Source organism: Pseudomonas sp. 18058 (assembly GCF_902706155.1).
In the GTDB taxonomy this organism is placed as follows: domain Bacteria; phylum Pseudomonadota; class Gammaproteobacteria; order Pseudomonadales; family Pseudomonadaceae; genus Aquipseudomonas; species Aquipseudomonas rustica.
In genome coordinates this window covers 1-46,243 of the sequence record NZ_CACSJY010000045.1, presented here as the reverse complement: position 1 = coordinate 46,243, position 46,243 = coordinate 1, and the positions used below count along the sequence as shown (strand labels likewise).

The following is a 46,243-nucleotide window of genomic DNA, read 5'->3' as shown; positions in this document are numbered from 1 at the left end:
GGATCAGTCAATGTAGATGTTGACTGATCCGGCGCCTTCGCGAGCAAGCCCGCTCCCACAGGAGGTTGTGGAGATTTCAAGTGATTAGGAGAAGGTCATGAAACTGTTGGTCGTCGAAGATGAGGCGCTGTTGCGCCATCACCTGCAAACCCGTCTCACGGAGAGCGGTCACGTGGTCGAGTCCGTGGCCAATGCCGAAGAGGCGCTGTACCAGACCGGACAGTTCAACTTTGATCTGGCGGTGATCGATCTCGGCTTGCCGGGCATGAACGGCCTCGACCTGATCCGCCAGTTGCGCTCGGGCGGCAAGACCTTTCCGATCCTGATCCTCACCGCGCGCGGCAACTGGCAGGACAAGGTCGAAGGCCTCGCTGCCGGCGCCGACGATTACGTGGTCAAGCCGTTCCAGTTCGAAGAACTCGACGCGCGCCTGAATGCCTTGCTGCGCCGCTCCAGCGGTTTCACCCAGTCGACCATCGTCGCCGGACCGTTGCTGCTCGACCTCAATCGCAAGCAGGCGACCCTCGACGAACAACCGCTGGCGCTGACCGCCTACGAGTACCGCATCCTCGAATACCTCATGCGTCATCACCAGCAAGTGGTGCCCAAGGATCGTTTGATGGAGCAGCTCTACCCGGACGACGACGAGCGCGATCCGAATGTCATCGAAGTGCTGGTCGGCCGCCTGCGCCGCAAACTCGAAGGCCCGGCCGGGTTCAAACCGATCGACACCGTGCGCGGCCTCGGCTACCTGTTCAATGAGCGCTGCACTTGATTCGTTCGCTTCGCGTCCGGCTGATGCTCGCCGCCACCACGTTGGCGGTGTTGTTCATGCTCGCCTTGCTCCCGGCGATGCAGGGCGCGTTCAGCCTCGCGTTGCAGGACTCGATCGAACAACGGCTGGCCTCGGACGTCACCACGCTGATTTCAGCTGCACGCATTGAAAACGGTCGGCTGGTGATGCCGAATCAGTTGCCGGACGAGCGTTTCAACCTCACCGATTTCCGTCTGCTCGGTTACATCTACGACCGCGAAGGGCACTTGGTCTGGCGCTCGAAAGCCACCCAGGAAGAACAGATCAACTACAAACCGCGCTACGACGGCCTCGGCAACGAGTTCGCGCGGATTCGCGAGGCCAACGGTCAGGAATTCTTCGTCTATGACGTCGAAGTCAAACTGCTCGGCGGCAAAAGTGCGGCGTTCAGCATCGTCGCGCTGCAACCGGTGCGCGAATACGAAGTCACCCTCGAAGGACTGCGCGAAAACCTCTACCTCGGTTTCGGCGCAGCTTTGCTGGTGTTGCTGGCGCTGTTGTGGATCGGCCTGACCTGGGGCTTAAAAGCTTTGCGCCGACTCAGTCAGGAACTCGACGAAATCGAAGGCGGCACCCGCGAAAGCCTCACCGAACAACACCCGCGCGAACTGCTGCGCCTGACCGGCTCGCTCAACCGCTTGCTGCACAGCGAACGCCAGCAGCGCAGCCGCTATCGTGACTCCCTCGATGACCTCGCGCACAGCCTGAAAACCCCGTTGACGGTGCTGCAAGGCGTCAGCGAAGCCATGGCCCAGCGCCCCGAAGATCGCGATCAGGCCTGGGTGCTGCAATCGCAGATCGAACGCATGAGCCAGCAGATCGGCTACCAACTGCAACGCGCAAGCCTGCGCAAAAGCGGCCTGGTGCGCCATCAGGTGCGTCTGCAACCGGTGCTGAAAAGCCTTTGCGACACGCTGGACAAGGTCTATCGCGACAAACATGTACGCGTGGCGTTTGACCTGCCGGAGCATTGTTACGTGCCGATCGAGCAGGGCGCCTTGCTGGAAATGATGGGTAACCTGCTGGAAAACGCCTATCGCCTGTGTCTGGGCGAAGTGCGCATCAGCGTGCGTGAAAATCACGCCGGGGTTGAACTGTGCATCGAAGACGACGGCCCGGGCGTACCGCCGGATCAGCGTGCGCGGATTCTCGAGCGTGGCGAACGGCTGGATGCCCAGCATCCGGGCCAGGGGATCGGCTTGGCTGTGGTCAAGGACATCATCGAGAGTTACAGCGCCAAGCTCACGTTGGGAGATTCACCGATGGGTGGGGCGGCGTTCAGGATTCATTTTCCGGCGGTTTAGAGGTCGGCAGTGCTGGCCTCTTCGCGAGCAAGCCCGCTCCCACAGGGAAATGCATTTCAAATGTGTGGGCTTGCTCGCGAAGGCGTCAGTGAGTACGCCACAGAATTTATGACGGCCTCACTGTTCCTGCGCCCGATAAGCCCCCGGTGTCAGCCCCGTCCATTTCTTGAACGCCCGGTGAAACGCCGACGGCTCAGAAAACCCCAACTGCTCGGCAATCTGCTGCAACGACAAATCCGCGCGCCCCAAATGGTAGATGGCGATATCCCGCCGCAGCTGATCCTTCAGCTCCTGAAAACTCGTGCCTTCCTCACGCAAATGCCGGCGCAACGTCTGCGGGCTGATGTGCATCTGCGCGGCCACCGCTTCCAGATCCGGCCAATTCACGCTGTCGCGACTGAGCAAGCGGCGCAGCCGACTACTCAGGCTGTCGCCATCGTCCGGGCGCGACAGCAGGTCAGCGGGGGAGCGTTCGAGGAAGTGTTTGAGTGTGCGCTCGTCCTGCAACAACGGCATGTGCAGGTAGCGGCTGTGAAACAGCAGGCTGCTCTGATCGCTGGCAAACGTCATCGGGCAGGGAAACAGCAAATCGTATTCCGCGCCGTGTTCGGGGCGTGGGTAGCTGAACGTCACCTGCTCCAGCCGGATGCGCTGGCCAATCAGCCAACTGCCGAGGCGATGCCAGATCACCAGCAGGCTCTCGGTGAGAAAGTGATCCGGATCCCACAATTGCAAATCATCAAGGCTCAAACGTACCCATTCGTCTTCGCGGCTCAGGGTCAGGCGCGGGCCTTGCGGGAATAGGCTATAAAACAATAAGCCGCGTTGCAGAGCCTTCTCCAGATTGCGGCAATGAATCGAGGCGTGGCACATCATCGCGAAGCTGCCGGGCTTGCTCGGTGCGTTGCCGAAACCGAGGTATTCGTCGTCCAGCGCCAGCCACAGGCCCTGGATCAACTGAGTGAACTGTTCCGGCGCGAGACGCGCGCGAGGTTCGTCGAGCAATTCCGGGCTGATGCCCAGTTGCAGCAACAGACTCGAATAGTCGAAACCCAGGCGGCGTGCGCCACCGAGGGCGGCACGGGCGAAATGACTGGCGATGGTGCGTTCGCGCATAAGCGACAAATCCTTCCTCAGGCGCCGGATGGTAGCCGGGGGTGATGCGAGCAACAAGGCGGATTTCCGCCAAATTGTAGGACGACAAGCGGCGAGTTGGCGGAAATCCGCCACACTCAACTCACCGGAAGGTGACACTGAAAACACCTGCAGCCCTTGATGTCAAAAGGCTTGCCGGGAAATGCACCAAAGTGGCACGGCGTTTGCGATAAGAGCGACAGAAGCGTGCGTTTATCCCGCCCGGAAAACGCCGCTCCAACAACAAATCCCTCCAGTGCAGGAGGGTTCGCAATTCAGGTTTCGCGGCGTAACAGATGGATGTTGCACGCGGGGCTCTTGAGGAAACTTGCAATGACGACTCGTCAGCCACTGTACAAATCCCTGTATTTCCAGGTGATCATCGCGATCATCATCGGTATCGCGCTTGGTCATTACTACCCGCAGTTCGGCGTGGCGGTAAAGCCGCTGGGTGACGGGTTCATCAAACTGATCAAAATGATCATCGCTCCGATCATCTTCTGCACCGTAGTCAGCGGCATCGCTGGCATGCAAAGCATGAAATCGGTCGGCAAGACCGGTGGTTACGCGCTTCTGTACTTCGAAATCGTTTCGACCATCGCTCTGCTGGTTGGTCTGGTTGTGGTCAACATTGTGCAGCCGGGCAACGGCATGCACATCGACGTTGCCACCCTCGACGCTTCGAAAGTCGCTTCCTATGTCGCGGCGGGCGCTGACCAAAGCGTTGTCGGCTTCCTGCTCAACGTGATCCCGACCACCATCGTCGGCGCGTTCGCCACCGGTGACATCCTGCAAGTGCTGATGTTCTCGGTGATCTTCGGCTTCGCCCTGCATCGCCTGGGTGACTACGGCCGTCCGATCCTCGACTTCATCGATCGCTTCGCCCACGTGATGTTCAACATCATCAACATGATCATGAAGCTCGCGCCAATCGGTGCCTTCGGTGCCATGGCCTTCACCATCGGCGCTTACGGCGTGGGTTCGCTGGTGCAGCTGGGTCAACTGATGATCTGCTTCTACATCACTTGCCTGCTGTTCGTGTTGATCGTGCTTGGCGGTATCGCCCGCATGCACGGTTTCAGCGTGCTGAAGATGATCCGTTACATCCGTGAAGAGCTGCTGATCGTACTCGGCACCTCGTCGTCGGAATCGGTACTGCCACGCATGCTGATCAAGATGGAGCGTCTGGGCGCGAAGAAATCGGTAGTGGGTCTGGTGATCCCGACCGGTTACTCGTTCAACCTCGACGGCACCGCGATCTACCTGACCATGGCTGCGGTGTTCATTGCTCAGGCAACCGACACGCACATGGACATCACGCACCAGATCACTCTGTTGGTGGTGCTGCTGCTGTCCTCCAAAGGCGCAGCCGGTGTGACCGGTTCGGGCTTCATCGTGCTGGCCGCGACTCTGTCGGCGGTAGGTCACTTGCCGGTGGCCGGTCTGGCGCTGATCCTCGGTATCGACCGCTTCATGTCCGAAGCACGCGCACTGACCAACCTGGTGGGCAACGCTGTTGCGACCATCGTGGTTGCCAAGTGGGTGAAAGAGCTGGACACCGACGTGCTGCAATCCGAGCTGGCATCGGGCGGTCGCGGTATCGCTGATACCCGCCCTGAAGATGATCTGGGTGTGGCTGAAGGCCCGGCCCCGAGCAGCGTCAAGTAACACCTTGTAGTAAGGGGCTTAACTGTGGCGAGGGAGCTTGCTCCCGCTGGACTGCGCAGCAGGCCCCGGCTTTTGTATTTAGAACGGGGGGCCGCTACGCGACCCAGCGGGAGCAAGCTCCCTCGCCACAGATGGACTGAAAAACCTGCTTTGGCAGGTTTTTTATTGCCTGCGATTTGAGCGTAACGGTCACACCCGCTGACATATCCGGTGATTGCTGCTTCGGCAATGGCTGCCTAGGCTGAGTGCATCGCCCAAGGAGTTCGCCCATGTCTGCACCGCTGGCCTCACTGAAAATCCTCGATTTCTCCACGCTGTTGCCGGGGCCGTTCGCGTCGCTGTTGCTGGCGGACATGGGCGCCGAGGTGCTGCGTATCGAATCGCCGACGCGCATGGATCTGCTGCGCGTATTACCGCCGCACGATGGCGGGATGTCTGCCAGTCACGCCTATCTCAATCGCAATAAGCGCAGCCTGGCGCTGGATCTCAAGCAGCCCGAAGCGCTCAAGGTGATCAAGCAATTGCTGGCGGATCACGACATCGTCCTGGAACAGTTTCGTCCCGGCGTGATGGAGCGTTTGGGGCTCGGATACGAGGCACTGAAGGCGATCAATCCAAAACTGATCTACGTGTCGATCACCGGTTACGGCCAGACCGGCCCGTACAAGGATCGCGCCGGGCATGACATCAACTATCTCGCCCTCGCCGGGCTCTCCAGCTACACCGGTCGCGCCGACAGCGGGCCGTTGCCGTTGGGTATGCAAGTCGCGGATGTCGCCGGTGGTTCGTTGCACGGGGTGATCGGTTTACTCGCAGCGGTGATTGCGCGTCAGCAAACGGGGCAGGGCACCCATCTGGACGTGAGCATGACCGATTGCGCATTCAGCCTGAATGCCATGGCCGGCGCCGGGTATCTGGCTTGCGGCGAAGAGCCGGGCTGGGAAGACCAGATGCTCAATGGCGGCAGCTTTTACGACTATTACCGTTCGCGGGATGGGCGCTGGATGTCGGTTGGCAGTCTGGAGCCGGCGTTCATGCAGCAGCTGTGTACGGCGCTGGGCCGGCCGGAGTTGGCGGCGCAGGGCTTGTCGCCGAAACCTGAGCAGCAGCGGGCGCTGAAGGAAGCATTGAAGATCGAGTTCGAACGGCATGACTTTGCTGAACTGTGCGAACTGTTTGCCGGGATCGATGCGTGTGTCGAACCGGTGTTGAATTTGAGTGAGGCGGTGCGGCATCCGCAGTTGCAGGCGCGCGAACTAGTGACGCAGGTGCCGCGCGGGGATGGCACGACGCAGGCGCAGATGGCGTGTCCGTTGAAGTTTTCCGAGGATTTACCGGCGCCACGGCATGTCGGGGCGGTGTTAGGGCAGCATACGGATGAGGTGTTGGGGGCGTTGGGGTTTAGTCCTGAGCGGATTGCAGAATTGCGCTATGCCAAAGTCGTTCTTTAGTGCCTCTACCGGCCCTTTCGCGAGCAAGCCCGCTCCCACTTTTAAATGCGTTCCCCTGTGGGAGCGGGCTTGCTCGCGAAGAGGCCAGTCGCTGCAACACAAATCTGACTATTCCACCCGCATCTCACCACTAAACACCAACGTATTCCGGCAGCTACGACACAAATACCGCCGCCCCTGCCGCACCAGGCTATGCCGCTGCGCCGAGAACGGAAAATCACTGTCCACGCACGGGCATTTGTAGATATAGCGGGTAACGCTGCGACGTTTAATGGCGTAGGTATGGCAGCGATCCGGCGGCAGTTCGTAAACCCCGCGCATGATCAATTGCCATTCCTCGCCGTGCGGCTGAATGCGGTCGCCAAACAACTGATGGGCGATCAGGTGCGCAACTTCGTGGGCCACGGTTTGTTTGAGGAAATGTTCAGTGTTTTCCCGGTACAGCTGCGGATTGAAGCGCAGCAGGTTCTCGTGCAAATGCGCGACACCGGCTTTTTGCCCGCGCAGCTTGAGACTGACGACAGGGCGTTGGAAGTGACGTTTGAAAAAGGATTCAGCGAGTTGGTAACAGTCTTCGACGCGGGTATTGAGTTGCTCGGGCATGCTTGATGGATCTCCAGAGACGTCGAGTATGCCGCAACCCTGGGGACTTGCGAATCGTCGAGCTGCCGAATGGTCATCCGGCAAACGACAAGGCCGCCTCGCGGCGGCCTTTATGAACAAGACGTTTGCTAGTTGGTGTAGACAGGCCCTACGCCCAGCCCCCAGACGATCACGGTAAACGCCATGATGGCGACCAGCACCACAAGACCCACCGCCAGCACTGAGCTTGAGAACAGGAAACCTTCGTCCGACGGAATATTCATGAACGTCGGCAGCCCCACGTACAACAGATAAACCGTGTAACAGATGGCCGCCGTGCCGACGATCATCCCCAGCCACATATGCGGATACAGCGCCGCCAGTCCGCCGACAAACAACGGTGTTGCGGTGTAAGTGGCGAATGCGACACAACGGGCCAGACTCGGGTTGGCGTCGTATGTACGCGCCATCCAGTGCACGAAAGCGCCCATGACCGCGACGCCGCCAAGCATCGCCAGGTACGACATGACGGTCATCCAGATCGCGCTTTCGACCGTGAGCATCACCGGTGCGCGGTTGCCGATCACCCAGCCGACCTGAGTGGTGCCGATAAACGCCGAAATGGCGGGGATCGCCGCCAGAATCAGCGTGTGTGTCAGGTACATGTGGCTGATGCTTTCCTCTTGGTCGCCACGGATTTCCTTCCATTCCTGATCGGGGTGGGTAAAAAGTCCCACTACGTGATGGATCATGCCAGTCACTCCTCTTGTTATTGCCATCGCCCCCCAACGGAGCGCCTACGGGCCAATGAGGCCGAGCAAAGTCAGGTCATGGATGTGTGCGACCTTATGTCGCAGTATAGAAAGGACTTAACCGCACAGGTATTAGGGGCTTAGAGCAAATCGCGCTGTAAACACGGGGCTTAATCGCCTTGGGGTCTTGCTGGTAAGGCATTTTTGATGCTTGAAACACTTTTGTGGCGAGGGGATTTATCCCCGTTCGGCTGCGCAGCAGTCGCCAAGCCATTCACCGCGCAGTGTCAGGCAATACGAGTTCTCAGGTTTTGGGGCTGCTTCGCAACCCAACGGGGATAAATCCCCTCGCCACAGATGCTTCGCCCACGCGAGGTTTTTGCGTAAAATGCCGGCTTTTCGTCACACCTCACGGATTTCGCGTCATGGGCACTCTTACGGTCAACCAGAACAAACTGCAAAAGCGCCTGCGCCGCCTGGCCGGCGAAGCGGTTGCTGACTTCAACATGATTGAAGACGGCGACAAGGTCATGGTCTGCCTGTCCGGGGGCAAGGACAGTTACACCATGCTCGACGTGCTGCTGCACCTGCAGAAGGTTGCACCGATCAAGTTTGAGATCGTCGCGGTGAACATGGATCAAAAGCAGCCGGGCTTCCCCGAACACGTGCTGCCGGCCTATCTGAGAGAACTGGGCGTCGAGTACCACATCGTCGAGAAAGACACCTACTCGGTGGTCAAGGAACTGATCCCGGAAGGCAAGACCACCTGCTCGCTGTGCTCACGTCTGCGTCGCGGCACGCTGTACACCTTTGCTGACGAAATCGGCGCGACAAAAATGGCCCTCGGTCATCACCGCGACGACATCGTCGAGACGTTCTTCCTCAACATGTTCTTCAACGGTTCGTTGAAAGCCATGCCACCGAAGCTGCGCGCCGACGACGGCCGCAACGTGGTGATCCGTCCGCTGGCGTACTGCAACGAAAAAGACATTCAGGCCTATTCGGACCTCAAAGAATTCCCGATCATCCCGTGCAACCTCTGCGGTTCGCAGGAAAACCTGCAGCGTCAGGTGGTCAAGGAAATGCTCCTGGACTGGGAACGCAAGACACCCGGTCGAACGGAAAGCATCTTCCGCAGTCTGCAGAATGTCATCCCGTCGCAACTGGCCGACCGCAACCTGTTCGACTTCACCAGCCTGAAGATCGACGAGACTGCGGCTTCGCGCTTCGTGAACGTCGTCAATCTGTAAACCCCATTTCTGTGGGGCCACACTTTTGTGGCGAGGGGATTTATCCCCGTTGGAGCGCGAAGCGCACCCAGAATAGTCTGGGGCTGCTGCGCAGCCCATCGGGGATAAATCCCCTCACCACAGGGCCCCGCATTAGTTTCTTTATTCAATTCACCAGGAGAGGGCATGCGCGATTACAAGTGGCTGCACGAATACTGTCTGAACCGCTTCGGTTCGGCGGCTGAACTGGAAGCCCATCTGCCCGTTCCCAAGACTCCCGCACAACTGCGCAAAATCAGCGACGACCGCTACCTTTCGACCATGGCCCTGCGCGTGTTCCGTGCCGGCCTCAAGCACAGTCTGGTCGACGCCAAGTGGCCGGCCTTCGAGGAAGTGTTCTTCAAGTTCGATCCGGAAAAAGTCGTGCTGATGAGCGCCGAACACCTCGAGCGCCTGATGCAGGATGCGCGGATCATTCGCCACCTCGGCAAGCTGAAAAGCGTGCCGCGCAATGCGCAGTTCATTCTGGATGTCGAGAAGGACAAGGGCAGTTTCGGCGCACTGATCGCCGACTGGCCGGTGACCGATATTGTCGGATTGTGGACGTACCTGAAAAAGCACGGCCATCAACTCGGCGGGCTGTCAGCGCCACGGTTTTTGCGCATGGTCGGCAAGGATACTTTTGTGCCGAGCTACGACGTGGTTGCGGCGCTCAATGCGCAGAAGATCGTCGACAAGGTGCCGACCAGCCAGCGTGATCTGGCGATTGTGCAGAATGTCTTCAATCAGTGGCATGAAGAGAGTGGCGGACGGCCGATGAGCCAGATTTCGATGATGCTTGCTTATACCGTTAACCATTGAGACTGCGTTGCCCCATTCGCGAGCAAGCCCGCTCCCACATTTTGGAATGCGCTTCCCTGTGGGAGCGGGCTTGCTCGCGAAGGCGTCAGCTCAGGCGACGCTGATCTCGCCTTCACCCGCCAACTTGCGATTCAACTGATACCGCCACCGCACATACAACAGCGCCGAGCAAAACACCGCCAGGCTCGCGACCATCTCCAGCACACCAAACAACTGCCGGTTCGGATCATACGCCGCCAGTGCGCCTTTGATGAAATACAGATTCACCACAAAACACATCCACGAATGACCACGGGCGCTGCCCATGATCATCGCCGGGGCGAGAACCAGCCACGGGATCAGCTCGACCAGCAGAATTACCCACGGCCGCGCGCCGTGCAGATCGGCGAAGATCAGATAGTACGCAGCGAGCAACCCGGCCAAGGCAAAAAAGCTCAGCAGACTGACCACCCGCATCGCTTTCACGCGCGGCTCAAGCCACTCGACCGAGGGCAGGATTTTCGGCTTCTTCGCCACCGTCAGCCCTCCAGTTTCTGCGCAGTCTTGGCCAGACGATGGCCGAGCGCACGGCACAGCGCGACTTCGTGCTGATCCAGACCCTTTTTGCCGTCCGCCCCAGCGTGATGGCTGGCGCCGTAAGGCGTGCCGCCGCCCTGGGTTTCCAGCAGTGCCGATTCGCTGTACGGCAGACCGGTGATGAGCATGCCGTGGTGCAGCAGTGGCAGCATCATCGACAGCAGCGTGGTTTCTTGACCGCCGTGCAAACTGGCGGTGGAGGTGAACACGCCGGCCGGTTTGCCAACCAGAGCACCGGTCAGCCACAGATTGCTGGTGCCATCGAGGAAGTATTTCAGCGGCGCGGCCATGTTGCCGAAACGCGTCGGGCTACCGAGGGCCAGGCCGGCGCAGTTTTTCAGATCATCCAGCGTGGCGTAGAGCGCGCCTTCGTCCGGAATGCTCGGTGCAACGGCTTCGCACTCGGTGGAGATCGCCGGCACGGTACGCAAACGCGCTTCGAGGCCAGCCTGCTCGACACCGCGAGCAATCTGCCGCGCCATCTCGTTGGTCGAGCCATTGCGGCTGTAATACAACACCAGAATGTACGGCGCGCTCACGGCAGCAACTCCAGCATATTTTCCGGCGGACGACCGATCACGGCTTTGTCGCCGACTTCAAGAATCGGACGCTCCATCAGTTTCGGATGCTGGGCGATGGCGTCGATCAATTGCGCTTCGCTGAGGCTTTCATCCGCCAGTTGAAGCATTTTGTATTCATCTTCCCCGGTACGCAGCAACTGGCGTGCGCTGATCCCGAGCTTGCCGAGCAGGGCCTTGATTTGCGCCGCATTCAGCGGGGTTTCGAGGTAACGCACGACGTTTGGGCTCAGGCCGCGGGCTTCGATAAGTTCCAGCGCGCCGCGGGATTTCGAGCAGCGCGGATTGTGATAAAGCGTCAGATCGGTCATGGCGGGTCGCTTCTGGCGTAAAGTGGCGGCTATTCTAACTGTGCAGCGCGCAATCCAGAACCGTCAGAGGCGATGGGTCGCAGGCGCGTTTAAATTTTCACAAGGAACATGACATGACACGGCGATTGGCAGCGGCATTGACGATTATCGGGGCGTTGATGCTGGGGGGCTGCGGTAACGACTACGGCATCGACCAGAACGGGCAGAAAGTCGCGTCCGAGCGTCTGGACAAACAATGGGTTGTGCTCAACTACTGGGCCGAATGGTGCGGGCCGTGCCGAACGGAGATTCCGGAACTCAATCATCTGGCTGACGAGCTAAAGGGCAAGAACGTCGGCGTGTTCGGGGTTAACTTCGACAACGTGCAGGGCGCGGAGCTGAAAGAGGCCAGTGAAAAACTCGGTATCAAGTTCACCGTGCTGGCGCAGGATCCGGCGGAGTTGTTTGACGTGCCGCGCAGTGAAGCGCTGCCGGTGACGTACATCATCGACAACAAGGGCAAGGTGCGTGAACAGCTGATGGGCGAGCAGACGGCGGCGGGGGTGATGGCGAAGCTGGAGGCTCTGCAGGCTACCAAATAGGTTGTTGCCGGTCAGGCTCGTTCCCACGCCGGAGTGTGGGAACGATCAAAAGATCGCAGCCTTCGGCAGCTCCTACAGGGGGTACGCGGATTCATGTAGGAGCTGCCGAAGGCTGCGATCTTTTTTGCGGCTGAACAATCAACCCTCTTCCAGCCACCAACGCAAAGGCTTGCCTTCAGCCGGCCAGAAGCGCATCTGCTCGATTGGCGAGATGTCCCAGCGCTCGACATGCTCCAGCGCCTCGAGGAAGCGTTGCTCCTGCTCCATCAACGCCGGCGCGCACAGTTTGCGGGTCTTGCCGATTTTGCCGAAGCTCAGCTTGTCGCCTTCCAGCGTGTACGGCGCGAACCAATGGTTGCAGCCGCCGTTGCCGTAAGCGCGACCATCCTCGCCGAGGGTCACGGTCAGATGGCTGTAATCCATCAATGGCCGTTCACCGATCCACTCCAGAATGTAGCTGCGGTTTTGTTGCAGTTGCACAGGCTCAGCCGCACAACCCACCAGACCAACACCGACCAACGCGGTCAGGGCAAAGCGTTTCATCACGCAGGCTCCTGGCATTTCGGGCACAGGTGCTTGTCGCCAACGGCTTTCCAGCCCAGCTCGGCAATCCGCGCGGTGGCGGCCGGTTTCTCTGCGGTTTTGCCCAGCTTGGCGTCCACGGCGAATTCAAAGCTCAGCTCTTTGGCGCAGCTGTCGCAGCTGACTTGCCAGGTGTGGATCGCCAGTTCGCCGAACACCGGGCCGGTGGTCATCGCAGTCCATTGGCCCGGCGGATTGATCAGGTGGCGGACGGTTTCGACGGTCAGGCGCATGGACAAATCCTTGCTGCCTTTGAGAGTGACCAACAGCGCGTCACCGATGCGGATCGAACCACCGTTGCCGGTGACCTGATAGCGGCCCGGAACGAGGGCGCGGCATTCGGTGAGGGTGTGTTGCGGGTTCATCAGCGTGTAGCGGAAATCGTGTTCGACCATGGGTCCTCCAAATATGCGCGACATGCTAGCACGGGCTCGATTGCAGGATGATGCGCGCGTGCGACCTTCGATCCGGTTCAAATCGACCCGCACCCATGGCAAACTGCCGCCCTCGACTCTGAAGGAACGGAACATGGCGCTGATCGAATGTTATGAATGCAAGCGGAACATCAGTTCCGAAGCCTTGGTGTGCATTCATTGCGGGGCCCCGATGGCCGAGCAAGCGGCGCATGTGCAAGCGCAGGCCGCCGCTGCCCCCACGAAGGCCTCGACGATTTCTTTCGGCAGTCTGCCGCGCAACAAGGCTGTGCCGGAGGCCGTTGTCCCGCCCGCCGCTGAACCGCTACCGAAAGTGATGCCCGCCGCAGCAGGGCGCCGTCGTCGTCAGCAAGCGGCGCAACCGGTTCCACCTCAGATCAATGTCGATGGCAGCCGCCCGGTCGAAGGCTGGCTGAAGATCATGATCTTCCTGCTGCCGATGGTGTTTGTCTGGTTCCTGCTGCGCAACGGGCATTCGGCGAAACAACGGCTGTTCGGCTTCGGCTGGCTGGCCTTGCTGATTCTGGCGTCGTCGCTGTCGCCGAAATAACGGTCAGCCCTCGACCTGGTTCTGCGGCGCACCCGCCGCCCAGGTCGCGATGTTGTGCAGCGTGGTTGCCGCGATCGCGCCCAGTGCCTCGCGCGTGAGAAACGCCTGATGCGCGGTGATGATCACGTTAGGAAAGGTCAGCAATCGCGCCAGCACATCGTCCTGCAACGGCAAGTCCGAACGATCCTCGAAAAATAGCTGTGCTTCTTCTTCGTAGACATCCAGCCCCAGATAACCGAGTTGCCCATCCTTCAGTGCGTCGATCAGCGCTGGCGTGTCGACCAATCCGCCGCGCCCGGTGTTGATCAGCATCGCGCCGGCCTGCATGTGCGCCAGTGAATCGCGGTTGATCAGGTGTTTGCTCTGCTCATTGAGCGGGCAGTGCAGGCTGATGATTCGCGACTGCGCGAGCAGCTCCGGCAAGCTCAGATAACGCGCGCCCAAAGCGACAACGTCCGGGTTTGGATACGGGTCGTAAGCGAGCAACTTGCAGCCGAAACCGTGCATGATTTTCGCGAAGGTCGCACCGATCTGCCCGGTGCCGACGATGCCCACCGTTTTGCCGACCAGATCAAACCCGGTCAGACCGTGCAGGGTGAAGTCGCCTTCGCGGGTGCGGTTGTAGGCGCGGTGCAGGCGACGGTTGAGGGCGAGAATCAATGCCACCGCGTGTTCAGCGACAGCATGCGGCGAATACGCGGGAACACGCACGACCGCCAGTCCTAAACGCTTGGCGGCAGGCAGATCGACATGGTTGTAACCCGCCGAACGCAAGGCAATCAGCCGTGTGCCGCCAGCGGCGAGACGTTCCAGCACCGGCGCGCTGAGGTCGTCATTGATAAAGGCGCAAACCACTTCGTGCTGATCGGCGAGGGCCGCTGTGTCGAGGCTGAGCCGGGCCGGTTGAAAATGCAGTTCGAGATTCGCCGGGCAGTCGGCGGCGAGGAAGCTGTCGCGGTCGTAGGTCTGGCTGCTGAAAACGATCGTGCGCATGAAATCCTCCTGGAGCATCGACGCGGGTTGAGACACCCGCGAGCACTTTAGCGGCAACAGCGGTAAGCGGTGTTGCGCTGGGTCAGGCGCTGATCTTCGCTTGCGTGGCCAGGCGATTGATCGAGCGTTCCAGTTCATCCAGCGCTGCCGAGGCCTTGGGGTCATCCTGCTTGAGCAGGGTTTCGCTGCGCTGGCAGGCCGCGCGCAATTGCGGCACGCCGCAGTAACGGGTGGCGCCGTGCAAGCGATGCACGCGCTCGAGCAAAGCGTTTTGATCGTGGCTGTCGCGGGCCGTGCAAATCGCTTCGCGGTCGGCTTCAAGCGAGGCCAGCAGCATCGCCAGCATGTCCGCCGCCAGATCGGCTTTGCCGGCGGCCAGGCGCAAACCTTCGTCGTGATCGAGCACCGGCAATTCATGGTTGAGTGCAGCGCTGTCGCTGAGTCGATCCGGCGCCTGATTGCGCAAGGCCAGACCGGTCCACTTCAACACCACCTGCGCCAGTTGCCGCTCGCTGATCGGTTTGGTCAGGTAATCGTCCATGCCGCTTTGCAGCAGCGCGCGTTTTTCGTTGGCCATCGCGTGGGCGGTGAGGGCGACGATTGGCAGCGGCGTGCAATGCCGCTCGCTTTCCCACTGGCGAATGGTTTCGGTGCTCTGGCGCCCGTCCATGCCGGGCATCTGCACGTCCATCAGCACCAGATCGAAGGATTCCGTTTGCACGGCTTTGACAGCGGCGTAACCGCTTTCGACCGCGAGCACTTTGGCGCCCATGTCTTCGAGCAAGGTCTGCACCAGCAACAGGTTTGCCGGGTTGTCGTCGACGCACAGCACACGCGGCGCACGACTCGACAACGGTTCGCCCGGTTCGCTGCGCATCTGGCGCGGATTGACCAGATCGGACAGGGCGCGACGCAACTTGCGCGTACACGCCGGTTTCGCCTGCAACTGGCTGTGCGGGTTGGGCACCGACAGATGGAACAGCGTCTGTTCGGTGGTCGGGCACAGCACCAGCACTTTGCAACCGAGGTGTTCGAGATCCCAGATGTGCTGGTTCAAACGCTCCGGCAGCATGTCATTGCTGGTGATGCCGATGACCGCCAGATCAATCGCCTGATCGGTCTGATGCGCGCCGGTGACGCCATTGGTCAAGGTTTCGAGGGTATTGAACGGCGTGACGTCGAGGCCGCAATCTTCCAGTTGATGCTGCAAGGCCTGACGCGCCAGTTCATGATTTTCCAGCACCGCCACGCGACGCCCGAGAAGCGGCGCGGCGGGCAGGTCTTCGGCGTCGTCGCGGGTTTTTGGCAGGCTCAGGCTGATCCAGAATTCCGAGCCTTCGCCCGGCGTGCTGTCGACACCGATCTCGCCGCCCATCTGCTCGATCAAACGTTTGGAAATCACCAGCCCCAACCCGGTGCCGCCGGGCTGGCGCGACAACGAATTGTCGGCCTGACTGAACGCTTGAAACAGTGCGCGCACGTCCTGATTCGACAGGCCGATGCCGGTGTCCTGAATGCTGATGCGCAGTTGCACGCTATCTTCGTGCTCTTCTTCGAGCATGGCGCGGGCGACGATGGTGCCTTCGCGGGTGAACTTGATCGCGTTGCTGACCAGATTGGTGAGGATCTGCTTGAGGCGCAGCGGATCGCCGACCAGCGACAGCGGCGTGTCGCGATACACCAGACTGACCAGCTCCAATTGCTTGGCGTGCGCGGCGGGGGCGAGGATGGTCAGGGTGTCCTGCAACAGGTCGCGCAGGTTGAATGGAATATGGTCGAGCACCAGTTTGCCGGCCTCGATTTTCGAGAAGTCGAGGATCTCGTTGATGATGCCCAGCAGGCTATCGGCGGATTTTTCGATGGTGCCCAGATAGTCGAGCTGACGCGGGGTCAGTTCGCTTTTCTGCAACAGATGCGTGAAGCCGAGAATGCCGTTGAGTGGCGTGCGGATCTCATGACTCATGTTGGCGAGGAATTCGGATTTGATCCGGCTCGCCTCCAGCGCTTCTTTGCGCGCCAGATCCAGTTCGATGTTCTGGATCTCGATGGTTTCCAGATTCTGGCGCACGTCTTCGGTGGCCTGATCGACGCTGTGCTGCAACTCTTCGCGGGCGTTCTGCAGGGTGCCGGCCATGCGATTGATGCCGGAAGCGAGTTCATCCAGTTCCTGACTGCCGAGCGGCGGCAGGCGGGTTTCCAGATGACCGTCCTTGAGTTGCGCGACGGCCTGTTTGATCTGGCCCAGCGGACGGTTGATGGTGCGGCCCATGCGCAACGCGAGCAGCGCGGCACCGGCCAGACCGGCGACTATTAATAGAAGGCTGGCAAACAGACTGCGATAACCGCGTAGCAACATGCCGTTGTGCGACAGCTCCAGTTCGACCCAGCCGAGCAGGCGATCGGACTCTGCCGGGATCAGTTCGCCGGCGAGGTTGCGGTGCTTACCGAACACCGGCATCAGGTAACGCGTCGCGTCATTGCCGCTGCGTCGTTGCAGTTGCGCGCTGTCGCCGCTCGGCGCCTGATTGAGCATGGTCGGGCCGGCGTGGGCCAGCGGCGAGCGATCCGGCGCAAGGAAGGTCACCGCGCGCACGTCGGGTTGTTCAAGGGATTGCGTGGCGATGCGCTCGAGCAACTCATTGTTGCCGTGGCCCATGGCGGGCGCGACCAGCGGGGCCAGTTGTTCGGCGATCATTTCGCCGCGCTGCATCAATTGGCTCTGCAAGTCGGACTGCTGCATCCAGGTGAAATAGCCACCCAGCACCAGCGCCATCAGGCTGGTCGGCAACAAGGTCAGCAACAACACGCGACCTTTGATTCCCAGTTTCTTGAGCACGCCTATCTCCTGCATCCCGCTGATCTGTTGACTCATGCGTGCATCCGGCACGCGACATTGGCGCAGTGTAGCGATTTGCTTGCGGGCAATCTCCGGAAAAATGGTGTCGCCATCGGTCAGCGCATAGGTGCTCGTTTGTCCGAAGGGCTAACCATCAGTTGCCCGATGCCCGGCAATCTTGAATAATCGCCCTCAACTGAGAATGACTTGCAGATACTCATGACTCCTGTTTCCGTTGGCCAGCCACGCATACTTTCCATCGAAGACGATCCGGTACTCGGCGCCTATGTTCACGAACATCTGGGCCGCAGCGGCTTTCAGGTGACCTGGTGCCAGAACGGTCAGGAGGGCTTGAACATTGCCAAGCGCCAGCCGTTCGACGTGGTGCTGATGGATATTCTGCTGCCGGGCATGGACGGTTTGAACGTGCTGACGCAATTGCGTCAGAGCCATTCGACGCCGGTGCTGCTGATGTCTGCCCTGGGTGCCGAGGCCGATCGCATCAGCGGTTTTCGTCTCGGCGCTGATGATTATCTGCCCAAGCCGTTCAGCATGGCCGAGCTGCATGTGCGCATCGAAGCGATCCTGCGCCGGGTCGCGCTGGATCGACGTCCGGCGGCGAGTGCGCCTGCCGCGACGATTAGCGCGCTGCATTTTGACGATGAACAGTGCGACGTGTTTTTCCGCGATCAACCTGCCGGGCTGACCCGCAGCGAATTCCGTCTGCTGGAAACCCTCAACCGCAACGATGAAGAAGTGCTGAGCAAAGCCTTCCTTTATCAGCACGTTTTGCAACGCGGCTACGCGGCCCACGATCGCAGCCTCGATATGCACATTAGCCAGATCCGCCGCAAACTCAAAGCCATCGGTTACACCGAGCGGGAAGTGCGCACGGTGTGGGGCAAGGGCTATGTACTGAGCGGTGCCGATGAAACTGTCTGAACTGCCGGGCCGCCATTCGCTGTTCTGGAAACTCGCCTGTCTGCTGGTCGCCTTCTGTCTGCTGATGATCTGGCTGAGCTGGTCGTGGGGCCGCTATATGGAGGAGCGCAATCAGTTTCTCTCCGATGAGGCGCGCGGCACGCTGGCGCGGTATGCCGGGGAGGCCGAACGTGCCTGGCAGCGCGGTGGTCGCAGCGGTATTGATGACTGGTTACAGAGCATGGAATTGCGCGAGGCCAGTTGGGTCGGCGTGATCGGCGGCAATTTGCAGTCGCTGAGCAACGATCCGCTGAACGATCAGGAAACCCAGCACCTGACCTTTTTGCGCGGCCTCGACTGGCCGATTCACAAACAGGGGCGGCCGTGGCTGCGCATTCCATTTCCCAAAGACCCGGCCGCCGGCAGTCTGGTAATCGAATTGCCCGAGCGTTTTCTGCCGGGCAAATATCGGGTGTTCTGGCGGGTGATCACCAACGGCGTGATTCCGGGACTGTTCACTTTGCTGTTGTGTGTCGGGTTGTATCGCTTGCTGGTGGTGCCGCTGAATAATTTGCGCGAACAGGCCAACGCCTGGCGTGCCGATCAATTGAATGTGCGGTTGTCGAGCGGGATTACCCAGCGCCCGGATGAACTCGGTGAACTGGCGAGAGCGTTTGATTCGATGTCCGAGCGCCTGCAATCGACCGTCGCCCTGCAACAGCAATTGCTCCGCGACCTGTCCCACGAATTGCGCACGCCGCTAAGCCGCCTGCGCGTGGCCAGCGAAAGTGAGCAAGGTCTGCCGCAATTGCGCGATCGCATCGGGCGTGAAGTCGACGGCATGCAGCGGCTGGTCGAAGACACCTTGCAACTGGCTTGGCTCGACACCGACCGCACGCCACTGCCCGACGAGGCAATCCAGATTCAGGCGCTGTGGGAAATGCTTACCGACAACGCCTGTTACGAAAGCGGCTGGCCGAGCCTGCAATTGCAGTGTTCGGTCGAGGCATCGTGCTGGGTGCGCGGCAATCTCAACACGCTGGCGCAGGCGCTGGAGAACATTTTGCGCAACGCGATTCGGCATTCGCCGGAAGGCGGGATCGTCCGGCTCGATGGGCGGCGTGATGGCGATTACTGGCATTTGTGGCTGGAGGATCAGGGCGGTGGTGTGGCTGACGCGGATCTGCAGCGAATCTTTCTGCCGTTTACCCGACTGGATGGCTCGCGGCCCGGCGACGGTGGGTTTGGTTTGGGGCTGAGCATTGCGCGCAATGCGGTGCAGCGTCAGGGGGGGAGTATTTGGGCGGAGAATGGCGGGGCGGGGTTGCGGTTGAATTTGCGCTTGATGGCGGATGATTGCAGTGCGCCGACTGACGCCATCGCGAGCAGGCTCACTCCTACATTGGATTTGCGTTCACCGCAAATCGTCTGAACAGCATCGATCCCCTGTAGGAGTGAGCCTGCTCGCGATGAGGCCCTTCGATTCAGTATTCACCTTAAAAGTCTCACCAGTGGTGAGACAAATGCTGCTTATTCCCATAAACCATAAGCACCGCACTTTGCGTGATATGGCCTGCGCGGGTTTGCCGGTATGATAGGCGCCCCCGCACGTCTGGATTGCGAATACGCCATGACCTTGCAGTACCCAACCATCGCCGATTGCGTCGGCAACACTCCGCTGGTGCGTTTGCAGCGCCTGCCCGGTGCCACCAGCAACACCCTATTGCTCAAGCTCGAAGGGAATAACCCGGCGGGTTCGGTCAAGGACCGTCCGGCGTTGTCGATGATCACTCGCGCCGAGTTGCGTGGGCAGATCCACGCCGGCGATACGCTGATTGAAGCGACTTCGGGTAATACCGGCATTGCGCTGGCCATGGCCGCCGCGATCAAGGGTTACAAGATGATCCTGATCATGCCGGACAATTCCAGCGCCGAGCGTAAAGCGGCGATGACCGCTTACGGTGCCGAGCTGATTCTGGTCAGTCAGGAAGAAGGCATGGAAGGCGCGCGCGATCTCGCGCAGCGTATGGAAGCCGAAGGCCGTGGCAAGGTGCTCGATCAGTTCGCCAATGGCGACAATCCTGAGGCGCACTACACCACCACCGGCCCGGAAATCTGGCGTCAGACCCAGGGCACCATCACCCACTTCGTCAGTTCGATGGGCACCACCGGCACCATCATGGGCGTTTCGCGCTACTTGAAAGAGCAGAGCGACAACGTGCAGATCGTCGGTTTGCAGCCGATGGAAGGCTCGGCCATTCCCGGTATCCGCCGCTGGCCGCAGGAATACCTGCCGAAGATTTATCAGGCCGATCGCGTTGATCGCATCGTCGACATGGCGCAAAGCGAAGCCGAGGACGTCACCCGTCGTCTGGCCCGTGAAGAAGGCATCTTCTGCGGCGTGTCCTCGGGCGGTGCGGTGGCAGCGATGCTGCGCCTGTCCAAAGAAGTTGAAAACGCGGTGATCGTCGCGATCATCTGCGACCGTGGCGACCGTTACCTGTCGACCGGCATTTTCGACGCGCCCAACTGATGGCCAAGCACGAGAGAGGCCTGCGCTTCCAGCCCACCGGTGGCAGCAAGGCTGCGCAAATCCCGACCGGCAAGAAGCAGCGCTTGAGCATTGAGCGCCTGGCCAATGACGGTCGCGGCATCGCGTTTTTCGAAGGCAAAACCTGGTTCGTCCTCGGCGCCCTTGCCGGTGAAGAGGTCGAAGCGCGGGTGCTCGGCGCCCACGGCAAAGTGGTCGAGGCGCGTACCGAGCGCGTGTTCACCGCCAGCGAACTGCGTCGCCCGGCGCCGTGTCAGCATGCCGGTCGTTGTGGCGGTTGCAGCGTTCAGCATTTGCCCCACAGCGAACAGCTTGCCCTGAAACAGCGCATGCTCGCCGAGCAATTGTCGCGCGTTGCCGGTGTCGAACCTGAAGAGTGGGCAGCGCCGCTGACCGGCCCGGAATTCGGCTATCGCCGTCGTGCCCGGATCGCGGTGCGCTGGGACATGAAAGCGAAGAAACTCGAAGTGGGCTTCCGCGCGGCTGGCAGTCAGGACATCGTCGCGATCAGCGAATGCCCGGTGCTGGTACAGCCCTTGCAACTGATCATGACCCGTTTGCCGGAGATGCTCCGTCGCTTGAGCAAGCCGCAAGCGTTGGGTCACGTCGAGTTGTTCAGCGGTTCGTCGCTGGCGGTATTGCTGCGGCACATGGCGCCGTTGTCCGAAGCGGATCTGAGCATCCTCAAGGACTTCTGCCAATTCCATGAAGCGCAACTGTGGCTGCATGGCGAAGGCGAACCACAGCCGGTCGATGCCACGCAGTCGCTGGGCTATCGCTTGGAGCAGTGGGATTTGAACCTGGTGTACCGGCCGGGCGACTTTATTCAGGTCAACGCTGGCGTCAACGAAGCGATGGTCGCGCAGGCGCTGGACTGGTTGAAGCCAGGCAGCGATGAGCGCGTGCTGGATCTGTTCTGCGGCCTCGGCAACTTTGCCTTGCCGCTGGCCAAATCCGTACGTGAAGTGGTGGCGGTCGAAGGCGTGCAGACCATGGTTGATCGCGCCGCAGCCAACGCTGCTAGTAACAATTTGCATAACACAAAGTTTTTTCAAGCCGATTTATCCCAGCCTTTGAGCCATGCTCAGTGGATCGGAAACGGTTTTTCTGCGGTACTCTTGGATCCACCGCGTGACGGTGCTTTCGAGGTGGTACGCAAGCTTGCGACCCTGGGCGCGAAGCGGTTGGTGTATGTGTCGTGCAACCCGGCAACGCTGGCGCGCGACACGGTCGAATTGATCAAGCAGGGCTACCGGTTAAAACGTGCCGGGATTCTCGATATGTTTCCTCAGACGGCACATGTCGAGGCCATGGCGTTATTTGAAGCGAGCCAGGATGGCTCGTCTGAATCCGCCTGACCTGTCCGCGCAGCGCTCGCGTCAGCCCCGCGAGCGCAAACGGGCAGTAGAGGTCAGCGATTTGACGCATTGAATCTGCGTCGTAGGGAAGGTAAAGCAAGATGGTACAGGTGAGAGCACACCAGCCGATCAACACTGACGGCAGTATCAATCTCGAGGCTTGGCTCGATCACGCGGTCAGTGTCGATCTGGCACTGGATCGCGAAGCCTTGAAAGAAGCCTGCGAGTTCGCTCGCGAGGCCGAACAACAGTCCAATGCCAAGAAGAATCTGTGGGCCGAAGGCTCCGGCAGTTTCAGCACGGGACTTGAGATCGCCGAGATTCTCGCCGACCTCAAACTCGATCAGGATTCGCTGGTCGCTGCGGTGCTGTATCGCGGCGTGCGCGAAGGCCAGATCGAACTCGCGGCCATCAGCCAGCGCTTCGGCCCGGTGGTGGCCAAACTGATCGACGGCGTGCAGCGCATGGCTGCGATCAGCGCCAGCCTCAGTCCGCGTCAGTCGATGGTGATGGGCACGCAAGGGCAGGTGGAAAACCTGCGCAAGATGCTCGTGGCGATGGTCGACGATGTGCGCGTCGCGCTGATCAAACTGGCCGAACGTACCTGCGCGATTCGTGCGGTGAAAACCGCCGACGATGAAAAGCGTAACCGCGTCGCCCGCGAAGTGTTCGACATCTATGCGCCGCTCGCGCACCGCCTCGGCATCGGTCATATCAAATGGGAACTGGAGGACTTGTCCTTCCGTTACCTCGAGCCGGATCAATACAAACAGATCGCCAAGTTGCTCCACGAGCGACGGCTTGATCGCGAGCGTTTCATCGCCGACGTGATGACCCAGCTCAAGGACGAATTGCAGGCCACCGGCGTTGACGCCGACATCAGCGGCCGGGCCAAACACATCTATTCGATCTGGCGCAAAATGCAGCGCAAGGGTCTGGAATTCAGCCAGATCTACGACGTGCGTGCCGTACGTGTGCTGGTGCCGGAAATGCGCGACTGCTACACCGCGCTCGGCATCGTCCACACCTTGTGGCGGCACATCCCGAAAGAATTCGACGACTACATCGCCAACCCGAAAGAGAACGGCTACCGCTCGCTGCACACGGCGGTGATCGGCCCTGAGGGTAAAGTGCTTGAGGTGCAGATTCGTACGCACTCGATGCACGAAGAGGCCGAACTCGGCGTCTGCGCGCACTGGCGCTACAAAGGTACCGACGTCAAATCCGGTTCGAATCACTACGAAGAGAAAATCTCCTGGCTGCGTCAGGTGCTCGAGTGGCACGAAGAGCTGGGCGATATCGGTGGTCTGGCCGAACAGTTGCGCGTCGATATCGAACCGGATCGGGTGTACATCTTCACCCCCGACGGTCACGCCATCGACTTGCCGAAAGGCGCGACGCCGCTGGACTTCGCTTACCGCGTGCACACCGAGATCGGTCACAACTGCCGTGGCGCGAAGATCAACGGGCGTATCGTCCCGCTCAACTACAGCCTGCAGACCGGTGAACAGGTCGAGATCATCACCAGCAAGCACGGCACGCCGAGCCGCGACTGGCTGAACTCGAACCTCGGTTACGTCACCACCTCGCGGGCGCGGGCGAAGATTGTTCACTGGTTTAAATTGCAGGCGCGTGATCAGAACGTCGCCGCCGGTAAAACCCTGATCGAACGCGAACTGGCGCGCCTCGGTCTGCCAGCGGTGGACTTCGACAAGCTGGCCGACAAGGCCAACATGAAAACCGCCGAAGACATGTTCGCCGCCCTTGGTGCCGGCGACTTGCGTCTGGCGCAACTGGTCAACCTCGCGCAGCAACTGGTCGAGCCGGAACGCGGTAATGAACAGCTGGAACTGATACCGCGCAAAGCCACCGGTTACAAACCGGGCAAGCGCGGCGACATTCAGATTCAGGGCGTCGGTAACTTGATGACGCAGATGGCCGGCTGCTGCCAGCCGCTGCCGGGAGATGCGATTGTCGGCTACATCACACAGGGCCGTGGTGTGAGCATTCACCGTCAGGACTGCGCCTCGGTGCTGCAACTGTCGGGGCGCGAGCCAGAGCGGATCATTCAGGTCAGCTGGGGCCCGGTGCCGGTGCTCACCTATCCGGTGGACATCATCATCCGTGCTTACGACCGCTCCGGTCTGCTGCGTGACGTTTCCCAGGTGCTGCTCAATGAGCGCATCAACGTGCTGGCGGTCAACACCCGCTCGAACAAAGAGGACAACACCGCGTTGATGTCCCTGACCATCGAGATCCCGGGTCTGGATGCGCTGGGGCGGTTGCTGGGGCGTATATCGCAGTTGCCGAACATCATCGAAACGCGGCGTAACCGTACCCCGTGAAGATGGCTTCGATTGATCGTTCCCACGCTCCGCGTGGGAATGCCTCAAGGGACGCTCTGCGTCCAGTGACGCGGAGCGTCACGGGCTGCATTCCCACGCAGAGCGTGGGAACGATCAAGATCGCAGAAAGGGTTGAGTGAGATTTTTATGTACAGCCTTGAAGACCTGCTCCATCTGATGAACCGTCTGCGCGATCCGCAGTTCGGTTGCCCGTGGGACATCAAGCAAACCTATGCGACCATCGTTCCGCACACCCTTGAAGAAGCCTACGAAGTGGCCGACGCCATTGAGCGTGGCGACTTCGATCATCTGCAGGGTGAGCTCGGCGATCTGTTGTTCCAGGTCGTCTATTACAGCCAGTTGGCCAAGGAAGAAGGGCGCTTCGAATTTGCCGGGGTGATCGACAGCATCACTCGCAAACTCATCCGTCGTCATCCTCACGTCTTTCCGACCGGTGATCTGTACGCTCCGCTGGACGTGCCGCGCTTGAGCGAAGAACAGGTCAAGCAGCGCTGGGAAGAGATCAAGGCCGAAGAACGTGCCGAGCAATCCGCTGCGCCCGAGCAACTGTCGCTGCTCGACGACGTGCCGGCCACGCTGCCAGCCTTGTCGCGTTCAGCCAAGCTGCAAAAGCGAGCAGGGCAGGTCGGTTTCGACTGGCCGGAGGCTTTGCCGGTATTCGACAAGGTGCGCGAAGAGCTCGATGAAGTCCTTGAAGCCATGTCACAAAACGATCCTGTCGCCATGGCGGACGAGATCGGCGACTTGCTGTTTTCCGTGGTCAATCTGGCCCGGCATCTGAAGGTCGACCCGGAAACTTCGCTGCGTGGCGCCAACAGCAAATTCGAAAGACGCTTCCGTTTTATCGAACAGGCATTGCGCGACACCCACCGTCCCATAGAAGATTGCACCCTCGAAGAGTTGGACGCCCTGTGGGGCGAAGCCAAACGTCAGGAAAAGAATGCGCCCAGCTGCGGCTGAGCAACTGCCCAAGTGAGTAAGCATTAATGAGTATTTCCCTTCGCGACCAGTTGCTCAAAGCAGGCCTGGTCAACCAAAAGCAGGCCAAGCAGGTCGGCAAAGACAAGCAGAAGCAGCAGCGTCTGGCGCACAAAGGCCAGATCGAACTGGATGACTCGCAACAGCGCGCCGCTCAGGAAGCCAAGGCCGAGAAGGTCAAGCGCGACCAGGAGCTGAACCGCCAACAGCAGGAGAAAGTTGAAGCCAAGGCGCGTGCTGCTCAGGTCAAGCAACTGATTGAAGTCTCGCGTCTGCCGAAGCTGACCACCGAGGACTACTACAACTTCGTCGACGACAAGAAGGTCAAACGCATTTCGGTCAACACGCTGATGCGCAACAAGCTCAGCAGCGGTTCGCTGGCGATCGTCCACCATGCCGGCGGCTACGAAGTGATTCCGCGTGAAGCGGCCTTGAAGATTCAGGAGCGCGATCCGCAGCGCATCGTGCAACTCAACGTGCAAACCGAAGAAGTCAGCACCGAAGATGATCCGTATGCGGCGTATCAGATCCCTGATGATCTGATGTGGTAATGGTTTTAATGTTCTAGCGACTTACATCTTTGCTAGTACTTTGAAAGTGTTTATATATTGAACCCGCCGATTCGTATCGATACGATCGGCGGGTTTTCTTTTGGCAGAAATTAACGTGTTTGAAGTGTGAGGATTTTGCGCGGCTCATAAACAGCGCGTTGCACTTTTATATAGGTGTTTTTGTAGGGGGAGAATAAATGGAATTAATTTAAATAAATAAGGATGTTACTAATGTTATTAAGCATTGCTTCGTTGCGCCAACCGACTTTTAATCCGCAGTTTTCTCAGTTGCGGGCGCCTGGCCAATCAATTACCGATTACGTGGTCAGCGAACTGGATGCCCGGGTCGAGTTTGTGCGCCGCAAAATCAGGATCGCTGCCAAGGCCGCTGCAGCAGACCATGACGGCTCGGAGTGCCTGTTCTTCACCTTGCCTGAATTCTTCTGGAACATCCCTTGGCGTGAGGTCGACAGCGAGGACGAGCTGCATGAATTGACCACCGCTTACCTGGAAAAAGTACCTGCGTATATTTCGTCGTTAATGAAAGATCTGCCAGTTGAACGGTACGGCAAGATTGTCCTGTTGGCGGGCAGTTGTGCGACCTTGGTAAAAGTGGGGGAGGGTGATGCGAGTTATTACGAAGTCATTAATTACTTGCTGACGATTACCAATAAAGAATATGAAGCAGATATCCCGTTGATGTCGATGTGGCCAAAGCGACATGTTTCCGGTATCGACTTTGGTCGGAATGTCGGTAATCAAGATGGCTTCTGGTTCTTCAGGCTGTTTGACGAGTTTGTCATCAAGATCAAGGATTACAGCGACGTCAGCGCCGAGCACAGTTACTTCGGCGGTTACCAGGGACTGTTTATCAATAGTCTTGTGCCGGGCTGCCCGTTCGGCATTAACGTGTGCCTTGATTATGCCGTGCTGAAGGAAGGTGAGCGGGATAAGGAAGTTGAAATCCCTGAAGTGAAAATCGACTTTCTGATTGCCTGTGGCATGTCGTTTGACTACGACAAGCAGCACCCGACTGCCGTGCAATACTCGATCAGGAATGACGGCATGGGCAGTGGTGCATGTGAGGTGGTCAGACTCGAGCAGGGGCTGATCGTCGATGAAATAGCCTCGGAGGAGATCGACGACAACCTTTATTTGAGTGTGATTCGCGTGGTGTGAAGGTTTTGATGTTGTTGCAGCCTGCCACCCCGAAAGGGGCAGGCTGCAACTCTGAAGAGTGGTGAGTCAGGCGGATCGTAGATCCCGTTGCTGTTCTTGCACTTCCAGTTCGGCCTTATAGTTGTGGGCATCGATCTCGTTGTGGAACATGCCGACCAGCAAGTCTTGTTGATGCACATCCCAGATCCGTATACCCGCGGCTACGCCTTCATGGGACATGTGTGAATCGTCGCGTTCAGTTACTTTTACAGTCATCTGCTAGCTCCAATCTCTGGTTTATCTGCAGCAAGGCGTGTGCAGGACTCTTTTATATGTTTTGTTAGCTTGCTAAGTAAACGGCTGATTTGTGCAATGTGTTGTTGCGGTTTTTGCAACAGTGCTGCAGCCCCCGTAAACCGCGACATTCGGTCGCAGGGGGTAAAGTTTCATGACAGAAGTTTCATTTCCAGACGCATGTAACCCTGTGTAGGAGCTGCCGAAGGCTGCGATCTTGATCGTTCCCACGCTCCGCGTGGGAACGATCATTCGCGAGCAAGCCCGCTCCCACAGGGGAATGTGGTTTTCCGGCTAATTTCTTCAGACGAAAAAAAACGCCCCGAACCAGTCGGGGCGTTTTTATGTGTGGCTCAAGCTCGGGGAATTACTTGCCTTCCCAGCGCTTCAGTACCAGCGTGGCGTTGGTGCCGCCGAAGCCGAAGCTGTTGCTCATCACGGTGTTGATCGTGGCGTTCTCGCGGGTCTTGGTCAGCACCGGCAGATCGGCCACTTCAGGGTCCAGCTCGTCGATGTTGGCGGAGCCGGCAATGAAGTTGCCTTCCATCATCAGCATGCAGTAGATCGCTTCGTGAACGCCGGCAGCGCCCAGGGAGTGACCGGACAGGCTCTTGGTCGAGCTGATCGCAGGTGCCTTGTCGCCGAACACTTCACGCACACCTTTCATTTCCGCAACGTCGCCGACCGGAGTCGAAGTGCCGTGGGTGTTCAGGTAGTCGATCGGGGTATCAACGGTGGACATCGCCATCTGCATGCAGCGGATCGCGCCTTCGCCGCTCGGGGCAACCATGTCGTAGCCGTCGGACGTCGCGCCGTAGCCAACGATTTCGGCGTAGATTTTCGCGCCACGGGCCAGAGCGTGTTCCAGCTCTTCAACCACGACCATGCCGCCACCGCCCGCGATGACGAAACCGTCACGGTCTTTGTCGTAGGCACGGGAAGCCAGTTCCGGAGTGTCGTTACGCTTGCTGGACAGAGCGCCCATGGCGTCGAACAGGAACGACTGGCTCCAGTGCTCTTCTTCACCGCCACCGGCGAAGACGATGTCCTGCTTGCCCATCTGAATCTGTTCCATGGCGGTACCGATGCAGTGAGCACTGGTGGCGCAGGCAGAAGCGATGGAGTAGTTCAGGCCTTTGATCTTGAACGGTGTGGCCAGGCAAGCGGAAACGGTGCTGCTCATGGTCCGCGTTACACGGTATGGGCCAACGCGCTTCACGCCTTTCTCGCGCAGGATGTCCAGCGCTTCCATCTGGTTCAGCGTGGAAGCACCACCGGAGCCAGCAACGAGGCCGGTACGCGGGTTGGACACTTGCTCTTCGGTCAGGCCGGAGTCAGCAATGGCGTCTTTCATGGCCAGGTAGGCGTAAGCCGCTGCGTGGCCGACGAAGCGATAGATCTTGCGATCGATCAGCTCTTCAAGGTTGAGGTCGATGGAGCCGGAAACCTGGCTACGCAGACCCATTTCGGCATATTCCGGGTTGAACCGGATGCCAGGGCGGCTTGCACGCAGGTTAGCGGAGACGGTCTCTTTGTCATTGCCCAGGCACGAAACAATGCCCAGACCAGTGATAACGACGCGGCGCATGCGAATAACCCTTAGAAGTTGTCAGTGGAGGTGAACACGCCGACGCGAAGGCCTTCGGCGGTGTAGATTTCGCGACCGTCAACAGACACCGAACCGTCGGCAATGGCCAGGTTCAGCTTGCCCTTGAGGACGCGCTTGATTTGAATGTTGTAAGTGACTTTCTTGGCGGTCGGCAGTACCTGACCGAAGAATTTCACTTCGCCCGAACCCAGCGCACGGCCACGGCCCGGCAGACCTTGCCAGCCCAGGAAGAAGCCGACCAATTGCCACATGGCGTCCAGACCCAGGCAGCCCGGCATCACCGGATCGCCTTCGAAGTGGCATGCGAAGAACCACAGGTCAGGGTTGATATCCAGTTCGGCGACCAATTCACCTTTGCCGTACTTGCCACCCTCTTCACTGATATGGGTGATGCGATCCACCATCAGCATGTTCGGGGCGGGCAGTTGCGCGTTACCTGGGCCGAACAGCTCACCGCGACTGCAGCGCAGCAGATCTTCCCGAGTAAAGGCGTTTTGTTTGGTCATGCGAGCTCCTCAATAATCCCATGCGGCAGGTGGGGCAAATCTTCCCGACCGTTCGAAGCGTTCATGCCTCGAACCGGCAGCCTACTCATAGACTATTGCGTTGTGGTGAAAGTCACAGCACCAAGGACATGAATGTACACTTGTGCACTGAAATTTTTAATCAAGCCCCTTTTGAGGCTCGTTCGGGTGCCTAAGACTGCCGCACTTTCGCTTTTCACGCCAGTCGCAGATGGTCGAAAGGCCCACTCTACGACACCCAGCGCTGCAGAATCTGCTGCAGATCATTACGTTTGAACGGCTTCGCCAGATAATCGTTCATACCCGCCTGCAGGCAGGTTTCGCGGTCGCCCTGCAAAGCGTTGGCAGTCAGCGCGATGATCGGCACGTCGGTGCGCCCGGGCAGACAGCGAATCTGCCGAGTCGCCTCGTAGCCGTCGATAATCGGCAAGCGGCAATCCATCAGAATCACTTCGAAATCATTTTCTTCGGCACTGCGCACCGCTTGCGCGCCATCGGTGGCCACGCTGACAGTAAAGCCCAGACTGCGCAGCATCGCTTCAATCACCGTTTGATTGACCGGGTTGTCCTCGACCAGCAGCACATTGCGCCCTTCACCGTGGCCGTCGCCATTCAGCGTGCGCGGCGCGGTCAATTGCGGCAACGCCTGCTTCGACAGCGCCAGCGGAATCTCCAGGGTAAACACCGAGCCGCGACCTTCCTCGCTTTGCGCGCGCAATGTGCCGCCCATGCGCTCGGCCAGCGTGCGCGCGATCGGCAAACCGAGGCCGGTACCGCCGTAACGCCGTGAAATCGAACTGTCCGCCTGCTGGAACGCGTTGAACATCAGCTCCAGACTCTCCGACGAAATACCGATGCCGCTGTCGCGCACCGAGCAGGTGAACCACAGCAGTTCGTGATCCAGCGACTGCCACTGCGCCTCGATGCTGACCCGGCCCTGTTCGGTGAACTTCAGCGCATTGCCGACCAGGTTGACCAGAATCTGCCGGATCCGCGTCGGATCGCCCTGTACCTGCAAGCCGCGCATGTCCTCGGGAACCCGCAGATTCAACGCCAGACCCCGTTGCACGGCGCTGTGCTGGAACGACTGCGCGCAGGCACTGATCAACTCGGCGAGGTTGAACGGAATATGTTCCAGCTCCAGCTCTGAGCGTTCGATCCGCGAGAAATCGAGAATATCGTTAATGACTTTCAGCAAGTGTTCGGTGGACTCGGAGGCGAGGGCGGCGTATTCGACCTGCTCTTCGGTCATCTCAGTGGTTTCCAGCAGTTGCAGCATGCCGAGTACGCCGTTCATGGGCGTGCGCAGTTCATGGCTCATCATCGCCAGAAAGTCGGATTTGGCGTTGTTGGCCTTCTCCGCTTCCTCGCGGGTCTGGATCAACTGCGCCATCGCCTGATGCTGTTCGCGGCTGGCCTGCTCCAGCGCCTGGGCAAGGTTATTGATGTGCTGTGACAGCGCGCCGAGTTCGGTGTCATCGACAATCGGCAGCGGAGTTTTGTACTCGCCTTCCTGAATCGCCTTGACCGCATTGCCGATGTCGCGGATCGGCTGCGACAGACTGCCGGCCAGACGCCGCGCCAATACGAAGGTGAAGAGCAGGGCAAACAGCGCGAGAATTCCGGCCTTGAGCAGAATTTCCTGCTGACGCTGATTAAAGGCATCGTTGGACAGACCGACGATCACCCGCCCCAGATAATCCTCGCCGGCCGCCGCGTTATTGGCTTTGGTGTCCTGGAAAAAATCATTGTGCAGGGCGATGCGTTGCAATCGCACCGGCGCCTGAAACACCTCGACCTGATGCGGTTGGCTGTGGGACGCCGCCGGTTGCTCGACGTACACCAGAATCCGGTTGGCGCTGTCCTGCACCTCAAGGAAACGCACATTCGGCGTGGCCAGCGTGGCCCTGAGCAGACTTTCCAACACTTCATTGTTGCCGGAAATCACCCCGTATTCGGTGGCGGGCGCCAGTTGGTTGGCGATCAACTGACCGGTGTGAGTCAGCTCTTGCCGCAAATCCTGAATGCGCACAAAGGTGAAGAAGCTGATCAACAACAAGGTCAGCAACAGAGCTGGGCCCAAGCTGATCAGCTGAGTGCGGGTGTTGATGTCCCAACGGCGACGGAAACTCATCAGTGGCGTTCTCCTTCAGCCAGCGTTCTGGCGACAGACGCTTCATTCAACGGTTCGATCCCTAAGGAACGCGCTACCTGCGCATTACTTGAGACTTTAAAACGTTCGGGATAGAGCGTTCGCGGCCAGCGCGTGGTGGGCTGGTCGAGCAAATCATCCAGAATCGCCAGCCAGTCGCTCTGGTCGCTGTAGGTGCTGGCGAGGCTGCCGGCGCGTACGAAGGCAGCATTCGGTCCGATTAGCGCGACGTGCCGCGCATAGCTGCTGAGCAGCAGGTTCTTCGCGGTTTTCGGGTTGTATAGGTCAGGGTCGTCGAGGCCGAGCAGCACGTCGCTGTTTTTCAGGACGATTTGCAAGGGGCGACTGTCGTTGGTGTTGTCCCAGCGCTGGCTGAAGATCTGCAAATTCAGCGGCTCGGCAACCATGTTCAATTCCTTGAGGAGGAATTCGCTGTGCTCATCGAACAGCACGCCGACCCGCTTGGCCTGCGGCAGAATCCGTCGGATCAATTGCAACTGGCGAGCCAGCGGCGGATCGCTCCACAACAGGCTCAGGTGCGGTGGTTGCGCTGTGCCAAACCGTTGCCGTGCTTGCAGACGGCTGATGCGCAGCACCAGCGTCGCCGGGCCTTGGGCATCTTGCAGGCGCCAATCCAGCGCCGGCAGGTCAAGCAAGATAAGCCGCAGGCTGGACGGTAATTTGCCCGGTGCCGGCAGGCTTGCCAGTGGCTGAAAACGCACGTTATCGGTCGGGCGCAATTCGCTCAGCGCCTCGACGAACGCCTGCACACCGGGGCTTTCTTCGGTGCCGGTCAACAGAATGTCGGCGGCCTGCACCCCGACGCCGTGCAGCCACGCGGTCAAAAACAGGCAGAGCCCGGCCAGCCAGTGGCCCAGGGTTGGCGTCTTCCGTGACGTGCCCAATCGCATCCTAGAACTCCAACTCGGCGCTGAAGTACATGACCCGGCGCTCGTCGTAATTGTTGTCGACGAAGGTGGTCGGCTCATGGTCGAGGCGCTGTTGCAGCACGCCGGCCAGTTGCAACTGCGCCTTGCCCAGCGCGATGCGTTTGGCGATGCGCGTGTCGACCCGTTCGAAGCGGTAGCCGTTGAGGGCGTTGTCGCCGTAATAGAAGAGGGCGCTGTTCCAGCCGTGGCCCCAGTCGCGCAGCCAGCCGGCGGAACCGCTGTTGCGCGAAGTGAATTGCTGATCGAGCGGATTACTCGCCTCGGCATCGACGAAGGCATACGTGAAGCGCAAACGGTCGGCCCGGCTCACGCGCCAGTCGAGCTGGGTTTCAGTGCCGCGAAAACGTGAGCTGTTGGCGTTGCTGGCGATGTATTGGTTGTTGCGCAACGGCTCGCTGATCATTCCGGTGATTTCGTCGTAGAACAGCTTCACGTCGAGGGCCAGACCGAGCTCGGCGAAATAGCCGTTGTAGCCCAACTCGCGCGAGCGCATGTGTTCCTGATCGAGATCGCCCGGGCCACGGGTCTTGACGAAATAGCGCGCCGAAGACTGGCCGTAGGCCGAGGGCCGCAGGTTGCTCACCTGATAGCTCCAGTTGACGTTGTTTTCGAACATGTCCGGCGAGCGGATCGCTTCCGAGTACACCGCGCGCAGGCTGTGGCGCGGATTGATCAGGTAGTTGATCGCGAAACGCGGGGTTAGCGAACTGCCGATCAGTTGCGTGTCCTCGAACATCGCGCCGCCCTGCAACAACCAGTGTTCTGTCGCGCGCCATTCCAGTTGGCCGAACGCGCGCCAGGTGGTGTCGTCCAGTGTGCCGTTGAAATAGGTTTCGGAGTCGGCGCGGTCGTAACGATAGTTCATGCCGCTGACCAGACGCAGGCTGTCGGACAGGCTGAGGGTGTCCTGCAATTCGAGGTCGTAGCGCGATTCGCGGGCGCTCTGGTCGATGTCACCGCACAGGGTTCGGCTGGCACCGTTGCGCCATTGATCGAGCACTTGGTTGGCCAGGGCCATTTCCTGCGGCGTACCGGGCGCGGCGCCGGGGCCGGTGAACTGGGTGATGTTGCGCGCCAGGCGTTCGGTGTAATTCGGGTTGAGCTGCCACAGTTGCGTCAACTCAGGGCTGAACGACACTTCGGCATCACAGGCGCGCCAGGTTTGCTGACGATCCCAGTGTTGCGCCGAAGCTTGTACATAGAGGCTGTGCTCGGGATTGATGTCGAGATTCCAGCGCACCGAACCAGCGTAATCCTTCGCCACCACGTCGGAATTGTTCCCGGCGGCGGTAATCCCCGAGAACACCGGGTGGTAGGTGTAGGGCCGCTGGTTGGTGCCGTCCTTGGCGTTGACCTGCCAGTCGAGGCTCTGGTTATCGCTGAGGGTGTGGCTGACCGCGAGGCTGAAGCGGTTCAAGCGGCGGCTGTCGCGATAGTCGTCGCCACGGCGGTCGTTGTCGAAACCGTCATCTTCCTGACCGGACAGCGACAGGCGCAGATCGCCGCCATTCCAACCGGCGCCCTGACTGGCATAGAAATCATTGATGCCGCGCTGGCCACGGGTGATTTTCAGTCGCGTGCCGTGGCTGTCCGCCGGGTGACGGGTGATGATGTTGACCACCGCCATCAGCGCGTTGGCGCCGTAGCTGACGGTGTTCGGGCCGCGAAAAATTTCGATGCGCTCGATGTCTTCCATGGCCACCGGAATATCGCTCCAGTCCACCGTGGCCAAACCGGCGCGGTACACCGAACGGCCGTCGATCAGTACTTGCATGCGCCGCGCTTCGGTGGCGTTGGTGCCGTGGTAATTGACCGCCGCCTGATTGCCGCTGATGTTGCCGACCATCATTCCCGGCACCAGCCGCAGCAGTTCGCTGATGTCGCGGGCGCCGCTGGCGTTGATCAATTCACTGTCGAGTACGGTCATGCTTCCCGGCACTTCCGCCGGCGTCTGCTTCAAACGCGTGGCGGTCAGCACCTGTGGCAGCGCTTCGCTGTCGATGAACAGGTCGTCTGCCAGCACCACCGGGCTGAATAACAGCGCCAGCAACAGTGACGAACGCGGAGGAGGGGAACCGACGGACACGACACAGCCTTGAAAGCAAAGAATTGGCGCGCATGTTAACCGAGGACAGCGACTTTTCCAGTCACGTTGCGGGCATTTTCCTAGGTTTTATTGGTCTTCTTCCTACAAGTGTCGGTAATTGTTGCGGGGGCTGGCCGCGACCGGGTCGCCCCGTATAATGCCGCCATCGCCACTGGTATGGATTAACGGATTGCATATGACTGAACAGCGCCCGATTGCGGTCCTGGGAGGCGGAAGTTTTGGTACCGCCGTGGCCAATTTACTGGCCGAGAACGGCCATCAAGTCCTGCAGTGGATGCGTGACCCCGAACAGGCTGAAGCCATCCGGGTCAATCGCGAAAACCCGCGTTACCTCAAAGGCATCAAGATTCTGCCGGGCGTGACTGCGGTCACCGACCTGCAAGCCACGCTCGACGCCTGTGATTTGTGCTTTGTCGCGCTGCCGTCCAGCGCGCTGCGCACGGTGCTCGCTGCCCACGCCGAGCGCCTCAGCGGCAAGATGCTGGTCAGCCTGACCAAAGGCATCGAAGCGCAGACTTTCAAACTGATGAGCCAGATTCTCGAAGAGATCGCCCCGCAAGCGCGCATCGGCGTGCTGTCCGGGCCGAACCTGGCGCGCGAAATCGCCGAGCACGCGCTGACCGCCACGGTGGTCGCCAGTGAAGACGAAGATCTGTGCAAAGCCGTGCAAGCCGCGCTGCACGGTCGCACCTTCCGCGTTTATGCGAGCGCCGACCGTTTTGGTGTCGAGTTGGGCGGGGCGTTGAAAAACGTCTACGCGATCATCGCCGGCATGGCGGTGGCGCTGGAGATGGGTGAGAACACCAAAAGCATGCTGATCACCCGTGCCCTCGCGGAGATGACCCGGTTTGCGGTGAATCAGGGCGCGAATCCGATGACCTTCCTCGGCCTGGCCGGTGTTGGCGATTTGATCGTCACCTGTTCGTCGCCGAAGAGTCGCAACTATCAGGTCGGTTTCGCCCTCGGTCAGGGTCTGAGCCTTGATGAAGCGGTGTCGCGCCTCGGTGAAGTGGCCGAAGGCGTCAACACCCTGAAAGTGCTCAAGGCCAAGTCTCAAGAGGTTGGCGTGTACATGCCGCTGGTCGCCGGGCTGCACGCGATCCTGTTCGAAGGACGCACGCTGGAGCAGGTCATCGGTCTACTGATGCGCGCCGAGCCGAAAACCGACGTCGACTTTATTTCCACCAGCGGTTTCAACTGAGTGAGCCGGGAGTAGCAAGCCATGAACGATCCGAAAACCGAAGCCAAGTACGAATCCATCCTCCTGCGTGTGCTGTGGATGATCGTTTACGTACTGGTCTGGCAAGTGGCGCAGTTCATCCTTGGCGCGGTGGTGCTGGTGCAACTGATCTATCGTTTGATTTATGGCGCGCCGAGCGCCAGCCTGATGAATTTCGGCGACAGCCTGAGCCAGTTTCTGGCGCAGATCGGCCGTTTCGGCAGTTTCCACAGCGACCAGAAACCGTGGCCGTTCGCCGACTGGCCAACGCCGCGTACCCCGGAAGGTGAAGCGCCTCACGCCGTCGCGCCGGCACCGCATCCGGTTCGAGATGAGGAACCCAAACTATGAAACTCTGGGTATTGCGTCACGGTGAAGCGGTGCCTTACGGCTCGTGCCCCGACTCCGAACGGGAGCTGACCGACCACGGTCGCAAAGAAGCCTTGAGCAGCGCTGCCCATTTGATCGGCCAGCCGCTCACGGCGATCTACGCCAGCCCTTATTTGCGAGCGCAGCAGACCGCGCAGATTGTGCGCGAGGCGCTGGGTTTTGAGCCGGAGATTCGTACGGTTGAGTGGCTGACGCCGGAGGTTGATCCGGACAAGGTCACCGATCAATTGGTGTCGGTGAGCAATGTGTTGTTGGTCAGCCACAACCCGTTGGTGGGCAACTTGCTCAGCTATTTGCAGCATGGCGCCGGTTATCCGCCGGAGAAGGTCAGCACTGCCGGGTTGGCCGAGCTGGAAAGCCCTGAGTTGTTGATTGGCTCGATGACCCTTAACAGCCTCAAACACCCGTAACGCTGATCCCCTGTGGGAGCGGGCTTGCTCGCGAAAGCGGCGTGTCATTCACTCTTTATGTGTCTGACACACTGCATTCGCGAGCAAGCTCGCTCCCACATTGGTTTCTGCCAACCCATGAAATTATTTGTTTGAATTTTCCAACCAAGCACTTGCTTGGTTGACTACGCTTGCTCCAGACCTAAAAAACAGGAGCGAGTCGCATGTCTGCCGCCTTCCGTTTGCCGCTGGACGTGTTCTACGAACGAGAAGCCCGGCACCCGCGCCAGCGCTTTCTCGTGCAGCCCATCGGTGGCGGGCAAGTCGAGACCCTGAGCTGGGCCGACGTCGGCCATCAGGCCCGATGCGCCGCGCATTGGCTGCGTGCTCGCGAGTTGCCGCAAGGCAGCCACATCGCCCTGATCTCGAAAAATTGCGCGCACTGGATCATCGCCGACCTCGCGATCTGGATGGCCGGGCATGTTTCAGTGCCGCTCTATCCCAATCTCACCGCCGATTCCGTCGCGCAGGTGCTCAACCACTCGGAAAGCGTGCTGGCGTTTATCGGCAAACTCGATGACTGGCCGAGCATGTCCAAAGGCGTGCCGGATGATTTGCCGACCATCAGCCTGCCGCTGCATCCACCGGGCCACTTCGATTTCAGTTGGGCTGACCTGCAGCGCAGTTCACCGATTCAGGACGATCCGCGTCCCGCCGCCGAGCAACTGGCGACGATCATCTACACCTCCGGCACCACCGGCCTGCCCAAAGGCGTGATGCACAGTTTTGCCAATCTCGGTTTCGCCACGACGCGCGGCACGCAGCTGTTCGGGCTCAACGAGACTGACCGGCTGTTGTCGTACCTGCCGCTGTGTCATGTTGCCGAACGGATGTTTGTGGAGTTGGCGTCGATCTACACCGGGCAAACCGTGTTCTTCGCCGAAAGCCTCGACACCTTTATTACGGATTTGCAGCGCGCGCGGCCCACCGCAATGTTCGGCGTGCCGCGTATCTGGACGAAGTTCCAGATGGGCGTGTACAGCAAGATCCCGGCGAAGCGTCTGGATTTCCTCCTCGGTCTGCCGTTCATTGGCAAACGCGTCGGCCACAAAGTGCTCGCGGGGCTGGGGCTGGATGCCTTGCGCGTGGCGTTGTCCGGCGCGGCGCCGGTGCCGCAGACCTTGCTCACCTGGTATCAGAAACTCGGCCTCGATGTACTCGAGGTTTATGGCATGACCGAGAGTTGCGGTTATTCGCACATCTGCCTGCCGGGGCAATACAAACAGGGCTGGATCGGCAAACCGTGCCCGGATGTCGAGGTGCGCATCGATGAAACCGGCGAAGTGCAGGTGCGCAGTCAGGCGACCATGCTCGGCTATTTCAAGGATCCCCAGAAAACCGCTGAAACGCTCACCGAGGATGGCTTCCTGCGCACCGGCGACAAGGGCGAACAGGATGCCGAAGGGCGCTTGCGCCTGACCGGGCGGCTGAAGGAAATCTTCAAAACCAGCAAGGGCAAATACGTCGCCCCGGCGCCGATCGAAAATCGCCTGGCAGTGCATTCGCGCATCGAACAGGTGTGCGTCGTCGGCGATGGTTTGAGTGCGCCGCTGGGCTTGTGCGTGCTGTCGACGGTCAATCAGGAGGAGGGGCGGGCGAGTCTGCATTCCAGCCTGGAAAAACTGCTGGAAGAGGTCAACGCCGTGCTCGACAAACACGAACGCCTGCGCCGTCTGGTAGTGGTCAAGGACAGTTGGGCGGTGGAAAACGGTTTTCTCACGCCGACCTTGAAGATCAAACGCAACGTCATCGAAGACACTTACGGCGCGCGCTTTGAAGAATGGAGCGAGCGTAGCGAGGCGGTGCTGTGGCAGGATTGAGCGACGACTAAAACAACAAAGGAAGTCTGCGATGAGCTTGTGGCGTACCACTCCGAACATCGAGCAGTTGAACGCGATCCAGAAAAACACCATCGGCGAAGTGCTGGACATTCGCTTTGAATCTTTCGACGAAGATTCGCTGACCGCGAGCATGGTCATCGACCATCGCACCCATCAACCGTACGGTCTGCTGCACGGCGGCGCATCGGTGGTGCTGGCGGAAAGCGTCGGTTCGATGGCCAGTTACCTGTGCATCGATGCCAGCAAGTTTTATTGCGTGGGGCTGGAGATCAACGCCAACCATTTGCGTGGTTTGCGCAGTGGTCGGGTGACGGCAGTGGCCAAGCCGATTCATATCGGCCGCACCACGCATGTCTGGGACATTCGGTTGACCAGCGATGAGGGTAAAGCCAGTTGCGTGTCGCGGCTGACCATGGCGGTGGTGCCGTTGGGGCAGACGCCGCCTGCGCAGTAAGTCAATGGCTGCGCCGAAAGGTGAAGGATTGCATGGGCAGATCAGCCGCATGCGGTGTCTCCGGGTGGTAGTCAGCGGGTGCGGCGTTTCTCCACATTCTGTTCGGTGGCGTAAAACGATCCAGCGTGAAGTCCGCATCGTCGGCCCTGACCAGTTCGAAGGCACCGCGCTCCACATATTGCCCAACGTAAGTGCGCGCCTCGGTCGGGGTTCCGAGGGCAGAGATCACAGTCGAGTTTGATCGGGAGTCTGCAATGCCGCTGGTCAGTGGCGTGGCAAGCAATGTCAACGAAGCTGTCAGGGTTGAGCCGGCGGTGCGCGTTGATACGCCGTAAACCCATTCCACCGGCCTGGGCAGCGTGAGCGTATTGTGTTCGGGGCTGACGTATGCCCCTCCTCGCAAGGAATTAATGGTTGTGATGGACACCCCGTCCAGGCCTTCGACGGCGGCGCTGACGACCACCCCGACACCGGTCGCAAGGTCGGCACGCGCTGCGCCGCTGGCCGAAAGCAACCCACCATAAGCGGCCATACGCAGTGCCGTTGTGATACCGGAGGGGGCGATTGTCACGCTGGGGCCAACGTTGGCGAGCGCGCGTTGCGCGGTTTCACGCGTCATGTTTCCGGACGTGCTGGCGAGAATACTGATTGCTGTGAGGTTTACTGCCTGCGAGTCGGCGAAGTATGCATAAGCTGGCGCCGCAGCACCGATCGTGGCGCCGGCAAGGCCAAAAAAACCGGCCATGGCAATTTGTATGGTGCGGCCGAGGTTGTAGTGGCTGGCAACGCGACTGCCCAACCCGATACCCATGGATCCACCGGCTGCCGCGCCGACCAGACTACCGGCGATGGTCAGTCCCACGTTGGCGCCGAAATCAGGGTGCGATTCCGGGTCGCCAGAGGCCCATTGCGCTAATCCTGCGGCGGCAAAATATCTCACCGTGCTTCCGGCCAGTGCACTCACGCCATCTCGGGCAAACGTGGCCAGCGCCGCCGCGGTACCTTCTGTCACCGTGACCAGCCCCTGAAAATCGACATTGCCGACCGGATTGCCATGCACCATGGCAAACAGATTCAGGCCGTCCGCAGTGCCCAGCGGATCAGCATTGAGCCAGCGCTGCAGCCATGGCGCGTAGTAACGAAAACCGTAGTAATACAAACCCGTGGCGTCACGCTCTTTGCCCGAATAGCGCAGGGTTTTGTAACTGGCTTGGACCTGACTGCGCCCGGCCCACCAACATGTTTCGCCGTAGGGGTAATAGTCCTCCCGCGAAATCAGTTGTGCCTGTGCGTTCAGCTCCACGGTGCTGGAATTCAGGTGATCGCTGAAGCTGTAGCGTTGCTGATCCTGCACCATGCCCGCCGGCAGGCCTTTCGCCCAATGCAACACCTGGAGGGTGGCGCGTGCGGCCTTGATCGAGATGACGTGGACAATCTGGTCTGGCTCAGTGCGAATCTCCAGACCGGGCAAGTAACGGGTTTCACTGTCGCGCGTCAGCGTGCCGGTGAAACGCTGACTGATTTTGCGCTGACGCTGGCCACCACCGTCATACACATAGAACTCGATGTCATCTGGCTCATCGGCACGGACGATCTGGCTAACCTGCCGTAATTCATTACGCCGATCCCAATACAATTCTTTTCCGTGCTGCAGAAACAGGCGATTGCCGCTGGCGTCGTACCTCGCAGCAATTTCGCCTTCATCCGGCAACTGGCCGTCAGGTTTTTCCGCCAGGCTACGATTACTGAAGTGAGCGACGGCGGTGCGTTCGGTGCGGTTGCCGCTGGCGGCGCGGTGTTCCATGCGCAGTAAATTACCGGCGCAATCGTAGGTGTAGGTACGCGTGTAGTTTTCCAGTTGTGCCGGATCGGCAGGCGAGGAAAACTCCGGTAACTGTGGGCCGCCAGTGGCGTTACGGATCTGCCGGCCACTGGCCTCAATCAGGCGCGAGAGACTGTCGTAGCGATAGCGACAGGTCGCTTCGGTGCGCTGGTTGCGGTGAAAGTGAGCGGGCGCTGCGTGATCGGCGATGCGTGTGATGTTACCGCTCGCGTCATATTCGTACGTCAGATCCTGCACCGTCTGGCCATCATTTGTCTGACTGAGCAGATGCTGCAGGCGACCGTCGTCAGCGCCGAACCGTGCTCGAGACACCACACCGTTCCCTGCACGTTGATGTTCCAGATGGCCTTCGGCGTTGTACTGAATATCGCTGGCTATCGTCTGGCTCTGCGGGTTGGCTGCCAGCGTCAGATGGATTTCGCGTAACTGACCGACGCGATCCTGCAACAGTGTTTGCCGATTGCCCAGCGCATCGGTCTGGCTGATCAACTCCCCCATGGCGTTGTAGATGCAGAACGTCGTTGCGGGGTCTCCTTCCAGAAAGTGATCGCGCTCGGCGCGCGTTTCCGGCCAGTTCACCGCCCAGACGGGGTCAGCGCAGAAGGCACGACCGCATTGCAATGGCAGGCCAGTCAGACTGAATTGCGCAAAAAGCAGGGTGCCTGCCGTATCGTCGTGCCGAATCAATCGGCCGCGACGGTTATGGACGATTTCCGTCGATTCATCGCCATAGGTGAAACGCTCCGTGCAGTGTTCAGGCTCGCTCTCTGCGTGCTCGAATATCGCGCTCGGGCGGCGCAGCGAATCGAGGCCCGTGCGTCGGTGGTTGCGTTTCTGATCCCAGCCTTCAAGGCTGAAACCGTCCGCTGCGATCAGGCTCAAGCGCCAGCCGGCGTCAGTGTTTTCACTTAACAGCGGCGATCCCGAGAGGCTGAACACGTTGCTCTGATTCGCCGGGGCCGAAGGATCGAGCTGATGTCGGAGGAACAGTCTCGGATCGCGGCTCTGGAGCGCGCGTCCTGATGCATCGTAAATCTGTTGAGTGACGTAGCTTTCAATTGCCGCACTCGCGTCGCGGTGATGATAGGCCACGCTGCGCACGGGCAGCCCCCTCGGATCGCGCGCTTGAATGGCCGGCGTGTTCGCGTGAGTCATGAGCAGCCAGCGCCAGACAAAGGGGGTAGGTTTTTATCGGCCTGAGCAGGGCGCTTGTCAACTGACAGAACTGACAGTTGACAAGTGCCACCACGGCGCCTGCCATAGCCGTGGCACGACTGTCATCATTCCTGGCAGTTACGGTCATTGCTGTCGCGCGCCGTCTTGCGGACAATCAACGCCACGTTTCCCGCTCATGGATGTACCGGTATGTCGCAACCCATCTTTTTCGCCCACGCCAACGGCTTCCCTTCGGGCACCTATGGCAAGTTGTTCGCGGCGCTGGCGCCCGAATACCGGGTCGCGCATCTCGAGCAGCATGCCCATGACCCGCGCTTCCCGGCGGATGACAACTGGTACAACCTGGTTGATGAGTTGATCCACCATTTACAGCAGCAGGATCAACCGGTGTGGGGCGTTGGCCATTCGTTTGGCGGCGTGCTGCATCTGCACGCGGCGCTGCGTTGCCCGGAGTTGTATCGCGGCGTGGTGATGCTCGATTCGCCGGTGCTTACGCGCACCGATCAATGGGTGATTCGTGCGGCCAAGCGTTTTGGCTTCATCGACAAACTGACCCCCGCCGGTCGCACCTTGGGCCGCCGTGAAGAGTTCGCCGACCTTGACAGTGCGCGCAGTTATTTCGCCGGCAAAAGCCTGTTTCGCGGCTTTGATCCGGAATGCTTCGACGCATATTTGCAACACGGTTTGCACAAGGTCGGCGACAAGCTGCGCTTACGCTTCGATCCCGCCACTGAAATCAGCATCTACCGCGGCGTGCCGCACACCAGCCCTGGTCGCACCGGGCAATTGCAAGTGCCGCTGGCGGTGGTGCGCGGGCACAAAAGTCGCGTGGTCATGCGCCATCACACGCGGTTCGTTTCGCGACTGGCGCAGGGCGAAGCGCTGAGCATGCCCGGCGGCCACATGTTTCCTCTTGAGCGCCCGCAGGACACCGCGCGGCTGCTGAAAACTCTGTTCACGCGCTGGGAAAACCGTCAGGACAAGGATTGCGCATGAGCCCGACTTTCGAAGAAGTGCGCCTGAGCCTGCCGCATATCGAACTGGCGGCGCATTTGTTCGGCCCCGAGGACGGTCTGCCGGTGATCGCCCTGCATGGCTGGCTCGATAACGCCAATAGCTTCGCGCGGCTGGCACCGAAGCTCAAAGGCTTGCGCATCATTGCACTGGACATGGCCGGGCACGGCCATTCCGGGCATCGTCCGAACGGCGCCGGTTACGCCCTGTGGGACTACGCCCATGACGTGCTGCAAGTCGCCGAGCAACTGGGCTGGAAGCGTTTCGGTCTGCTCGGGCATTCGATGGGCGCGATTGTTTCGCTGGTGCTGGCGGGGGCGTTGCCGGAACGCATCAGCCATCTGGCGCTGATCGACGGCGTGATTCCTCCTACAGACAAAGGCGAAAATGCCGCCGAGCGCATGGGCATGGCCCTGCAAGCGCAACTGGATCTGCGTGAGAAGCGCAAACCGGTCTACAACACCCTCGACCGTGCGATCGAGGCACGGATGAAAGGGCTGGTGGCGGTCAGTCGTGAGGCGGCCGAACTCTTGGCCCAGCGCGGTTTGATGCCGGTGCCGGGCGGTTACACCTGGCGCACCGATAATTGCCTGACCTTGCCGTCGCCGTTACGTCTTACCCAGGAACAGGCGATGGCTTTCGTCGCGCGCATCAGTGGTCCGGCGCAACTGGTCGTCGCGGCCGACGGCATGCTGGCGAAACATCCAGAGCTGCTGGAACGTCTACCCTTTAGCCGGGAACAGCTGCCGGGTGGCCACCATTTGCACCTGAACGATGAGGCCGGTGCCGACCTTGTCGCAGACTGTTTCAATCGGTTCTTCGCCATTCCTTGACTTGCTGCGGGCAACTGTCGAGGCTGGGCGGGTTGAAATGGGAGACAACCACGATGGATTTCTATACCGCTGCGACCTCGAATCACACAGTCATGCCGATCCGATGAGCCTGACTATGCGGTCACTCAGTCTGTTGGCGCTGTGCTGTTTCAGTACCTTTTCATTCGCCGCCGATGTGCCCGGCAGTCAGGATCTGCAGATCGTGCCGCGCCTGGCCGATGCGCAGATTGTCGACTATCGCCCTCCGGTGGAGCTGGAGCGCATCTACCCGATGGGCTCGATCCGCAAGATCAGCGGCCAGTTGCGCTTTGACGGCCAGGTCACCGCCCGAGGCCAAACCACGGCGGTGACTTATGAGTTGCCACCCGAACATTCCGCCACCGAAGCCTTCACCGCTGCCCGCGAAGCCCTGCAAAAGCAGGACGCCGAGTTGCTGTTCTGGTGTCAGGCGCGTGATTGTGGCGAAAGCAGCCTGTGGGCCAACGAGGTGTTCGGCAACTCCAAACTGTACGGCGCCGATGAACAGCAGGCGTACTTGCTGTTGAGGCTGGCAGCTCCGCGCGACAACACGCTGGTGGCGCTTTACAGCATCACTCGCGGCAATCGCAAAGCCTATCTGCACGTTGAACAGTTCGAAGCAGTAGCGCCACTGGGCGAGCTGCTGCCGACCTCGGCGACCTTGTTGCGTCAATTGAAAAGCACCGGTGAGCTGGATTTCCCGAACCGCGTGGATGCTCCGGATGACGCTTGGCTGCGGCTGATTTCCCGTGGCTTGAATCTTGACACGACGTTGCGCGTGACGGTGTCCGGACCCAAGGCCGAGGCGTGGCGTCAGGCGTTGATCAATCAGGGCGTACGTGCGGCGCGTATGGAGACCGGCAGCGTCGATGGTGTTGGCCTGCGCATCGATCTGTTGCGATAAGCTGTATCGGGCGAGCGCGCGCGGCGTGTTCGCCTACTCTTGGCCTGACTGACTTTTTCGGAATCTTACATGCTCAATAACGATCGCCTGCTGGTGCAGATCCTCCTGCTGGTGTTGTTTGGCGCCAGCCTGTGGGTAATGGCGCCATTCTGGTCGGCGCTGTTCTGGGGCGCAGTGCTGGCATTCGCCAGTTGGCCGTTGATGCGCCTGCTGACCCGCTGGCTCAATGGCCGGGAATCGCTGGCGGCAGCCATTTTGACGCTGGGCTGGATGTTGCTGGTGGCGGCGCCGCTGGTTTGGCTGGGGTTCAACCTGGCGGACCATGTGCGCGATGCCACGGGTTTCATCAAGGACGTGCAGGTCGACGGTTTGCCGGAAGCGCCGGTGTGGCTGGGGACTGTGCCGTTGGTGGGCGAGCGTCTGGTCGGCATCTGGGACAGTATCGATCAGCAGGGCGCGGCGCTGATGGTGTCGATCAAGCCTTATCTGGGGCAGGTCGGTAACTGGTTGCTGGCGCGCAGTGCGCAGATCGGGGGCGGCATTCTTGAGCTGACGCTGAGTATTGTGTTTGTGTTCTTTTTCTACCGTGACGGGCCGCGACTGGCGGCGTTTGTTCATGGTTTGCTGGAGCGGTTGATTGGTGATCGCGCCGGGTATTACATCGAGCTGGTGGCCGGTACGGTGCAGCGGGTGGTCAACGGTGTGATCGGCACGGCAGCGGCGCAGGCGGTTCTGGCGTTGATCGGATTTTTGATTGCCGGAGTGCCGGGGGCGCTGGTGCTGGGGATTGTGACGTTCCTGCTCAGTCTGATTCCGATGGGGCCGCCATTGGTGTGGGTGCCGGCGACAGCCTGGCTGGCGTGGAAGGGTGAGTATGGGATGGCGGTGTTTCTCGGGATTTGGGGGACGTTTGTCATCAGTGGCGTGGATAACGTGCTCAAGCCGTATTTGATCAGCCGCGGGGGGAATTTGCCGTTGGTGATTGTGTTGCTTGGGGTGTTTGGCGGGTTGATTGCGTTTGGGTTTATCGGGTTGTTTATTGGGCCTACGTTGTTGGCGGTGGCTTATAGTTTGTTGACGGATTGGAGTAAGAGTCAGGGGCGGGTTGAGGATCGGCGCTGAGTTGTTTGGGCATGTCCGTTGCTGCGGGTGTGGCGGCTGGCGGTTTCGCCCTTACGGCGAGTCCCTTTGGCAAACGCCCCAAAGGAACCAAAGGTCTGTGCCCTGACGTCCGGCCCTCGCTAAGGCTCGGGTTCCTTCGCTCCGGGTTCATCCGGGGGCATCGCCTACGGTTTGCTTCGCTGCACCTCCTCTCGATGCTTTCCCCGTATGAATCCCTCCCGCTCA

42 protein-coding genes are annotated in these 46,243 nt (G+C 60.0%); 25 read left to right on the top strand and 17 right to left on the bottom strand.

Going from position 1 to position 46,243, the window contains the following annotated elements; translation table 11 throughout:
* Positions 1 to 97: 97 nt before the first annotated feature.
* The gene (locus tag GVL50_RS21500) at positions 98 to 775 is read left to right on the top strand and encodes a response regulator transcription factor (protein WP_053122799.1); all 678 of its coding nucleotides are present in this window, start codon (positions 98 to 100) and stop codon (positions 773 to 775) included.
* Entirely contained in the window at positions 772 to 2,118 is a 1,347-nt protein-coding gene (locus tag GVL50_RS21495) for an ATP-binding protein (protein WP_159814996.1), read from the top strand. Before GVL50_RS21500 ends, GVL50_RS21495 begins: the two co-directional genes overlap by 4 nt.
* Positions 2,119 to 2,235: 117 nt before the next feature.
* On the opposite strand, the gene GVL50_RS21490 is transcribed toward GVL50_RS21495, so the two are convergent.
* Positions 2,236 to 3,234 carry an AraC family transcriptional regulator gene (locus tag GVL50_RS21490; protein WP_159814995.1) on the bottom strand — a complete coding sequence of 333 codons (999 nt, stop codon included), beginning with the start codon at positions 3,232 to 3,234 and terminating at the stop codon, positions 2,236 to 2,238.
* A 351-nt stretch (positions 3,235 to 3,585) separates the two neighbouring features.
* On the opposite strand from GVL50_RS21490, the gene GVL50_RS21485 reads away from it, so the two are divergent.
* Positions 3,586 to 4,920: a dicarboxylate/amino acid:cation symporter gene (locus GVL50_RS21485; RefSeq protein ID WP_159814994.1), complete on the top strand. Its 1,335-nt coding sequence runs from the start codon at positions 3,586 to 3,588 to the stop codon at positions 4,918 to 4,920.
* Between the two features lie 269 nt (positions 4,921 to 5,189).
* Positions 5,190 to 6,371, top strand: coding sequence for a CaiB/BaiF CoA-transferase family protein (locus GVL50_RS21480; RefSeq protein ID WP_159814993.1), 1,182 nt, complete (start codon positions 5,190 to 5,192; stop codon positions 6,369 to 6,371).
* Positions 6,372 to 6,479: 108 nt separating this feature from the next.
* Here the strand turns inward: GVL50_RS21480 and GVL50_RS21475 are convergent, their stop codons facing one another.
* Together GVL50_RS21475 and GVL50_RS21470 are read right to left on the bottom strand one after the other, a co-directional pair.
* Positions 6,480 to 6,974, bottom strand: a complete 495-nt coding sequence (locus GVL50_RS21475) for a SprT family zinc-dependent metalloprotease (RefSeq protein WP_053122789.1) — start codon at positions 6,972 to 6,974, stop codon at positions 6,480 to 6,482.
* A gap of 128 nt (positions 6,975 to 7,102) precedes the next feature.
* Entirely contained in the window at positions 7,103 to 7,705 is a 603-nt protein-coding gene (locus GVL50_RS21470; protein WP_053122787.1) for a Yip1 family protein, read from the bottom strand.
* A gap of 425 nt (positions 7,706 to 8,130) precedes the next feature.
* On the opposite strand from GVL50_RS21470, the gene ttcA reads away from it, so the two are divergent.
* Both ttcA and GVL50_RS21460 read left to right on the top strand, forming a co-directional pair.
* Complete coding sequence (gene ttcA, locus GVL50_RS21465; RefSeq protein WP_159814992.1) at positions 8,131 to 8,955, top strand: tRNA 2-thiocytidine(32) synthetase TtcA; 825 nt, start codon at positions 8,131 to 8,133, stop codon at positions 8,953 to 8,955.
* A gap of 165 nt (positions 8,956 to 9,120) precedes the next feature.
* A complete protein-coding gene (locus tag GVL50_RS21460) occupies positions 9,121 to 9,795 on the top strand; it encodes a DNA-3-methyladenine glycosylase I (protein ID WP_159814991.1) in 675 nt (224 codons plus the stop codon).
* Between the two features lie 90 nt (positions 9,796 to 9,885).
* On the opposite strand, the gene GVL50_RS21455 is transcribed toward GVL50_RS21460, so the two are convergent.
* Genes GVL50_RS21455 through arsC form a run of 3 tightly spaced genes read right to left on the bottom strand, consistent with a single transcriptional unit; the run spans position 9,886 to position 11,260 of the window.
* Positions 9,886 to 10,311, bottom strand: a complete 426-nt coding sequence (locus GVL50_RS21455) for a DUF2069 domain-containing protein (RefSeq protein WP_053122782.1) — start codon at positions 10,309 to 10,311, stop codon at positions 9,886 to 9,888.
* A 2-nt stretch (positions 10,312 to 10,313) separates the two neighbouring features.
* A complete protein-coding gene (wrbA, locus tag GVL50_RS21450) occupies positions 10,314 to 10,910 on the bottom strand; it encodes an NAD(P)H:quinone oxidoreductase (RefSeq protein WP_053122780.1) in 597 nt (198 codons plus the stop codon).
* A complete protein-coding gene (arsC, locus tag GVL50_RS21445) occupies positions 10,907 to 11,260 on the bottom strand; it encodes an arsenate reductase (glutaredoxin) (protein ID WP_159814990.1) in 354 nt (117 codons plus the stop codon). Before arsC ends, wrbA begins: the two co-directional genes overlap by 4 nt.
* A 113-nt stretch (positions 11,261 to 11,373) precedes the next feature.
* Here arsC and GVL50_RS21440 point away from each other — a divergent pair, with 113 nt between their 5' ends.
* Positions 11,374 to 11,841, top strand: a complete 468-nt coding sequence (locus GVL50_RS21440; RefSeq protein WP_159814989.1) for a TlpA disulfide reductase family protein — start codon at positions 11,374 to 11,376, stop codon at positions 11,839 to 11,841.
* A gap of 138 nt (positions 11,842 to 11,979) precedes the next feature.
* On the opposite strand, the gene GVL50_RS21435 is transcribed toward GVL50_RS21440, so the two are convergent.
* Together GVL50_RS21435 and GVL50_RS21430 are read right to left on the bottom strand one after the other, a co-directional pair.
* Complete coding sequence (locus GVL50_RS21435) at positions 11,980 to 12,384, bottom strand: META domain-containing protein (RefSeq protein ID WP_053122774.1); 405 nt, start codon at positions 12,382 to 12,384, stop codon at positions 11,980 to 11,982.
* Positions 12,384 to 12,818 (bottom strand): hypothetical protein, encoded by a 435-nt coding sequence (locus tag GVL50_RS21430; protein WP_159814988.1) that lies wholly within the window; start codon positions 12,816 to 12,818, stop codon positions 12,384 to 12,386. The genes GVL50_RS21435 and GVL50_RS21430 overlap by 1 nt, the downstream gene beginning before the upstream one ends.
* Positions 12,819 to 12,951: 133 nt before the next feature.
* On the opposite strand from GVL50_RS21430, the gene GVL50_RS21425 reads away from it, so the two are divergent.
* A complete protein-coding gene (locus GVL50_RS21425; RefSeq protein WP_159814987.1) occupies positions 12,952 to 13,407 on the top strand; it encodes a hypothetical protein in 456 nt (151 codons plus the stop codon).
* A gap of 3 nt (positions 13,408 to 13,410) precedes the next feature.
* Here GVL50_RS21425 and GVL50_RS21420 read toward each other — a convergent pair whose 3' ends face one another.
* Positions 13,411 to 14,400: a 2-hydroxyacid dehydrogenase gene (locus GVL50_RS21420; RefSeq protein ID WP_159814986.1), complete on the bottom strand. Its 990-nt coding sequence runs from the start codon at positions 14,398 to 14,400 to the stop codon at positions 13,411 to 13,413.
* Between the two features lie 82 nt (positions 14,401 to 14,482).
* Entirely contained in the window at positions 14,483 to 17,236 is a 2,754-nt protein-coding gene (locus GVL50_RS21415; RefSeq protein WP_159814997.1) for a response regulator, read from the bottom strand.
* Positions 17,237 to 17,455: 219 nt separating this feature from the next.
* On the opposite strand from GVL50_RS21415, the gene GVL50_RS21410 reads away from it, so the two are divergent.
* The 8 genes from GVL50_RS21410 (at position 17,456) to GVL50_RS21375 (ending at position 27,140) form a co-directional block, all read left to right on the top strand.
* On the top strand, positions 17,456 to 18,178 hold the full coding sequence (locus tag GVL50_RS21410) for a response regulator transcription factor (protein ID WP_159814985.1): 723 nt from the start codon (positions 17,456 to 17,458) through the stop codon (positions 18,176 to 18,178).
* Complete coding sequence (locus GVL50_RS21405; RefSeq protein WP_159814984.1) at positions 18,165 to 19,589, top strand: sensor histidine kinase; 1,425 nt, start codon at positions 18,165 to 18,167, stop codon at positions 19,587 to 19,589. The genes GVL50_RS21410 and GVL50_RS21405 overlap by 14 nt, the downstream gene beginning before the upstream one ends.
* A 198-nt stretch (positions 19,590 to 19,787) precedes the next feature.
* Positions 19,788 to 20,690: a cysteine synthase CysM gene (gene cysM / locus GVL50_RS21400; RefSeq protein ID WP_053122764.1), complete on the top strand. Its 903-nt coding sequence runs from the start codon at positions 19,788 to 19,790 to the stop codon at positions 20,688 to 20,690.
* Entirely contained in the window at positions 20,690 to 22,066 is a 1,377-nt protein-coding gene (gene rlmD / locus GVL50_RS21395; RefSeq protein WP_159814983.1) for a 23S rRNA (uracil(1939)-C(5))-methyltransferase RlmD, read from the top strand. Before cysM ends, rlmD begins: the two co-directional genes overlap by 1 nt.
* 101 nt (positions 22,067 to 22,167) lie before the next feature.
* Positions 22,168 to 24,411 carry a GTP diphosphokinase gene (gene relA / locus GVL50_RS21390; protein WP_053122760.1) on the top strand — a complete coding sequence of 748 codons (2,244 nt, stop codon included), beginning with the start codon at positions 22,168 to 22,170 and terminating at the stop codon, positions 24,409 to 24,411.
* A gap of 147 nt (positions 24,412 to 24,558) precedes the next feature.
* A complete protein-coding gene (mazG, locus tag GVL50_RS21385; protein ID WP_159814982.1) occupies positions 24,559 to 25,392 on the top strand; it encodes a nucleoside triphosphate pyrophosphohydrolase in 834 nt (277 codons plus the stop codon).
* A 26-nt stretch (positions 25,393 to 25,418) separates the two neighbouring features.
* Positions 25,419 to 25,961, top strand: coding sequence for a DUF2058 domain-containing protein (locus GVL50_RS21380; protein ID WP_053122756.1), 543 nt, complete (start codon positions 25,419 to 25,421; stop codon positions 25,959 to 25,961).
* A 231-nt stretch (positions 25,962 to 26,192) separates the two neighbouring features.
* On the top strand, positions 26,193 to 27,140 hold the full coding sequence (locus GVL50_RS21375; RefSeq protein ID WP_159814981.1) for a hypothetical protein: 948 nt from the start codon (positions 26,193 to 26,195) through the stop codon (positions 27,138 to 27,140).
* A 66-nt stretch (positions 27,141 to 27,206) separates the two neighbouring features.
* On the opposite strand, the gene GVL50_RS21370 is transcribed toward GVL50_RS21375, so the two are convergent.
* The 6 genes from GVL50_RS21370 to GVL50_RS21345 all read right to left on the bottom strand — a co-directional run bounded on the left by GVL50_RS21370 (position 27,207) and on the right by GVL50_RS21345 (position 34,734).
* Positions 27,207 to 27,395 (bottom strand): hypothetical protein, encoded by a 189-nt coding sequence (locus GVL50_RS21370; RefSeq protein ID WP_008079144.1) that lies wholly within the window; start codon positions 27,393 to 27,395, stop codon positions 27,207 to 27,209.
* A 385-nt stretch (positions 27,396 to 27,780) separates the two neighbouring features.
* Positions 27,781 to 29,001, bottom strand: a complete 1,221-nt coding sequence (gene fabB / locus GVL50_RS21365; protein WP_053122750.1) for a beta-ketoacyl-ACP synthase I — start codon at positions 28,999 to 29,001, stop codon at positions 27,781 to 27,783.
* A gap of 11 nt (positions 29,002 to 29,012) precedes the next feature.
* Positions 29,013 to 29,528, bottom strand: a complete 516-nt coding sequence (gene fabA, locus GVL50_RS21360; protein ID WP_003172830.1) for a 3-hydroxyacyl-[acyl-carrier-protein] dehydratase FabA — start codon at positions 29,526 to 29,528, stop codon at positions 29,013 to 29,015.
* A gap of 247 nt (positions 29,529 to 29,775) precedes the next feature.
* On the bottom strand, positions 29,776 to 31,680 hold the full coding sequence (locus GVL50_RS21355) for a response regulator (RefSeq protein WP_053122748.1): 1,905 nt from the start codon (positions 31,678 to 31,680) through the stop codon (positions 29,776 to 29,778).
* Complete coding sequence (locus GVL50_RS21350) at positions 31,680 to 32,609, bottom strand: ABC transporter substrate-binding protein (protein WP_159814980.1); 930 nt, start codon at positions 32,607 to 32,609, stop codon at positions 31,680 to 31,682. The genes GVL50_RS21355 and GVL50_RS21350 overlap by 1 nt, the downstream gene beginning before the upstream one ends.
* Before the next feature lies 1 nt (position 32,610).
* Positions 32,611 to 34,734: a TonB-dependent siderophore receptor gene (locus GVL50_RS21345; RefSeq protein ID WP_159814979.1), complete on the bottom strand. Its 2,124-nt coding sequence runs from the start codon at positions 34,732 to 34,734 to the stop codon at positions 32,611 to 32,613.
* A gap of 196 nt (positions 34,735 to 34,930) precedes the next feature.
* On the opposite strand from GVL50_RS21345, the gene GVL50_RS21340 reads away from it, so the two are divergent.
* The 5 genes from GVL50_RS21340 to GVL50_RS21320 all read left to right on the top strand — a co-directional run bounded on the left by GVL50_RS21340 (position 34,931) and on the right by GVL50_RS21320 (position 39,108).
* A complete protein-coding gene (locus GVL50_RS21340) occupies positions 34,931 to 35,956 on the top strand; it encodes an NAD(P)H-dependent glycerol-3-phosphate dehydrogenase (RefSeq protein ID WP_159814978.1) in 1,026 nt (341 codons plus the stop codon).
* 21 nt (positions 35,957 to 35,977) lie between these two features.
* A complete protein-coding gene (locus tag GVL50_RS21335; RefSeq protein ID WP_008087808.1) occupies positions 35,978 to 36,325 on the top strand; it encodes a DUF4389 domain-containing protein in 348 nt (115 codons plus the stop codon).
* Positions 36,322 to 36,774, top strand: a complete 453-nt coding sequence (sixA, locus tag GVL50_RS21330; RefSeq protein ID WP_053122740.1) for a phosphohistidine phosphatase SixA — start codon at positions 36,322 to 36,324, stop codon at positions 36,772 to 36,774. Before GVL50_RS21335 ends, sixA begins: the two co-directional genes overlap by 4 nt.
* Positions 36,775 to 36,977: 203 nt before the next feature.
* The gene (locus GVL50_RS21325) at positions 36,978 to 38,633 is read left to right on the top strand and encodes an AMP-binding protein (protein WP_159814977.1); all 1,656 of its coding nucleotides are present in this window, start codon (positions 36,978 to 36,980) and stop codon (positions 38,631 to 38,633) included.
* 31 nt (positions 38,634 to 38,664) lie between these two features.
* Complete coding sequence (locus tag GVL50_RS21320) at positions 38,665 to 39,108, top strand: hotdog fold thioesterase (protein ID WP_159814976.1); 444 nt, start codon at positions 38,665 to 38,667, stop codon at positions 39,106 to 39,108.
* A gap of 1 nt (position 39,109) precedes the next feature.
* Here GVL50_RS21320 and GVL50_RS21315 read toward each other — a convergent pair whose 3' ends face one another.
* On the bottom strand, positions 39,110 to 42,106 hold the full coding sequence (locus GVL50_RS21315) for an RHS repeat-associated core domain-containing protein (RefSeq protein ID WP_159814975.1): 2,997 nt from the start codon (positions 42,104 to 42,106) through the stop codon (positions 39,110 to 39,112).
* A 210-nt stretch (positions 42,107 to 42,316) separates the two neighbouring features.
* Here GVL50_RS21315 and GVL50_RS21310 point away from each other — a divergent pair, with 210 nt between their 5' ends.
* The 4 genes from GVL50_RS21310 (at position 42,317) to GVL50_RS21295 (ending at position 46,018) form a co-directional block, all read left to right on the top strand.
* Positions 42,317 to 43,123, top strand: coding sequence for an alpha/beta fold hydrolase (locus GVL50_RS21310; RefSeq protein ID WP_053122732.1), 807 nt, complete (start codon positions 42,317 to 42,319; stop codon positions 43,121 to 43,123).
* Positions 43,120 to 43,974, top strand: coding sequence for an alpha/beta hydrolase (locus GVL50_RS21305; protein ID WP_159814974.1), 855 nt, complete (start codon positions 43,120 to 43,122; stop codon positions 43,972 to 43,974). Before GVL50_RS21310 ends, GVL50_RS21305 begins: the two co-directional genes overlap by 4 nt.
* Positions 43,975 to 44,089: 115 nt before the next feature.
* Positions 44,090 to 44,896, top strand: coding sequence for a DUF4892 domain-containing protein (locus GVL50_RS21300; protein WP_159814973.1), 807 nt, complete (start codon positions 44,090 to 44,092; stop codon positions 44,894 to 44,896).
* 69 nt (positions 44,897 to 44,965) lie between these two features.
* A complete protein-coding gene (locus tag GVL50_RS21295; protein WP_053122726.1) occupies positions 44,966 to 46,018 on the top strand; it encodes an AI-2E family transporter in 1,053 nt (350 codons plus the stop codon).
* Positions 46,019 to 46,243: the final 225 nt, after the last annotated feature.

Coding starts and splice junctions, on each gene's coding strand:
- GVL50_RS21500 (WP_053122799.1), top strand. CDS start 98: ATGAAACTGTTGGTCGTCGAAGATGAGGCGCTGTTGCGCCATCACCTG.
- GVL50_RS21490 (WP_159814995.1), bottom strand. CDS start 3,234: ATGCGCGAACGCACCATCGCCAGTCATTTCGCCCGTGCCGCCCTCGGT.
- GVL50_RS21485 (WP_159814994.1), top strand. CDS start 3,586: ATGACGACTCGTCAGCCACTGTACAAATCCCTGTATTTCCAGGTGATC.
- GVL50_RS21480 (WP_159814993.1), top strand. CDS start 5,190: ATGTCTGCACCGCTGGCCTCACTGAAAATCCTCGATTTCTCCACGCTG.
- GVL50_RS21475 (WP_053122789.1), bottom strand. CDS start 6,974: ATGCCCGAGCAACTCAATACCCGCGTCGAAGACTGTTACCAACTCGCT.
- GVL50_RS21470 (WP_053122787.1), bottom strand. CDS start 7,705: ATGATCCATCACGTAGTGGGACTTTTTACCCACCCCGATCAGGAATGG.
- ttcA (WP_159814992.1), top strand. CDS start 8,131: ATGGGCACTCTTACGGTCAACCAGAACAAACTGCAAAAGCGCCTGCGC.
- GVL50_RS21460 (WP_159814991.1), top strand. CDS start 9,121: ATGCGCGATTACAAGTGGCTGCACGAATACTGTCTGAACCGCTTCGGT.
- arsC (WP_159814990.1), bottom strand. CDS start 11,260: ATGACCGATCTGACGCTTTATCACAATCCGCGCTGCTCGAAATCCCGC.
- GVL50_RS21440 (WP_159814989.1), top strand. CDS start 11,374: ATGACACGGCGATTGGCAGCGGCATTGACGATTATCGGGGCGTTGATG.
- GVL50_RS21435 (WP_053122774.1), bottom strand. CDS start 12,384: ATGAAACGCTTTGCCCTGACCGCGTTGGTCGGTGTTGGTCTGGTGGGT.
- GVL50_RS21430 (WP_159814988.1), bottom strand. CDS start 12,818: ATGGTCGAACACGATTTCCGCTACACGCTGATGAACCCGCAACACACC.
- GVL50_RS21425 (WP_159814987.1), top strand. CDS start 12,952: ATGGCGCTGATCGAATGTTATGAATGCAAGCGGAACATCAGTTCCGAA.
- GVL50_RS21420 (WP_159814986.1), bottom strand. CDS start 14,400: ATGCGCACGATCGTTTTCAGCAGCCAGACCTACGACCGCGACAGCTTC.
- GVL50_RS21410 (WP_159814985.1), top strand. CDS start 17,456: ATGACTCCTGTTTCCGTTGGCCAGCCACGCATACTTTCCATCGAAGAC.
- GVL50_RS21405 (WP_159814984.1), top strand. CDS start 18,165: ATGAAACTGTCTGAACTGCCGGGCCGCCATTCGCTGTTCTGGAAACTC.
- cysM (WP_053122764.1), top strand. CDS start 19,788: ATGACCTTGCAGTACCCAACCATCGCCGATTGCGTCGGCAACACTCCG.
- rlmD (WP_159814983.1), top strand. CDS start 20,690: ATGGCCAAGCACGAGAGAGGCCTGCGCTTCCAGCCCACCGGTGGCAGC.
- relA (WP_053122760.1), top strand. CDS start 22,168: ATGGTACAGGTGAGAGCACACCAGCCGATCAACACTGACGGCAGTATC.
- mazG (WP_159814982.1), top strand. CDS start 24,559: ATGTACAGCCTTGAAGACCTGCTCCATCTGATGAACCGTCTGCGCGAT.
- GVL50_RS21380 (WP_053122756.1), top strand. CDS start 25,419: ATGAGTATTTCCCTTCGCGACCAGTTGCTCAAAGCAGGCCTGGTCAAC.
- GVL50_RS21375 (WP_159814981.1), top strand. CDS start 26,193: ATGTTATTAAGCATTGCTTCGTTGCGCCAACCGACTTTTAATCCGCAG.
- GVL50_RS21370 (WP_008079144.1), bottom strand. CDS start 27,395: ATGACTGTAAAAGTAACTGAACGCGACGATTCACACATGTCCCATGAA.
- fabB (WP_053122750.1), bottom strand. CDS start 29,001: ATGCGCCGCGTCGTTATCACTGGTCTGGGCATTGTTTCGTGCCTGGGC.
- fabA (WP_003172830.1), bottom strand. CDS start 29,528: ATGACCAAACAAAACGCCTTTACTCGGGAAGATCTGCTGCGCTGCAGT.
- GVL50_RS21355 (WP_053122748.1), bottom strand. CDS start 31,680: ATGAGTTTCCGTCGCCGTTGGGACATCAACACCCGCACTCAGCTGATC.
- GVL50_RS21350 (WP_159814980.1), bottom strand. CDS start 32,609: ATGCGATTGGGCACGTCACGGAAGACGCCAACCCTGGGCCACTGGCTG.
- GVL50_RS21340 (WP_159814978.1), top strand. CDS start 34,931: ATGACTGAACAGCGCCCGATTGCGGTCCTGGGAGGCGGAAGTTTTGGT.
- GVL50_RS21335 (WP_008087808.1), top strand. CDS start 35,978: ATGAACGATCCGAAAACCGAAGCCAAGTACGAATCCATCCTCCTGCGT.
- sixA (WP_053122740.1), top strand. CDS start 36,322: ATGAAACTCTGGGTATTGCGTCACGGTGAAGCGGTGCCTTACGGCTCG.
- GVL50_RS21325 (WP_159814977.1), top strand. CDS start 36,978: ATGTCTGCCGCCTTCCGTTTGCCGCTGGACGTGTTCTACGAACGAGAA.
- GVL50_RS21320 (WP_159814976.1), top strand. CDS start 38,665: ATGAGCTTGTGGCGTACCACTCCGAACATCGAGCAGTTGAACGCGATC.
- GVL50_RS21315 (WP_159814975.1), bottom strand. CDS start 42,106: ATGACTCACGCGAACACGCCGGCCATTCAAGCGCGCGATCCGAGGGGG.
- GVL50_RS21310 (WP_053122732.1), top strand. CDS start 42,317: ATGTCGCAACCCATCTTTTTCGCCCACGCCAACGGCTTCCCTTCGGGC.
- GVL50_RS21305 (WP_159814974.1), top strand. CDS start 43,120: ATGAGCCCGACTTTCGAAGAAGTGCGCCTGAGCCTGCCGCATATCGAA.
- GVL50_RS21300 (WP_159814973.1), top strand. CDS start 44,090: ATGCGGTCACTCAGTCTGTTGGCGCTGTGCTGTTTCAGTACCTTTTCA.
- GVL50_RS21295 (WP_053122726.1), top strand. CDS start 44,966: ATGCTCAATAACGATCGCCTGCTGGTGCAGATCCTCCTGCTGGTGTTG.